General features: G+C 66.9%; 50 protein-coding genes and 1 riboswitch (2 of these 51 cut by a window edge). Of the genes, 22 read left to right on the top strand and 28 right to left on the bottom strand.

Features of this window, described 5'->3' with window-relative positions:
- Positions 1-1,254, top strand: the 3' portion of a protein-coding gene (locus QM470_RS18610; protein WP_283340282.1) for a gamma-glutamyltransferase family protein. 345 nt of this gene lie to the left of the window's left edge; the window shows 1,254 of its 1,599 coding nt (coding positions 346-1,599); its start codon lies beyond the left edge, outside the window; it ends in the stop codon at positions 1,252-1,254.
- A 122-nt stretch (positions 1,255-1,376) separates the two neighbouring features.
- Here QM470_RS18610 and QM470_RS18605 read toward each other — a convergent pair whose 3' ends face one another.
- The 3 genes from QM470_RS18605 to QM470_RS18595 form a co-directional block, all read right to left on the bottom strand.
- Complete coding sequence (locus QM470_RS18605; protein WP_283340281.1) at positions 1,377-3,320, bottom strand: esterase/lipase family protein; 1,944 nt, start codon at positions 3,318-3,320, stop codon at positions 1,377-1,379.
- 135 nt (positions 3,321-3,455) lie between these two features.
- Positions 3,456-4,544, bottom strand: coding sequence for an Lnb N-terminal periplasmic domain-containing protein (locus tag QM470_RS18600; protein WP_283340280.1), 1,089 nt, complete (start codon positions 4,542-4,544; stop codon positions 3,456-3,458).
- Positions 4,545-4,615: 71 nt separating this feature from the next.
- Positions 4,616-5,173, bottom strand: coding sequence for an adenine phosphoribosyltransferase (locus QM470_RS18595; protein WP_066538348.1), 558 nt, complete (start codon positions 5,171-5,173; stop codon positions 4,616-4,618).
- A gap of 215 nt (positions 5,174-5,388) precedes the next feature.
- Here QM470_RS18595 and QM470_RS18590 point away from each other — a divergent pair, with 215 nt between their 5' ends.
- Genes QM470_RS18590 through lptC form a run of 4 tightly spaced genes read left to right on the top strand, consistent with a single transcriptional unit; the run spans position 5,389 to position 10,068 of the window.
- Positions 5,389-7,860, top strand: coding sequence for an EAL domain-containing protein (locus QM470_RS18590; protein ID WP_283340279.1), 2,472 nt, complete (start codon positions 5,389-5,391; stop codon positions 7,858-7,860).
- Positions 7,861-7,919: 59 nt separating this feature from the next.
- Complete coding sequence (locus tag QM470_RS18585; RefSeq protein ID WP_066538347.1) at positions 7,920-8,927, top strand: KpsF/GutQ family sugar-phosphate isomerase; 1,008 nt, start codon at positions 7,920-7,922, stop codon at positions 8,925-8,927.
- Positions 8,927-9,475: a KdsC family phosphatase gene (locus QM470_RS18580; protein ID WP_280013599.1), complete on the top strand. Its 549-nt coding sequence runs from the start codon at positions 8,927-8,929 to the stop codon at positions 9,473-9,475. The genes QM470_RS18585 and QM470_RS18580 overlap by 1 nt, the downstream gene beginning before the upstream one ends.
- On the top strand, positions 9,472-10,068 hold the full coding sequence (gene lptC / locus QM470_RS18575; protein ID WP_283340278.1) for an LPS export ABC transporter periplasmic protein LptC: 597 nt from the start codon (positions 9,472-9,474) through the stop codon (positions 10,066-10,068). Before QM470_RS18580 ends, lptC begins: the two co-directional genes overlap by 4 nt.
- A 114-nt stretch (positions 10,069-10,182) precedes the next feature.
- Here lptC and rbp (QM470_RS18570) read toward each other — a convergent pair whose 3' ends face one another.
- Together rbp (QM470_RS18570) and rbp (QM470_RS18565) are read right to left on the bottom strand one after the other, a co-directional pair.
- Entirely contained in the window at positions 10,183-10,674 is a 492-nt protein-coding gene (gene rbp, locus QM470_RS18570; protein WP_283340277.1) for an RNA-binding regulator, read from the bottom strand.
- 234 nt (positions 10,675-10,908) lie between these two features.
- Positions 10,909-11,244: an RNA-binding regulator gene (gene rbp, locus QM470_RS18565; protein ID WP_066538329.1), complete on the bottom strand. Its 336-nt coding sequence runs from the start codon at positions 11,242-11,244 to the stop codon at positions 10,909-10,911.
- A 238-nt stretch (positions 11,245-11,482) separates the two neighbouring features.
- Positions 11,483-11,589, top strand: a riboswitch (yybP-ykoY riboswitch).
- A 103-nt stretch (positions 11,590-11,692) separates the two neighbouring features.
- On the opposite strand from rbp (QM470_RS18565), the gene QM470_RS18560 reads away from it, so the two are divergent.
- From QM470_RS18560 to QM470_RS18525, 8 genes are all read left to right on the top strand, one after another.
- Positions 11,693-12,274, top strand: coding sequence for a TMEM165/GDT1 family protein (locus QM470_RS18560; RefSeq protein ID WP_066538324.1), 582 nt, complete (start codon positions 11,693-11,695; stop codon positions 12,272-12,274).
- Positions 12,275-12,389: 115 nt separating this feature from the next.
- Positions 12,390-13,520 carry a homoserine O-succinyltransferase MetX gene (gene metX, locus QM470_RS18555; protein WP_066538434.1) on the top strand — a complete coding sequence of 377 codons (1,131 nt, stop codon included), beginning with the start codon at positions 12,390-12,392 and terminating at the stop codon, positions 13,518-13,520.
- Positions 13,517-14,101 (top strand): methionine biosynthesis protein MetW, encoded by a 585-nt coding sequence (metW, locus tag QM470_RS18550; protein ID WP_066538321.1) that lies wholly within the window; start codon positions 13,517-13,519, stop codon positions 14,099-14,101. Before metX ends, metW begins: the two co-directional genes overlap by 4 nt.
- Positions 14,102-14,185: 84 nt before the next feature.
- Positions 14,186-15,016, top strand: a complete 831-nt coding sequence (gene otnI / locus QM470_RS18545; RefSeq protein ID WP_283340276.1) for a 2-oxo-tetronate isomerase — start codon at positions 14,186-14,188, stop codon at positions 15,014-15,016.
- 122 nt (positions 15,017-15,138) lie between these two features.
- Positions 15,139-16,335: a glycerophosphodiester phosphodiesterase gene (locus tag QM470_RS18540; RefSeq protein WP_283340275.1), complete on the top strand. Its 1,197-nt coding sequence runs from the start codon at positions 15,139-15,141 to the stop codon at positions 16,333-16,335.
- A gap of 224 nt (positions 16,336-16,559) precedes the next feature.
- Positions 16,560-18,569, top strand: coding sequence for a methyl-accepting chemotaxis protein (locus tag QM470_RS18535; RefSeq protein ID WP_283340274.1), 2,010 nt, complete (start codon positions 16,560-16,562; stop codon positions 18,567-18,569).
- 123 nt (positions 18,570-18,692) lie between these two features.
- Positions 18,693-20,192, top strand: a complete 1,500-nt coding sequence (locus QM470_RS18530; protein WP_283340273.1) for a M20 family metallopeptidase — start codon at positions 18,693-18,695, stop codon at positions 20,190-20,192.
- Between the two features lie 116 nt (positions 20,193-20,308).
- Positions 20,309-21,163, top strand: a complete 855-nt coding sequence (locus QM470_RS18525; RefSeq protein ID WP_283340272.1) for an alpha/beta hydrolase — start codon at positions 20,309-20,311, stop codon at positions 21,161-21,163.
- A 6-nt stretch (positions 21,164-21,169) separates the two neighbouring features.
- Here QM470_RS18525 and QM470_RS18520 read toward each other — a convergent pair whose 3' ends face one another.
- The 4 genes from QM470_RS18520 to QM470_RS18505 all read right to left on the bottom strand — a co-directional run bounded on the left by QM470_RS18520 (position 21,170) and on the right by QM470_RS18505 (position 25,010).
- Complete coding sequence (locus QM470_RS18520; protein ID WP_066538300.1) at positions 21,170-21,547, bottom strand: RidA family protein; 378 nt, start codon at positions 21,545-21,547, stop codon at positions 21,170-21,172.
- A gap of 143 nt (positions 21,548-21,690) precedes the next feature.
- A complete protein-coding gene (locus QM470_RS18515) occupies positions 21,691-22,917 on the bottom strand; it encodes a GGDEF domain-containing protein (protein WP_283340271.1) in 1,227 nt (408 codons plus the stop codon).
- Between the two features lie 151 nt (positions 22,918-23,068).
- Positions 23,069-23,800, bottom strand: a complete 732-nt coding sequence (locus QM470_RS18510; protein ID WP_283340270.1) for a 16S rRNA (uracil(1498)-N(3))-methyltransferase — start codon at positions 23,798-23,800, stop codon at positions 23,069-23,071.
- Between the two features lie 112 nt (positions 23,801-23,912).
- Positions 23,913-25,010 (bottom strand): aminoglycoside phosphotransferase family protein, encoded by a 1,098-nt coding sequence (locus QM470_RS18505; RefSeq protein WP_283340269.1) that lies wholly within the window; start codon positions 25,008-25,010, stop codon positions 23,913-23,915.
- Positions 25,011-25,082: 72 nt separating this feature from the next.
- Between QM470_RS18505 and QM470_RS18500 the strand changes: the two genes are divergently transcribed.
- The 3 genes from QM470_RS18500 to rsmA all read left to right on the top strand — a co-directional run bounded on the left by QM470_RS18500 (position 25,083) and on the right by rsmA (position 29,815).
- Complete coding sequence (locus tag QM470_RS18500; RefSeq protein ID WP_502846857.1) at positions 25,083-27,500, top strand: LPS-assembly protein LptD; 2,418 nt, start codon at positions 25,083-25,085, stop codon at positions 27,498-27,500.
- A 17-nt stretch (positions 27,501-27,517) separates the two neighbouring features.
- Positions 27,518-28,921, top strand: a complete 1,404-nt coding sequence (locus QM470_RS18495) for a peptidylprolyl isomerase (protein ID WP_283340268.1) — start codon at positions 27,518-27,520, stop codon at positions 28,919-28,921.
- Between the two features lie 132 nt (positions 28,922-29,053).
- The gene (gene rsmA, locus QM470_RS18490) at positions 29,054-29,815 is read left to right on the top strand and encodes a 16S rRNA (adenine(1518)-N(6)/adenine(1519)-N(6))-dimethyltransferase RsmA (RefSeq protein WP_283340267.1); all 762 of its coding nucleotides are present in this window, start codon (positions 29,054-29,056) and stop codon (positions 29,813-29,815) included.
- A 116-nt stretch (positions 29,816-29,931) separates the two neighbouring features.
- Here rsmA and QM470_RS18485 read toward each other — a convergent pair whose 3' ends face one another.
- The 3 genes from QM470_RS18485 to QM470_RS18475 all read right to left on the bottom strand — a co-directional run bounded on the left by QM470_RS18485 (position 29,932) and on the right by QM470_RS18475 (position 33,375).
- Positions 29,932-30,360 (bottom strand): barstar family protein, encoded by a 429-nt coding sequence (locus QM470_RS18485; protein WP_066538426.1) that lies wholly within the window; start codon positions 30,358-30,360, stop codon positions 29,932-29,934.
- Between the two features lie 131 nt (positions 30,361-30,491).
- Positions 30,492-30,902 (bottom strand): guanyl-specific ribonuclease, encoded by a 411-nt coding sequence (locus tag QM470_RS18480; RefSeq protein ID WP_280012528.1) that lies wholly within the window; start codon positions 30,900-30,902, stop codon positions 30,492-30,494.
- Positions 30,903-31,062: 160 nt separating this feature from the next.
- Complete coding sequence (locus QM470_RS18475; protein ID WP_283340266.1) at positions 31,063-33,375, bottom strand: NADP-dependent malic enzyme; 2,313 nt, start codon at positions 33,373-33,375, stop codon at positions 31,063-31,065.
- A 303-nt stretch (positions 33,376-33,678) separates the two neighbouring features.
- On the opposite strand from QM470_RS18475, the gene QM470_RS18470 reads away from it, so the two are divergent.
- The 3 genes from QM470_RS18470 (at position 33,679) to QM470_RS18460 (ending at position 36,111) form a co-directional block, all read left to right on the top strand.
- Positions 33,679-34,683, top strand: a complete 1,005-nt coding sequence (locus tag QM470_RS18470) for a Bug family tripartite tricarboxylate transporter substrate binding protein (RefSeq protein ID WP_283340265.1) — start codon at positions 33,679-33,681, stop codon at positions 34,681-34,683.
- 263 nt (positions 34,684-34,946) lie between these two features.
- A complete protein-coding gene (locus QM470_RS18465; protein ID WP_283340264.1) occupies positions 34,947-35,327 on the top strand; it encodes a hypothetical protein in 381 nt (126 codons plus the stop codon).
- A 223-nt stretch (positions 35,328-35,550) separates the two neighbouring features.
- Complete coding sequence (locus QM470_RS18460; protein WP_283340263.1) at positions 35,551-36,111, top strand: ureidoglycolate lyase; 561 nt, start codon at positions 35,551-35,553, stop codon at positions 36,109-36,111.
- A 192-nt stretch (positions 36,112-36,303) separates the two neighbouring features.
- Here the strand turns inward: QM470_RS18460 and QM470_RS18455 are convergent, their stop codons facing one another.
- The 6 genes from QM470_RS18455 to QM470_RS18430 form a co-directional block, all read right to left on the bottom strand.
- On the bottom strand, positions 36,304-37,485 hold the full coding sequence (locus QM470_RS18455) for an amidase (protein ID WP_283340262.1): 1,182 nt from the start codon (positions 37,483-37,485) through the stop codon (positions 36,304-36,306).
- 141 nt (positions 37,486-37,626) lie between these two features.
- Positions 37,627-38,652 carry an ABC transporter ATP-binding protein gene (locus QM470_RS18450; RefSeq protein ID WP_283340261.1) on the bottom strand — a complete coding sequence of 342 codons (1,026 nt, stop codon included), beginning with the start codon at positions 38,650-38,652 and terminating at the stop codon, positions 37,627-37,629.
- A gap of 14 nt (positions 38,653-38,666) precedes the next feature.
- A complete protein-coding gene (locus QM470_RS18445; RefSeq protein ID WP_283340260.1) occupies positions 38,667-39,704 on the bottom strand; it encodes an ABC transporter ATP-binding protein in 1,038 nt (345 codons plus the stop codon).
- A 3-nt stretch (positions 39,705-39,707) separates the two neighbouring features.
- The gene (locus QM470_RS18440) at positions 39,708-40,610 is read right to left on the bottom strand and encodes an ABC transporter permease (protein ID WP_066538253.1); all 903 of its coding nucleotides are present in this window, start codon (positions 40,608-40,610) and stop codon (positions 39,708-39,710) included.
- 24 nt (positions 40,611-40,634) lie between these two features.
- The gene (locus tag QM470_RS18435; protein ID WP_218333253.1) at positions 40,635-41,585 is read right to left on the bottom strand and encodes an ABC transporter permease; all 951 of its coding nucleotides are present in this window, start codon (positions 41,583-41,585) and stop codon (positions 40,635-40,637) included.
- A 160-nt stretch (positions 41,586-41,745) separates the two neighbouring features.
- Positions 41,746-43,425: an ABC transporter substrate-binding protein gene (locus QM470_RS18430; protein ID WP_502846856.1), complete on the bottom strand. Its 1,680-nt coding sequence runs from the start codon at positions 43,423-43,425 to the stop codon at positions 41,746-41,748.
- A 153-nt stretch (positions 43,426-43,578) separates the two neighbouring features.
- On the opposite strand from QM470_RS18430, the gene QM470_RS18425 reads away from it, so the two are divergent.
- Both QM470_RS18425 and QM470_RS18420 read left to right on the top strand, forming a co-directional pair.
- On the top strand, positions 43,579-44,835 hold the full coding sequence (locus QM470_RS18425; protein ID WP_283340259.1) for a Zn-dependent hydrolase: 1,257 nt from the start codon (positions 43,579-43,581) through the stop codon (positions 44,833-44,835).
- A gap of 77 nt (positions 44,836-44,912) precedes the next feature.
- Positions 44,913-45,596 carry an aspartate/glutamate racemase family protein gene (locus QM470_RS18420; RefSeq protein ID WP_283340258.1) on the top strand — a complete coding sequence of 228 codons (684 nt, stop codon included), beginning with the start codon at positions 44,913-44,915 and terminating at the stop codon, positions 45,594-45,596.
- 18 nt (positions 45,597-45,614) lie between these two features.
- Here the strand turns inward: QM470_RS18420 and QM470_RS18415 are convergent, their stop codons facing one another.
- From QM470_RS18415 to QM470_RS18375, 9 genes are all read right to left on the bottom strand, one after another.
- Positions 45,615-46,574: a tripartite tricarboxylate transporter substrate binding protein gene (locus QM470_RS18415; protein ID WP_283340299.1), complete on the bottom strand. Its 960-nt coding sequence runs from the start codon at positions 46,572-46,574 to the stop codon at positions 45,615-45,617.
- A gap of 145 nt (positions 46,575-46,719) precedes the next feature.
- Positions 46,720-47,511, bottom strand: coding sequence for an IclR family transcriptional regulator (locus QM470_RS18410; RefSeq protein WP_283340257.1), 792 nt, complete (start codon positions 47,509-47,511; stop codon positions 46,720-46,722).
- Between the two features lie 186 nt (positions 47,512-47,697).
- Positions 47,698-49,170, bottom strand: a complete 1,473-nt coding sequence (locus QM470_RS18405) for a M81 family metallopeptidase (RefSeq protein WP_283340256.1) — start codon at positions 49,168-49,170, stop codon at positions 47,698-47,700.
- Positions 49,167-50,435 carry a Zn-dependent hydrolase gene (locus tag QM470_RS18400; protein ID WP_283340255.1) on the bottom strand — a complete coding sequence of 423 codons (1,269 nt, stop codon included), beginning with the start codon at positions 50,433-50,435 and terminating at the stop codon, positions 49,167-49,169. Before QM470_RS18400 ends, QM470_RS18405 begins: the two co-directional genes overlap by 4 nt.
- 51 nt (positions 50,436-50,486) lie before the next feature.
- Complete coding sequence (locus QM470_RS18395; protein WP_283340254.1) at positions 50,487-51,194, bottom strand: ABC transporter ATP-binding protein; 708 nt, start codon at positions 51,192-51,194, stop codon at positions 50,487-50,489.
- A complete protein-coding gene (locus QM470_RS18390) occupies positions 51,191-52,003 on the bottom strand; it encodes an ABC transporter ATP-binding protein (protein WP_283340298.1) in 813 nt (270 codons plus the stop codon). Before QM470_RS18390 ends, QM470_RS18395 begins: the two co-directional genes overlap by 4 nt.
- 14 nt (positions 52,004-52,017) lie before the next feature.
- A complete protein-coding gene (locus QM470_RS18385; RefSeq protein WP_283340253.1) occupies positions 52,018-53,037 on the bottom strand; it encodes a branched-chain amino acid ABC transporter permease in 1,020 nt (339 codons plus the stop codon).
- Between the two features lie 11 nt (positions 53,038-53,048).
- On the bottom strand, positions 53,049-53,909 hold the full coding sequence (locus tag QM470_RS18380) for a branched-chain amino acid ABC transporter permease (RefSeq protein ID WP_272970264.1): 861 nt from the start codon (positions 53,907-53,909) through the stop codon (positions 53,049-53,051).
- Between the two features lie 88 nt (positions 53,910-53,997).
- Entirely contained in the window at positions 53,998-55,203 is a 1,206-nt protein-coding gene (locus QM470_RS18375) for an ABC transporter substrate-binding protein (RefSeq protein ID WP_280012511.1), read from the bottom strand.
- Between the two features lie 244 nt (positions 55,204-55,447).
- Between QM470_RS18375 and QM470_RS18370 the strand changes: the two genes are divergently transcribed.
- Entirely contained in the window at positions 55,448-56,482 is a 1,035-nt protein-coding gene (locus QM470_RS18370) for a FadR/GntR family transcriptional regulator (RefSeq protein ID WP_283340252.1), read from the top strand.
- A 231-nt stretch (positions 56,483-56,713) separates the two neighbouring features.
- Here QM470_RS18370 and QM470_RS18365 read toward each other — a convergent pair whose 3' ends face one another.
- Positions 56,714-56,718, bottom strand: partial view of a CoA-acylating methylmalonate-semialdehyde dehydrogenase gene (locus QM470_RS18365; RefSeq protein WP_283340251.1) — the final stretch only. 1,513 nt of this gene lie beyond the right edge of the window; the window shows 5 of its 1,518 coding nt (coding positions 1,514-1,518); the start codon falls outside the window, past its right edge — the gene reads right to left on this strand; it ends in the stop codon at positions 56,714-56,716.

Here is a 56,718-nt window from a genome sequence, read left to right as displayed (position 1 = left end):
GCCTGGAAAGCCCTGTCCGAACGTTTTGGCGCCTTGCCGTTTGAAGACCTGTTCACCGACGCCATCCGCCATGCGCGCGATGGCTTTCCGGTCAGCCCGGTGATTGCCCGCCAGTGGGCCCAGGCCGCCATCGATCTGGGCGCGCAGCCCGGCTTTACCGAGTTTCTGAAGCCCGATGGCAGCGCTCCGCAGACTGGCGAGATCTGGCGCTTCCCGGCCCAGGCCGACACGCTGCAGGAGATAGCCCGCACCCGGACCGAATCCTTCTACCGTGGCGCGCTGGCGCAGCGCATTGCCGCGTTTTCCCAGACCTGCGGTGCGGCGCTGACGGCCGATGACCTGGCTGCCCACCAGGTGGAGTGGGTGGAGCCCATTTCCACCCCGTTCGGCGACCGCACGGTGCATGAGATTCCCCCCAACGGCCAGGGCATTGCCGCGCTGATCGCGCTGGGCATCCTGGAGCAGTTGCCGTACCGGGACACGGCGCCAGGTTCGGCCGCACGCATGCACCTGGAGATCGAGGCCATGCGCCTGGCCTTCGCCGATCTGTACGCCCACATTGCCGACCCGGCGCACATGGAGGTCACGGCCGCCCAGTTGCTGGCGCCGGCCTACCTCCAGCGCCGCGCGGCGCTGATCGACCCGCAGCGCGCCGGCAGCTACCCGCCGGGCCAGCCCAGCAGCGGCGGCACGGTCTACCTGTGCGCGGCCGATGCGCAGGGGCGCATGGTCTCGTTCATCCAGTCCAATTTCAAGGGCTTCGGTTCGGGCGTGGTGGTGCCGGGCACCGGCATTGCGCTGCACAACCGCGGCATGGGCTTTGTCACCACGCCAGGCCACCCCAACCAGGTGGCGGGCGGCAAGCGGCCCATGCACAGCATCATCCCGGCCTTCATGCTGCGCAACGGCCAGCCCCATATGGCGTTTGGCGTGATGGGCGGCAATATGCAGGCCCAGGGCCATCTGCAGATGACTTTGCGCGAGGCGGTGGAGGGGCTCAACCCCCAGGCCTGCAGCGATGCGCCGCGCTGGCGCATCAACGATGTGGGAGCGCTGACCCTGGAACACACCGTGCCCGCCGCCGTGGTGGAAGGGCTGCGCGCCCTGGGTCATGTGCCTGAGATCGCGCCGCCGAACAGCCTGGACTTCGGTTCCGCCCAGCTGATTCGTAAGCTGGACACGGCGCCGGGCGAGCCCAGCGCCTATGTGGCCGGTTCCGACCACCGCCGCGACGGTTTGGCGGTCGGCTTCTGAACGGTGCTGCGGTGGTGGCGCTGCGCGGCATCACCGGGTGATAAGGTGACAAAGTAGCAGGGAGGGCGGTGACGCCCTCCCTTTTGCATGGGCGCTCACCCGGACCCCATGGTGGGACCGGCTCAGGGCCCCGTCAGCTGGCTGCGCAGAATGCGCCGGATTTCGACAATCGCCTGGGGTTGCTCCTGCACGCTGTGGCCCGACGGGATGACGCGCTCCGACTCCGCTCCGGCCAGGTGGGCGCTGGCATAGGGCACGATGCCGTCGCTGCTTTCTTCCAGCGGCAACTTGGGCGTATCGTTGCCGATGATGGAGTGATAACGCACGAAGCTGGAAATCGGCAGGTCGGCCGTGGCACGGATGAACGGGTCCTGGTCGCTCAGGTTGTCGATGCTGTTGGGAATGCGGAACAGCCCCTGCTTGCCGGTGCGCGGTGCGGCGTTGGCAATGGCCAGGGTCACATCGGCAAACTGTTCGACCATGGAAAACGGCAGCGTGATCAGGTTGGCGGCCCAGCGTGCCAACCGGTGGTTGGCAAAGCTGGTGCCGCGGTGCGGCGCCGCCACAAAAATGGCGTTGCGCACCTGGGGCAGGGGCTCGAATTCCAGGTATTCGGCCAGCTGGCCGCGCAGCTGACGCTGGGTACGGGCGGGCATCTCCAGTTCCATGGTCATGGCGTCCAGGATATTGCCCTGGGTGCTGCTGACCATCAGCCGCGACAGCACGCCCCCCATGCTGTGGCCCACCAGGGTCAGGTTCTGCGAGGCCGGGGCCTGGCCGCTGGGGTCGAAGTGTTCCAGCGTTTCCTGCAGCGCGGCGCGGATGGCGTGGTGGTTCAGCGCCAGCGGGGCATTGGTGGGGTAGTAGACCTGCCAGATCTGGTAGTTGCTGCGCAGCAGCTCGTCGCCCAGAACCTCGTTGGCCACATTGATCCAGGCCTCGGGGCTGCTGGCAAGGCCGTGCAGCATGACCACCACGCGGCGGCTGGGGTCGTAGGGCTGCATCAGATAGATCTGCGGCCGCACGATGCCGTTGCCCACGCCCAACAGGCTGCGCAGCGCCTGGGTGGAGAAGCCCGAGCGGGCCAGCCACAGGCCATAGCCCGAGGTGAAATTGCCCGCCAGCGGCACGCGGCTGTCGGCCAGCTGCACTTCGCGCTGGCGGTAGGGGTCCAGCAGGCGCACGGTCAGGCTCTGGGTGGACAGCACCTCGGCCAGCGTGCCGCCGTCAAACTGCAGCAAGGCGGTGATGGCGGGGAACAGCGCCTCCTGGTAGGGCGGGCCCTGCATGCTGCCCCAGCGCGGATCCGGCCCGACGGCCTCGGGCGGCGGCGGAAACACGGCCACCAGTTCGGCGCCGAACCCGTCGCGCCGGTAGATGTTGCGCAGGCCGGAGAAGGTCAGCGAGGTGGCCGCCAGCAGCTCCTGCGGCATCACCCGGTGGGCGGGCTGGCGCAGGCCGGACAGGTCCATGGTCAGCAGCCATTGCTGCCACTGCGTGCGGTCGCCCTGCAGTGCGTCCAGGTCGGCGGGCAGGGGCTCGGACAGCGTGCTGCGGTAGCGGAACATGCCGGTGATGGCCTGCTGCACGGCGTAGTTGTAGTAGTCGCGCACCTGGGTCTGGCGGTCTTCGAAGGCCCGTGCTGTGGGGTCGCGTTCGGTGAAGAACAGGTAGGCCCAGGCGTAGCGGGCCGATTCCAGCCAGGCATCCACGGCCTGTCCGGGTTGCGTGGCTGGGGCGCGTTCCTGGTCCATGGCCTCCCGGGCCCACAGCTCGGACAGGGCGGACAGGCGTTGCTCGTCCGTCAGGCCGGCGCTGCTGCGCAGCGCGGTGCGGCAGGCCGCGGCATCGGCCAGGCAGGGTTTGGCTTCACTGCCCATGACCCGCAGCGATTCGCGCGTGGCGGGGCTGAGCTGGCCGCTGGTCAGCACATCGGCGCGGCGCTGGGCCAGGTAGTCCGAGGGCTGGATGGAGCTGACTTTGACGCCCGCGCAGCCGGTGAGCAGGGCCAGGCAGGCGGGCAGCAGCCACAGCAGGGGGCGGCAGGGACGGCGGAAACGGATCACGGCAGACAGGGGTGAGCGGGATGGTGTGCCAGTGTAGGCAGGCCTGCGCGCCCCTGCATGACAGGGGGCTGAGAGCCAGGCCCGGTGTTGCTGCGGCACCGCAATGGTGGTGCCCAGCCCTCTATGGTGCCGGGTTCAGGGCTGCAGCGGCGGGATGCCGGCGCGGATGGCGCGGGAGAAGTCGATGCTGGCCGCGCGGTCGTCGCTTCCCGCAGGGGCCTGCCATTGCTGCGCACGCTGGGTGATGTCGCCGGCAGCGCGCAGCTGCGCCAGTGGCAGGCCGGGCGTGAGGCCGCCCACCGATGTCAGGTATTCGGGCAGATAGCCCGAGGCCAGCAGGCGCCAGTCCAGCGGCAGGCCGCCCACCAGGCGCTGGGCCATGTCCCAGACGATGGTGGTGCAGTTGGCGGTCAGCGTGTGGTACCAGCGCGGCTGGTGGTGCAGCGCAGCGGCCTGTTCGGCGTAGGAGCGCAGCAGCGCGCGCATGGCCGGCTGGGGCATGTCCACGCGGTACAAGAACACCTGTTCCCCGCGCACATTGGTGCGAACAGCCAGGATGTCACGCTCATCTGCCGCGATCAGTGCCAATTCATAGCGTTTGAAGAAACCGGCCAGGGCGTCGAAGGCTTCGCCTTTTTCCTTGCGGATCTCGAAAGAAAACACCAGTTGCTCGCCGTTGTCGAAACCGAAGGACACCAGGGTGTGGGCGATGGCCGGGCCCATCCAGTAGGAAACGGCCATGTCCACGCTGCGCAGCTGGTTCAGGTCGTAGCGGCGGTCTTCCCAGCGGGCGGTGTAGTCGGTTTCGCTGCGCCAGGCAAAGTTGCGCACATCCTGCAGCGCGACGATGTCGGCGTCGGAACCGGCCGCTTGCATGCGGGTGATGCGCGCCACGTCGTCGGCCCAGTCGCGGTCCGCACGCGGCGTGATGGTGGCCCACCAGGCCAGCAGCAGCGCCATCAGCAGGGCGCCGCCGCCCCACAGCAGCCCCAGATGCTGGTGGCGCCAGGCCAGCAGGGCCAGCGCCAGCCAGGCCAGGCCCCACAGCGCCAGCAGCGGCCAGAGCAGGGCCGGGCGCGCTTCCCACTGGTACCAGAGCGCGCCGGCGCCCCACAGCAGCGCCAGCAGGGCGCACAGGCCGCCGCCAGCCCAGGCCAGGGCACGCAGTGCCTGCAGCCATGCGGGCATGGCTGCAGCCAGGGACGAGGCGGAATCAGAGGCCATGGTCGGTGAGGTGTGGGGTGTAGTGCTGCAGCGGTCCGGAATATGCCGGGCGCCGGGAGCGTGGTGTCGCTTCAGTGACCGGCGAAGTCCACCAGCGTGAACAGCGGCAGCTGGCCTTCGCCACGCAGACGGTCGGAGCCGCCCAGCTCCGGCAGATCGACAATCGCGGCGCCTTCCACCACGGTGGCGCCCAGCTTTTCCAGCAGCTTCTTGCCGGCCATCATGGTGCCGCCGGTGGCGATCAGGTCGTCGATCAGCAGCACCCGGTCACCGGCTTTCACGGCATCGGTGTGCAGTTCCACGGTGGCGCTGCCGTATTCCAGTTCGTAGGTTTCTTCCACGGTGGTGAAGGGCAGCTTGCCCTTTTTGCGGATGGGCACAAAACCCACGCCCAGCTCGTAGGCGATCACGGCGCCCAGGATGAAGCCGCGCGCGTCCAGGCCGGCCACCACGTCGGGGCGCATGTCCTTGTCCATGTAACGGTGCACAAAGGCGTCGATCAGCACGCGGAACACCTTGGGGTCCTGCAGCAGCGGGGTGATGTCGCGGAACTGCACGCCGGGGGCCGGCCAGTCGGGCACGGTGCGGATGTGGGCGCGAAGGTAGTCGGTGACGCTGAGGCTGGGCATGGTGTCAGGAAAAAATAGCGCGAAGGCGCTCAAGATTCGGCAGAGTGTGCCGTAGGGGTGGGAGAGGGACAAGCGGTCCGGCGCAGCGAAGCCGCGCTGGGAAAACTGCAGTGCGCGAGTGTAGGCAGGTCGCTGGCGCCGCGCATAATGCCCTCGAATGTGCATACCGCGTGTCGGTATTGTGGCCTTTGATGCAGCCTGAGCCTCACAACTGTATGGAATTGACCGTTCTGCTGATCGATGGAGATGCTGCCCATGCGGACCAGGTGAGGCAGTTTTTGCAGCGCACCCGGCCCGGCTGGCAGGTATTGCAGGCCGCCGACCTGGCCCAGGGCCAGGCCCTGCATGCCCGGCATGCCCCCAGTGTGGCCGTGGTGGCGCTGGAGCAGGCCGATGGCGATGCCCTGCAGTCCCTGCGCTGGCTGGGGCGGACCATGGCCATGGTGGCGGTGTGCGCAGGCCAGGAGGCCATGGCGGCGCTGGCCATGCGCGCCGGCTTTGCCGATTTTGTGGTGCGCTCCGAGCTGCCGGGCAGCACCAGCCACCTGCACACCTTGCCGGAACAGATCGAAGGGCTGGCCCGACAGCGGGCCACCCAGGATGCGCTGGAAGCCCAGAGCCGGGAGCTGTCGGCCACGCTGGCCAGCATCTCGCAGGGCATCATCAGCCTGGATGGCGAGGGCCGCATCCATGTCTTCAACGAGCGGGCCCAGGAGCTGGTGGGCCTGCCCCACAGCCTGATGCAGGGCGAGCCTTTCCTGAGCGACCTCGTCGAATTCCAGCGTGCGCGCGGCGAATTCGGGGAGGACGGCAGCGTGTACTGGCCGCCCGGCGCCAAGCTGGGTTCGTACAACAACGGCACCTGCCCTGCGGTCTATATCCGCCGCACCCTGGAAGGGCGCTATCTGGAAGTGCGCACCCATCCGGAGCGCAACGGGCGCCGGGTGCGCACCTATACGGATGTGACGGACTATGTGCACATCCAGGAGCAGCTGCGCCACAGCGAACAGCGCTGGCGCAGCATGACGGCGCTGTCGTCCGACTGGTTCTGGGAGCTGGATGCGCAGCTGCGCTTTGTGCTGCTGGATGGCTGCCCCCAGGGCCTGAAGGCAGTGCTGCAAGGGCAGCCGGTGGATGCGCCGGCGCTGTGGTGCCACCAGCCGAACATGGCCGTGGCCCTGTCCGGCAGCCGCGTGGTGCTGGAGGCGCGCCAGCCCTTCCAGGACTGGGAGATGTGCCACCGTGCTGAAGACGGCAGCACCGTCTGGCTGTCCCTCAGCGGCACGCCCAGGATCGACGCCCAGGGCCAGTTCAAGGGCTATTGCGGGGTGGCGCGCGACATCACGGAACGCAAGCAGAACGAGGTCCAGATCCGCCGTCTGGCCTATACCGACGATTTGACCGAGCTGCCCAACCGGGCCGCCATGCTGCAGCAGCTCACCGCGGCGCTGCACCGCAGCCAGCACCATGGAGCCGGCGCCCTGCTGATGCTGGATGTGGACCGTTTCAAGGATATCAACGACGCCATGGGCCACAGCTGGGGCGATGTGCTGCTCAAGGAAGTGGCACGCCGCCTGGAGCTGTGGTGCCGGCCCGGCGATGTGGTGGGGCGTGTGGGGGGCGACGAGTTCCTGATCATGATCGAAAGCCTGGCGCCGGACCTGGCCCAGGCCCATGCGCGTGCCGGGGCCATGGCCCTGAGCCTGATCGGCATCCTGGGACAGGCCTTCGAGTTGCAGGGGCGGGCGGTCCAGCCCTCGTTCTGCATCGGGGTGGCGGGTTTCCAGGGGCTGGAGCGCTCGGTGGACGAAATGCGCCAGTGCGTGGAACTGGCACTGGGCGAAGCCAAGACCCGGGGACGCAATGCCTGGAGCGTGTTCGACCCGCAGCTGCAGCGCACCGTGCGCGAACGTGCGGCGTTGGAGGTGGATATCCGCATGGCCCTGGAACAGGGCCATTTCTTATTGCATTACCAGCCGGTGGTGGATGCCGAGGGCCGGGTGCAGGGGGCAGAAGCCCTGGTGCGCTGGAAGCACCCGGAGCGCGGACTGATTCCGCCCGGGGCCTTCATTCCCGCCGCCGAGCAGATGGGGCTGATTTTTGCGCTGGACCGCTGGGTGCTGCGCCTGGCCTGCCAGCAGCTGGCGCTGTGGGCCCAGGATGCGGCCACGGCCGACTGGACCCTGGCGGTGAACCTGAGTGCCCAGGAGTTCCGCCATGCCGACTTTGTGCCCCGCATGCAGGACATTCTGCGCGACACCGGGGCGCGCGCCGACCGGCTGAAGCTGGAGCTGACCGAAAGCCTGATGCTGGACGAGGTGGAGGACAGCATCGCCAAGATGCAGACCTTGCGCGGCTGGGGCATCCAGTTCTCGCTGGACGACTTCGGCACCGGCTACTCCTCGCTGGGCTATCTGAAGCGCCTGCCGCTGTCGCAGCTAAAGATCGACCAGAGCTTTGTGCGCGATGTGCTGCTGGACGCGAACGATGCCGCCATTGTGCGCACCGTGATCGCACTGGGCCAGAGCCTGGGGTTGGAGGTGGTGGCCGAAGGGGTGGAGACCCGTGGTCAGCTGGATTTCCTGGTGGCCCATGGCTGCCGGCGGTTCCAGGGCTATCTGTTCGGGCGGCCGGCCGAGGCGCAGATGCTGCTGGCGCATGCCGGGCTGGTGGTGCCGGCGGGATAACCATGGGCGGTGCTCGCTGCTGCCCTGCAGGGGATGGGGCGGGCCGATAGAATTTCGCCATGAATGCTTCGCAAGTTGCTGTGCGCCCTGTTGCGCCAGAAGATCAGCGCGCCCTGGACCTGGCGCGCAGCACATTGGCCATTGAAGTGCAGGCCCTGCAGTCCATGGCGGACCGCCTGAACCAGGTGTTTGCCCAGGTGGTGCAGCAGATCCTGCGCCTGCCCGGCCGCGTGGTGGTGATGGGCATGGGCAAGAGCGGCCATGTGGGTCGCAAGCTGGCCGCCACGCTGGCGTCCACCGGCACCCCGGCGTTCTTTGTGCACCCGGCCGAGGCCAGCCACGGCGACCTGGGCATGGTCACCGACAAGGATCTGGTGCTGGCCCTGTCCAACAGCGGTGAATCCGACGAGATCACCTCGCTGCTGAGCGCCCTCAAGCGCCAGGGCGTGGGCATTGTGGCCATGACCGGCGGGCTGCAGTCCACGCTGGCACGCCATGCCGACTGGGTGCTGGACACCAGTGTCGAGCGCGAAGCCTGTCCGCTGAACCTGGCCCCCACCGCCAGCACCACGGCCCAGCTGGCGCTGGGGGATGCCCTGGCCATGGCGCTGCTGGATGCGCGCGGTTTCCGGGCCGAGGACTTTGCCCGTTCGCACCCCGGCGGATCGCTGGGCCGCAAGCTGCTGACCCATGTGGCCGATGTGATGCGTTCCGGCAGCGATGTGCCTGCGGTGCAGCCGGATGCCGACTTCAGCACGCTGATGCGCGAAATGGGCGCCAAGGGCCTGGGCTGCGCCGTGGTGGTCGATGCACAGCAGCAGGTGCAGGGCATCTTCACCGACGGCGATCTGCGCCGCTGCATCGAAGCGGGCACCGAGCTGCGCACGGCCACGGCCGGCCAGCTGATGCACGCCCGCCCCAAGACCGTCAGCACGGAAGCGCTGGCGGTGGACGCGGCCCAGTTGATGGAGCAGCACGGCATCACCTCGGTGATGGCGGTGGATGCCGCAGGCCGGCTGGCCGGTATCGTGCACATCCGTGACCTGATGCGCGCCAAGGTGATCTGATGGCCCACGCTGCTTTGCAATTTCCCCCCGATCTGCTGCTGAAGGCACAGAACGTGCGCGTGCTGTTCCTGGACGTGGACGGAGTGCTGACCGACGGCGGCCTGCTGTTTTCCGAGCAGGGTGAAACGTACAAGCGCTTCAACACCCTGGACGGACACGGCATCAAGCTGCTGCAAAAAGCCGGCATCACGCCTGCGGTGGTGACCGGGCGGGATTCGGCACCGCTGCGTCTGCGCCTGCAGCAACTGGGGGTCACCCATGTGCGCTACGGCACGGAAGACAAGCTGCCCGCTGCCCAGGCCATCCTCGATACGCTGGGGCTGGAATGGCACCAGGCTGCGGCCATGGGCGACGACTGGCCCGACCTGCCCATGCTCAGCCGCAGTGCGCTGGCCTGTGCGCCGGCCAATGCGCATGCCGAGTGCCTGGCGGTCGCGGATTTTGTGACGCCCCAGTCCGGTGGACAGGGGGCCGTGCGCGCGGTCTGTGACCTGCTGTTGATTGCGACCGGGGCCTACCGCCGGTTGCTGGAAGCCTATCTGCCATGATCCAAGCTGTCCGCCGCTCCTGGGAAAGCCTGTCCCTGTACCTGCCGGTGCTGCTGATGGCGCTGCTGGCGCTGGGCTCATGGTGGCTGGTGCGCAATGCGCCGTCTGCGCCCAAAACGGCGCAGGAGCGGTCCGTGGGCCACGACCCGGACTACACCATGGTCCACTTCATGGTGAAGGATTTCGATGTGCAGGGGCGCATGCAAAGCGAAATCCGGGGGGACCAGGCCGACCATTACCCCGATACCGATACCCTGGAAATCCAGAATGTGGATATGCGCGGCTATGCCCCGGACGGTGCCAAGACCACGGCCACGGCCAAGAAAGGCATCAGCAATTCGGATGCCTCGGAAGTCCAGCTGTGGGGCAATGCGGTGGTGATTCGGCAGCCTCTGCCGCCCAAGTCACCCATGCAGTTTGAAGGCGAGTTTCTGCATGCCTGGACCCAGGAAGAACGGGTGAAATCGCATTTGCCGGTGGTGCTGACCCAGGGCAAGGACCGGTTTACGGCCGACCAGCTGGATTACGACAATGTGTCGCGGGTGGTGCAAATGCAGGGGCGCGTGCGGGGGGTGCTGGAGCCCGGGCGTTAATACCGCGGACCGAATATGTGGCCGGCATGGCCGCGCAAAGATCCACGGGAAAGTTTCCATAAAAAAAGGCCTCTGTCAGAGGCCTTTTTTTGCAGCAGAGGTAATGCGGTGGGCTTATTCGCCGTTGTAGCCGCCACCACCGCCGCCGCCATAGCCGCCACGGCCACGCGGGCCCGAGCCATAGGGGCTGCGGAAGCCGCCGTCCTGGCGGCCGCCACCGTAGCCACCACCGCCTTCGCGGTCGCGGTTGTAGCCGCCACCGCCGCCACCACCACCGCCGTAGCTGTCGCGGCGGCCACCGCCGTCGCCATAGCCGCCACCGCCACCGCCACCACCGAAGCTGCGGGGCGGACGGGGTTCCATGGGGCGGGCTTCATTGACCACCAGGCTGCGCCCGCCCAGCGGCTGGCCATTCATGCCCTGGACGGCGGCACTGGCTTCGGCATCGCTGCCCATTTCCACGAATCCAAAACCTTTGGAGCGACCCGTGTCACGCTCCATCATGACCTTGGCGCTTGTCACGGTGCCAAACTGGGAGAAGGCCTGTTCCAGATCATTGTCACGCACGCCGTAGGGCAGGTTTCCTACGTACAACTTATTTCCCATCAATCGCTCCTCAATATCCTTCTTTGTTTGACCTATACAAGCCTTCATCGCACCGCGCGCTGGAAAACGGACCTGCAGATCACCCGCGGGAGTATTCCCGTAAAACATTATTAATGGGGGAGCAAAAGAAGCATTACCGTTGGGCGGGTAAATTTGTGACATTTCTAAACAAAAAAGGAACCCGAAGGTTCCTTTCTTTTCGCTTTGACGTTGAGGCGTAAAAGCGCGGGCTATTTAGTAGCTGTTGCGACGGCCACCGCCGAAATCGCCACCACCACCGTAGTTGCCGCCGCCGAAGCCGCCGCTGCGGGGAGGGCGGGGAGCCATCGGACGGGCTTCGTTGACCACCAGGTCACGGCCGCCGTGGTTTTGGCCGTGCAGGCCTTGGATGGCGGCTTGGGCTTCAGCATCGCTGCCCATTTCCACAAAGCCGAAGCCCTTGGAACGGCCGGTGTCACGCTCCATCATGACCTTGGCGCTGCTGACATTGCCAAATTCGCTGAAAGCTTGTTGCAGATCGTTGTCGCGGAAAGAGTACGGCAGGTTGCCGACGTAGAGTTTGTTACCCATGGAAGACTCCAGGAAAAAAGTGAAAACGCGATGGAGCCCTAGGTGTCCGCAAACGTGACGACGGTAGAGACGCTAACGCACTGGCCTCTGTGATAAGCACAAAAGCTCAAGGCATTATCAATCATAAGAATGCGAGTTTCACAGGGTATAGACAACTTTGTGCTGCTTACAACATGTCATCCGAGAAAACCCGGAAACCCCATTTAAACGCAGTGCACCACGGCGGGGCGGTAGAATGCCGTTTGTCTTTGGGGAGTAGCCCGTTTGGTACGCAAGGTGCCAAAAGCGTGCGTCAACAGACTTGGGGCTTTGCCCTATGGCGTACGCGGTTCTCTTGTTGGAGCTGGGCGAGACCATTGACTACACACCGATCCACGTGCCGGAGTCGGGGTGTGGTCAATGCGCGCTCGCAATCATCCGGCCGTGATTTACACAAGATAACCCCACCATGGACGCTTTCCTTGTTTCTACCGCCATCGTCGCCCTGGCCGAGATGGGCGACAAAACCCAACTGCTCTCCCTCGTACTGGCGGCACGCTTTCGCAAGCCCTGGCCCATCGTGCTGGGCATTCTGGTGGCCACGCTGGTCAACCATGCCCTGGCCGGCGCCGTGGGCGCCTGGGTGACCCAGATGGTCGGCCCGGACGCCATGCGCTGGATCCTGGGCCTGTCCTTCATCGCCATGGCGGTGTGGATGCTGATTCCCGACAAGCTGGACGATGACGGCACGTCCCAGCATTCCCGCTGGGGCGTGTTCGGCACCACGCTGATTGCCTTCTTCCTGGCCGAGATGGGCGACAAGACCCAGATCGCCACGGTGATGCTGGCGGCCCAGTACAGCGGCGCCTATGTCTGGGTGGTGGCGGGCACCACTTTCGGCATGATGCTGGCCAACGCCCCGGTGGTGTGGCTGGGCGACAAGCTGGTCAAGAAGGTGCCCATCCGCATGGTGCATCTGGTGTCGGCGGTCATTTTCCTGGTGCTGGGCTTGCTGGCGCTGTTTGCGCCCATGCTCAAGGATTTGGCATAATTGCCGCTCACGCGCCGATTTGCTACAGCTTGCGGGCGCTTTATAAATCCTGCTAAAGACCCGTCCGACGACATCTATCGACCCGGCCTCGTTTTTAGCGATGCCGGGTTTTTTCATGTCCTTCATCGCCACACCGCAATCCATGCATTTTCCGGATGCGCTGCCGCTGCAAAGCGGCCACAGCATCCGCGACTACACCCTTGCGTTCGAAACCTACGGAACGCTGAACGCCGACAAGTCCAACGCCATCCTGGTGTGCCACGCGCTCAACGCCTCGCACCATGTGGCGGGTGTCTACGAAGGCCAGCCCAAGAGCGAAGGCTGGTGGGACAACATGATCGGCCCGGGCAAGTCGGTCGATACCGACAAGTTCTTCGTCATCGGGGTCAACAACCTGGGCTCCTGTTTCGGCTCCACCGGCCCCATGCACACCAACCCCGACACGGGCGCGGTGTACGGCTCCAGCTTTCCGGTGCTGACGGTGGAGGACTGGGTCAATGCCCAGGCGCTGCTGCTGGACCGGCTGGGCATCCGGCAGATGGCGGCCGTGCTGGGCGGCAGCCTGGGCGGCATGCAGGCACTGAGCTGGACGCTGCAGTATCCGGAGCGCATGCGCCACGCCGTGGTGGTGGCCAGTGCGCCCAATCTGAACGCCGAGAACATTGCCTTCAACGAGGTGGCGCGCCGTGCCATCGTCACCGATCCGGATTTTCACGGCGGCGACTTCTACGCCCATGGCGTGGTGCCGCAGCGCGGCCTGCGGATCGCCCGCATGATCGGCCACATCACCTACCTGAGCGACGATGTGATGAACCAGAAGTTCGGCCGTGCGCTGCGCAACGGCCCGGACATCCAGTTCACCACCCAGGACATCGAGTTCGAAATCGAGAGCTATCTGCGCTACCAGGGCGACAAGTTCAGCGGCTACTTTGACGCCAACACCTACCTGCTGATCACCCGGGCGCTGGACTACTTCGACCCAGCCAAGAAGCACGGCGGCAATCTGAAGGCGGCGCTGTCCAAGACGCTGGCCAAGTTCTTCCTGGTGAGCTTCACCACCGACTGGCGCTTTGCCCCGGGGCGCAGCCGCGAGATCGTGCATGCCCTGCTGCAGAACCAGCGCGATGTGGGCTATGCCGAGATCGACGCCCCGCACGGCCATGACGCCTTTCTGCTGGACGACCCCCGCTACCTGGCCGCCATGCGCGCCTATTTCGAAGGCATTGCCAAGGAGTTCCGCGCATGACCGCCACCCCCACCATGCAAGCACTGGCCCAGCTGGTGCCCCAGGGCGCCCGCGTGCTCGATCTGGGCTGCGGCGACGGCGCCTTTCTGCAGTATCTGCAGCGTGAACGCGGCTGTACCGGCTACGGTGTGGAGATCAGCGACGACAACGTGCTGGCCTGCCTGCAGCGCGGCGTCAATGTGCTGCAGCTGAACCTGGATGAAGGCCTGGCCATCTTCGATGACAACAGCTTCGACATGGTGCTGCAGATAAACACTTTGCAACACTTGCGCAATACCGAAACGATGTTGCGCGAAACCGCGCGCGTGGGCCGGATGAGCGTGGTCACCTTCCCCAATTTCGCCCACTGGCCCAACCGCTTTTCGGTGCTGCGCGGGCGCATGCCGGTCACGCGCCACCTGCCGTACCAGTGGTATGACACGCCCAATATCCGCGTTGGGACGTACAAGGACTTCGAGGTGCTGGCGCACAAGAACCGCTTGAACGTGGTCGATTCCTTCGGCCTGCGGGAAGGCCAGGTGATTCGCACCCTGCCGAATCTGCGCGCCAGCACGGCGGTGTTCTGCCTCGAAAGAGGTTGATCTGGCGCACAGCCGGGCGCAATGTCGTCGCCTGCGACAGACCGGTGACAGACAGCAGGGCAGGGCGCTTCCGATAATGGGCCCATGCCCCAGTTCGCTGCCAACCTGTCGTTGATGTACACCGAGCTGCCGTTTCTGGAACGCTTTGCCGCTGCGGCGCGCGATGGTTTCCGGGCGGTGGAATACCTGTTTCCCTATGCCTATGCCCCAGCACAGCTGGCGCAGCAGCTGCGTGCCCATGGCCTGCAGCAGGTGCTGTTCAACGCGCCGCCGGGCGGCACCACACTGGACGCCATGGCCACCGCCTGGGATGCCGGTGCCCGCGGCACGCTGTGCCTAGCCGGGCAGGATGCTGCCTTCCGTGCGGGCCTGCAGCAGGCGCTGGAGTACGCCAGCGTCCTGCAATGCCCGCGCGTGCATGTGATGAGCGGCCTGCTGCCGGCGGGCCAAAGCCATGCCGGCGTGCAGGCCCTGGTGACGGAGCGCCTGCACTGGGCCGCCCAGCAGGCGCAGGATGCGGGGGTGGCGCTGCTGATCGAGCCCATCAACGGCCGCGACATGCCTGGCTACTACCTGCAGCGTCAGGACCAGGCGCATGCGCTGGTGCAGGCCGTGGATTCACCCCGGCTGCAGGTGCAGATGGACCTGTACCACTGCCAGATCGTCGAAGGCGATGTGGCCATGAAGCTGCGCCACTACCTGCCCACCGGGCGCGTGGGCCATATCCAGATTGCGGGCGTGCCCGACCGGCATGAGCCGGACAGCGGCGAGCTGCACTACCCCTATCTGTTCGATCTGCTGGACCAGCTGGGCTACACCGGCTGGGTCGGCTGCGAATACCGCCCGCGTGCCGGCACTTCGCAGGGCCTGGGCTGGCTGCAGGCCTATGCCCGCACGGACGCGGCAGAAATCTGAAAAACCCTTTGCAAGCGGTGCGCGGCGCCGCGAGGAGCCCTGCCTGTTTGGTGGTGAAATCAGGGGCAGAAAGCGCCGCGCCGCTGCGCGGATGGAAAAAACCTTTGCAACCGGAGACTGCCATGCCCGCCATCACCCGCCGCCACTGCCTGACCGCCACCGCCGCTGCACTGGTGGGCCCGTGGGGACTGACCGGCTGCAGCAGCCCGGCCCCGGCGCCTGCTGCGGCGGCCGCGGCACAGGGGGCCTCCCCCACCGCGCCCCGTACCGGCGCCTGGCCGCCCAAGCCGGCCCTGATTGCCCACCGGGGGGCCTCGGCCCTGCGTCCCGAGCACACGCTGGAGGCCTACCGGGTGGCCATTGCCGCCGGGGCGGACTTCATCGAGCCCGACCTGGTCATCACCCGGGATGGCGTGCTGGTGGCGCGGCACGAAAATGCCATCGCCATGCTCAACGCCGATGGCAGCCTGAAGGAGGCATCCACCGATGTGGCCGACCGCCGCGAATTTGCGGCGCGCAAGACCACCAAGACCATCGACGGCGAGCGCATCACCGGCTGGTTTGTGGAGGATTTCACGCTGGCCGAGCTGAAGACGCTGCGCGCGCGCGAGCGCATTCCCGCCGTGCGGCCGGCCAATGTGCGCTTTGACGGCCAGTTCGAGGTGCCCACGCTGCAGGAGATCATCGACCTGGCCAAGGCCGAGACCGTGCGCACCGGCCGCACCGTGGGCATCTACCCGGAAACCAAGCACCCCAGCTATTTCCAGTCGATCGGCAAGCCGCTGGAGCCGGTGCTGCTGCAGGTGCTGGCCGCCAACGGCTGGAACGACGCCCAGGCGCCGGTGCTGGTGCAGTCGTTCGAGGTGGACAACCTGCGCTGGATCCGCGCGCGCAGCACGGTGCGCCTGGTGCAGCTGCTCAGCCCCAAGGGCCAGCCCTACGACAGCGTGGCCCGCGGCGCGGGCCCCAGTTATGCCGACCTGACCACGCCCGAAGGCCTGGCCCAGGTGGCCACCTACGCCAACGGCATTGGCCCCAGCAAATCCATGGTGGTGCCGGTCAAGGAGGGCAAGAACGCTGCGCCCACCGGCCTGGTGGGGGCGGCCCACCGCGCCGGGCTGCTGGTGCATGTGTGGACGCTGCGGCCCGAGAACGCTTTTCTGCCTGCCGCCCTGAAAGCGCACCCGGTGGAAAACGGTGCCACGCGCGGCAATGTGGCGGCGGACTTCGAAGCCTTTTTGCGCACCGGCATCGATGGCATCTTCACCGATGACCCGGCCGAGGGGCGCAAGGCCATCGCCGCCTACCACGCCCGCTGAGCGGTGCCGCACGGCGGCGGGTGCCTGCCGTGGACGGCCGGCGGTCGATGGCGGGCCGGAACTGTACGTCGGCGGCGATAAAGGCAGAATTCCCTGTATTGGTGCAAAAAGCCCTGCGGTTGCCGTAAAAAGCGGACGAATCGGAGGGCTTTGCCGTTCGTCAGGACTTACTCAGTAACGCAATGTGAGAATCCGCCCGTTTTGTGTCCTGGTGCGGGTATCCCATGTTGTCCTCTTCTTCTGCGGCTGCAGGCCGTCGTTCCGTGGCCCGCCGGGTCACTGCCATCGCCATCGCGATGGTGGCGCTGGTGTTGCTGGCGCTGAGCCTGGTGACCGCGTCCATCACCAACCAGGCTTCGCGCACGCAGCTTGTGGCCAGCGTGGGCCATGCCACCCAGGCGCTGGTGGCTTCGGTCGACGCGGTGGAACATGCCAACCGCGACATGGTGGTCAAGGCCTCCGAAGGCTTTGCCCGCCACTTTGCGGGCCATGTGGCGCTGGACAGCGCCAGCGGCCAGCTGTCGGTGGACGGCGAGGTGTTGAACGGCAACTTTGCGCTGCCGGACAAGTTCAGCGCCGACACCGGTGGCGTGGCCACGGTGTTTGCCCGCCAGGGTGACGACTTTGTGCGCATCACCACCTCGCTGCGCAACCCGCAGGGCGAGCGCGTGATCGGCACCATGCTGGACCGCCAGCATGCGGCCTATGCCCGGGTGCGCGATGGCCAGAGCTTCATCGGCCGCGCCACGCTGTTCGGCAAGCCGTATATGACGCACTATGCGCCGCTGCGCGATGCGCAGAACCAGGTGGTGGGGATTCTGTTTGTGGGCACCGACCTCAGCGCCTTCCAGGAAGGCCTGCTGCGCCAGGTGTCCGGGCTGCGCCTGTACGAGCATGGCGGTGCCATGGTGATCGACCCGGGTACCAGCCTGGCGCAGGCCCGGTTTGTGGCCCATCCCAGCCATGCCGGCCAGAAGGTGCTGGAGGCCCTTCCCCAGGCCCAGGCGACCTTGCAGGCGCTGGCCGACAGCCCGGACGGCTGGGTGCGCGACGCGGTCGCGCTGCTGCCGGAGCAAGGGGCCGACCCCTGGGCCGTGGTGCGCAAGACCCAGTCCGGCTGGTGGGTGGTGACCGAAGTCTCGGACCGCGAAGCCATGGCCGGCCAGCGCCGTGCGCTGTTTGCCGTGTGGGGTGCCATGGCGGTGGCGCTGGCCCTGCTGGCCGCCGGCCTGTTCTGGGTGCTGCGCCGGGGCGTGAGCCAGCCGCTGCGCGGGCTGACGCAGGCGCTGACCCTGGTGGCCCAGGGCGATCTGACCCAGCCTTTCCACAGCCCGCGCCGCGATGAGATTGGCGATCTGGTGCGCGAGGTGGAAGACATGCGCCAGCGTTACGTGGCCATGCTGCAGCAGGTCAGTCTGGCGGCACACAACATTGCCAGCGCCAGCAGCCAGATTGCCCTGGGCAATGCCGATCTGGCCGAGCGCACCGACAACACCGCCGACCGCCTGGCGCGCACCGCCCAGCGCATGGTGGACACCGCACAGGGCGTGCACCAGGCCGCCGATGCGGCGCGCCAGGCGCACCAGCTGTCGGCTTCGGCCGTGGAAGTGGCTTCGCGCGGCGGTGAGGTGGTGGGCCAGGTGGTGCGCACCATGGGGGCGATCAACGACAGCAGCCGCCAGATTGCCGACATCATCGGCGTGATCGACGGCATCGCCTTCCAGACCAACATCCTGGCACTGAACGCCGCCGTGGAAGCCGCCCGCGCCGGGGAGCAGGGCCGGGGCTTCGCCGTGGTGGCCAGCGAGGTGCGTTCGTTGGCCGGGCGCAGCGCCGAAGCGGCCAAGCAGATCAAGGCGCTGATCGGCAGCTCGGTCCACCAGGTGGAGTCCGGTGCGCAGCTGGTGCAGGCCGCCGGCCAGACCATGGACGAGATCGTCAGCTCCGTGCAGCGCATGGGCGACATCGTGGGCGAGATCTCGGCCAGCGCCTCGGAGCAGGCCGAGCGCATGGCCCAGGTCAACCACGATGTGGCCGAGCTGGACCAGCTGACCCAGCAGAACGCTTCGCTGGTGGAGGAGTCGGCGGCGGCTTCATCCAGCATGCGCGACCAGGCCAGCGGCCTGGAGGCGGCGGTCAGCGTGTTCAAGCTGCAGCCCGCCGATGCCCTGACCTTGGATCTGGCCGCGCCGGCGCAGGCACGGGCCGCAGCACTGCCAGCACTGCCTCGCTGACACCGGCTGCGGGGGACTGGCAGGGGCGGGTTGGCGCCCCCTGCGCTGTGGGGGCTCCGGCATGGCGCACAATGGTTGCTTCGCGTCCGCCCTGTGCGGGCCGCAGTGACCAGGAGCTTCGCCATGAACGCACGCATTCCGTCCACCGCGCTGGACACCACACAGGCGCTGGAGCATGTCAGCCAGCAATGGGACCGCGACATCGTGGCCCAGCTCACGGACTACATCGCCATTCCCGCCAAATCGCCCATGTTCGCCCCCGACTGGGCGGCACAGGGCCTGCTGGACACGGTGCTGCGCAACGCCGCCACCTGGGTGGAAGCGCAGAAAGTGCCCGGCCTGAAGCTGGAAATCGTGCGCCTGGAAGGCCGCACACCGGTGCTGTTCTTCGAGGTGGAAGGCACCCAGCCCGGGGCCAATGCCAGCGGCGCCCCCACGGTGCTGATGTACGGCCACCTGGACAAGCAACCCGAATTCGAAGGCTGGCGCAGCGACCTGGGCCCCTGGACCCCGGTGTACCAGGACGGCAAGCTTTACGGCCGTGGCGGCGCAGACGATGGCTATGCCGTCTACGCCAGCGTGGCGGCGGTGCAGGAACTCAAGCGCCAGAACGTGGCCCACCCGCGCATCGTGGGCATCATCGAGACGGCCGAAGAAAGCGGTTCGCGCGATTTGCTGCCCTATGTGGATGCACTGCGTTCCCGCCTGGGAGCGGTGGAACTGGTGATCTGCCTGGACAGCGGTGCTGGCAATTACGACCAGCTGTGGCTGACCACCAGCCTGCGCGGCATGGCCAGCGGCACGCTGAAGGTGGAAATCCTGACCGAAGGGGTGCACTCGGGCGATGCCTCGGGTGTGGTGCCTTCGTCGTTCCGCATCATGCGCCAGGTGCTGGACCGGCTGGAAGACAGCGCGACCGGTCGCATGCTGCCCGCCAGCTTCCACTGCCAGGTGCCGCCCGAGCGTCTGGCGCAGGCCAAGGCCACGGCGACCATCCTGGGCGAGGAAACCTACAAGCGCTTTCCCTGGGCCCACCATGACTGCGGCGGCAGCACGCTGGTGGCCCTGCCCACCACCACCGATCCGGTGGAAGCCCTGCTCAAGCGCACCTGGGAGCCCACGCTGTCCGTCACCGGCGCCGAAGGCTTCCCCACATTGCAGAACGCGGGCAATGTGCTGCGGCCTTACACGGCCTTCAAGCTCAGCCTGCGCCTGCCGCCGCTGGTGGACGCTGCCACCTGCGTGCAGGAGATGAAACAGCTGCTGGAAGACAATGCGCCGTACCAGGCCAAGGTGACCTGGGAAGGTCTGTCCAGCTCCAGCGGCTGGAATGCACCGGGCATGAGCCCCTGGTTTGAAACCGCCCTGAATGCGGCCAGCCAGGCCCACTTTGGCGCGGACTGCGGCTACATCGGCCAGGGCGGCACCATCCCGTTGATGAACCTGCTGAGCCAGGGCTTCCCCACAGCACAGATGATGGTCTGTGGCGTGCTGGGCCCCAAGAGCAATGCCCATGGCCCCAATGAGTTCCTGCATGTGCCCTATGCCAAGAAGCTCACGGCTGCCGTGGCCCAGGTGATTGCCGCCATGCCGGTGGCGCAATCCGAGGAAGCGACAGCTTGAGTCGCTGAGGGAATTCCCAAAAATAGCTGCCCAAGCCCACGCAAAGGGCGCAGGCAGCTATTTTTTTGATATTCCCGGCCCATCCGCGCCGAGTACTGCAAGGAGAGCCCCGCGGTATGCATCCGACAGAGTCCACTTTCCTGCCCGCTGCTGACGGTACGCCCCTGGCGGTCTACGACTGGCCGCTGGCGCCTGCGGCGGCGGTGCGTGCCACGGTGCTGATCGTGCATGGCATGGGCGAGCACGCCGGCCGCTATGCCGCGCTGGCGCAGCGATTGAACGGCTGGGGCATGGCGGTGCGGGCCTATGACCAGTATGGCCACGGCCGGTCGGGCGGCCCCCGGGGCGGCCTGAGCAGCGACGGGCGGCTGCTGGACGATCTGGCGCGGGTGCTGGACGCCACCCGTGCCGGCATGCCGGCCTCCCGGCCCCTGGTGCTGCTGGGACACAGCATGGGCGGATTGGTGGCGGCGGACGCGGTGGCATCCGGTGCATGCCAGGTGCAGGGCCTGGTGCTGTCCTCCCCCGCGCTGGCGCTGCATTTGTCGGGGTTGCAGAAAGCCTTGCTGGCCAGTCTGCCCCGGCTGCTGCCGAATCTGCGCGTCCACAATGGCGTGGATTCGCGCCATCTGTCACACGACCCGGCGGTGGTGCAGGCCTATGACCGCGATCCCTTGCAGCACCCGCGCATCAGCGGCCGGATGGCGCGCTACATGGCCGAAGGCGGCGCGCGGGTCGTGGCCCGGGCGCCGGCCTGGCGCACGCCTACCTTGCTGCTGTGGGCCGGGCAGGACCGGGTGGTGGATCCGGCGGGCAGTGCCGCCCTGGCCCGGCAGGCACCACCGGCGGTGCTGCAGGCCCAGTGCTTTGGACCGGCGTTCCACGAGATCTTCAACGAAAGCGAGGCCCTGGCGGCGCCGGTGTTCACCCGGCTGCAGCAGTGGCTCGACCAGCAGTTTCCGCCGCGTTAGGCCGTATCAGGCCGCGATCTGCGCGCCGATGACCACCACCTCGATCAGGTACTGGGGGTTGATGGCCGGGGCGATCACGGTGCAGCGGGGCGGGGTGTGGCCGGGCACGATCCAGGCATCCCAGACCTCGTTCATCACGGTGATGTCGGCCGCGTTGCGGATGAAGATGTTGCACGACAGGATGTGGGCCTTGCTGCTGCCCGCTTCGTTCAGCAGGCGCTCCACATGGCCCAGCACCTCCTGGGTCTGCACGCGCATGTCGCCATCCGGGTGGTTTTCAGGGATCTGGCCGGCCAGGTAGACGGTGCCGTGGTGGACCGCGGTCTCGGACAGGCGAGCGCCCACATGGTGGCGGGTGATGGGGCCGGAGGTGGAAACAGTCATGCAGAAACTCCAAGGTGGCGGACGGCCCGGGACACGGGGCCGTCCAAACCGCACAGCGTAGCGCAGGATGGCCACTGCGCGCGGGATAGAGCGGCGTTCCGTGCCCTGGAGCAGACCAGCGCGCCCTGCACCGGGGGCAGGGGTCAGTGGAGGGAGGCCGCTGTCTGCGGGGGCACCGCGGGGCCCCCGGTCAATCCGGCCGGGGCCAGCGGCGGTGGCGGAGGAGGGGGCGGCGGCGGTGCCTGCAGGTCGGCCAGCACCACGCAGTTGCGGCCCTGGTGCTTGGCGCGGTAGAGGGCCTGGTCGGCGCGCTCCAGCGTGGCTTCGACCGATTCGCCGGGCAGGTGCACGGTCAGGCCGGTGGAGACGGTCATGCGCAGGCCTTCGGGTGCATCGGCCACGACGGCCTGGGAAACGGCGTGTCCAATGCGCTGCAGCAGGCTGAGGGCGGCGTTGTCGTTCACATCCCCCAGCAGCAGCACGAATTCTTCGCCGCCCCAGCGGGCCAGCACATCGCCGCCGCGCACGGTGTGGCGCACGGTGTGGGCAAAAGCCTGCAGCGCACGGTCGCCGACGGCATGGCCGTAGTTGTCGTTGATGCGTTTGAAGTGGTCAATGTCCAGCACGGCCAGGGCCATGCTGCGCTGGCCCCGCACGCAGCGCCGCTGTTCCAGCTCCAGCAGCTCCAGCATGGAGCGGCGGTTGAGCAGGCCCGTCAGCGCATCGCGCGATGCCAGGGCCCGGTGTTCCTCCAAGGCCCGTGACAAGGCCAGCCGCTGCTGCTGGAGCCGGCTGCGCAGGGAATGCAGGCGCAGGCTGACCCCCATGCAGGCCAGCAGCACCACGGCCAGCATCACGGCGTGGGCGGCGTCGACCACCGACACCGGCTGGTTCAGCAGCCGGGGGGCCAGCACCATGGCGGTGCTGGTGGCCACGAAGGCGTACACGGTGATGCCCACGATCTGGCGCATGCGCAGGCCCAGCGAACCGAACAGCAGCACCATGGCCACCATGCAGGGCAGCATGTCGCGGGCATCGGCCACCACCAGATAGGCCACGGCAGCGCTGGTGATGGCCCAGAGCATCTGCGGCAGGGTCAGCGAGGGGTCGTTCAGGCGGCGTGTCCAGCCCAGGCGGATGGCCAGGGTGGCTGCCAGCAGGCCTCCCAGCGACACCAGGCTCCAGCTGACGACCCAGGACAGGGGGGCGTGGCTGTTCAGGGCCAGCCAGAGCAGCAAGCCAACGCAGCACGCCATCAGCACCAGGGCCAGGCCGGACATGGCCGTGTGGGTGCGGATGTGCGGATCGTCCGACAGCAGCCAGCGCCGTATGCGGGCCGTCTGCGAAGGCGGCTCGGTGGCGGATGTCACGGCAGCTTTCCTTCTGGGCTGCGCCGGTGGGTAACCTGCGCAGGGGTCCGGTTGTAAATAAATGTTTCCGGATTCTAGGAAAATGTCGTCTCTTGGACAGAGCCGCAGGCAAAAATTACCACGTTGACACGACGAACGGTCGTTTGCGGGTTCAACCCAATACCAGTGCGGACAGCGCCATGATGGGGGCGGTTTCGGCGCGCAGCACACGCGGGCCCAGCGTGACCGGGGCAAAGCCCTGGGCGCGGGCCAGGGCCTCTTCGGCCGGAGACAGGCCGCCTTCGGGGCCGGACAGGAACAGGACCGGTGTCTGGCCGGCCGCCACGGCCTGCAGCAGCGGGCGTGTGCCTTCGGCCAGCGAGAGCAGTACGCGCTGCGTGTCTGCGGAGTCGGCCTGCGGGTGGGCGGCGGTCCATTCGGCCAGGGTCATCGCCGGGTGGATGGCGGGCACGCGGTTGCCACCGCATTGCTCGCAGGCGGCCACGGCCACGGCCTGCCAGTGGCTGCGCTTCTTGTCACCGCGCTCGCCCTTGAGCTTGAGCACGCTGCGTTCGGCCAGCAGCGGGGTGATGCTGGCCACACCGATTTCGGTGGCTTTTTCCACCAGCCAGTCCATGCGCTCGTTGGCGGTGATCCCGGCCAGCAGGTGCACCGGGCGGGAGGCTTCGCGCGCCGTGGCGTGGAAGGCCTCCACACGCACCTGCACCGTGCTGCGGCCCATCTGCAGGATGGTGGCGCTCCATTCGCCGTCGCCGCTGCCGTCGAACAGGGTGATGGTGTGGCCGGGCTGCATGCGCAGCACCTGCACATGGCGGGCAGCGCCGGCGGGCAGGTCCAGTTCGGCGCCGGTGGTCAGCGGCAGGGGGCAGTGAAAGCGCGGCATGCGGTGGGTGCTGGCAAGGAAGAAACGGGTGAAGAGGGTATGCAGCCAGTGTCAGATGAGGGGCCCCGGAAACTGGCGCTGCAGGTGCAGAGGGTGCGGTGCAAGCCGATGATCACATCCGGCCGTAGGCATAGCCGACCTGGGCCTGGATGCCTTCGATCTGGTCGACCAGACGCAGCAGCGGCGCCAGCTCGCGGTAGCGGCTGCAGGTGGTGCGGATGTAGTGGATGAAGCGCGGCGTATCCGCCAGGTACTTGGGCTTGCCGTCGCGCAATGTGAGCCGGGCAAAGATGCCGGCCACCTTCAGGTGGCGCTGCAGGCCCATCCATTCGACGGCGCGGTAGAACTCGCCGAAGTCATCGCCCCAGCCGGAGGCGCTCTTGGCGCCGATCAATCCCGAGCGGCGCGCTTTTTCCCAGTAACGCACGGTAATGTCGATGACAAAGTCCTCTTCCCAGGTCAGGAAGGCATCGCGCAGCAGGCTGGCGATATCGTAGGTGACGGGACCGTAGACCGCGTCCTGGAAGTCGAGCACGGCCAGCGGCTGGGTGGGGTCGCTGGGCAGCATCAGATTGCGTGCCATGAAGTCGCGGTGCACATAGACGCTGGGCGCCTGCAGGTTGTGCGCCACGATCTGGTCGAACGCCTTGGTCAGCACGGCCTGCTGCTTGTCGTCCAGCGTGACCTGGCGGTGCTGGGCGATATACCAGTCGGGGAAGAGCTGCAGCTCGCGGCGCAGCAGGGCCTCGTCGTACGCCGGCAGCACGCCGGGGCGGGAGGCCTGCTGCCACTGCAGCAGCAGGTCCACGGCGTGGCGGTACCAGAGTTCGGCATCCTGGGGCCGGGCGGGGTCCAGCACCTCGATCAGCGTGCGGCTGCCCATGTCGGAGAGCAGCATGAAGCCGTCGGGCTGGTTCCAGTCCAGGATGGCCGGCACGTTCAGGCCGGATTGCTGCATCAGGCCTTGCACCTGGACGAAAGGGGTACAGTTCTCCTTGTCCGGCGGGGCGTCCATGACGATCAGGCTGCCGCCTGCGCTGCGGTCAAGGCGCAGATAGCGGCGAAAGCTTGCATCGGCCGAAGCCGGGCGCAGGGTGGACAGCTCCAGCCCATGCTGGACAGCCAAGGGCGTCAGCCAGGTCTGGAAGGCGTGTTCGCGGGCCGGATCGGCCCATACCACGCTGGAAATGGGGGAGATGGAATCGCTCATGGATAATCGGATTCTACAAACCGTCCGGCACCAGCCGGGTGCCCCCGGATTTTTCTTCGCCCACCATTGAACGTGTCTGCCCGTTTGCTGCCCCCAGCCCTCTCCGTGACATCCCGGTGCGCCCCACCGCGTGGTGCCGTTGTGCGTCCGCTGGCGGCCGCTGCCCTGCTGGCCTGTTCCGGCGCCTGGGCGCAGACCGCGCCCCCGGACGGCGGCGGTGATCTGCCGCCGCTGCAGCTCAAGCCCAGCAGCCAGCTGCTGGAAAAGCTGCCAGCGGCCGTCGAGGACCAACTGCCCTCCTATGTGCGCGGTGACCATGTGACCGGCCAGGCCGACGTGCGGGCCCAGGTCAGCGGCAATGCCGAACTGCGCAAGGGCGATATGGTGGTGCGCGCCGACCGCGTGGACTACTCCGTGGCCGAGGATCTGGTCGACGCCGAAGGCAGTGTGCACATCAACAAGGGCGGAGATGTGTACCAGGGCACGGCGCTCAAGCTGCATGTGGACGCCTTCCAGGGCCAGTTCAACGACGCCAGCTACCAGTTTCTGCAGACCCAGGCGCATGGCGATGCCTCGCGGGTGGACTTCATCGACCGTGACCGCTCCGTCGTGCACGATGCCACCTACACCACCTGCCTGCGCGACGATTCCGCCAGCTGGGAGCCCGACTGGGTGCTGCGTGCCAAGACCATCCAGCTGGACCGCGCGGAAGAAGTGGGCTATGCCAAGGACGCCGTGCTGGAGTTCAAGGGCGTGCCGGTGCTGCCGGTGCCCGCGGTGAGCTTTCCGCTGTCGGACAAGCGCAAATCCGGTCTGCTGCCTCCCAGCATCGGCATCGACAGCGTCAACGGCATGGAATATGCCCAGCCGTACTACTGGAATCTGGCGCCCAACCGCGATGCCATCCTCACCCCTACGGTGATGAGCAAGCGCGGCCTGGGGCTGGCCGGAGAATTCCGCTATCTGGAGCCGAAGTACAGCGGCGAACTGACGCTGGAGGCCATGCCCGAGGACAAGCTGCGCGACCGGGACCGCTGGGGTTATTCCTGGAAGCACCGTCAGTCCTTCGATTCCCCGATCGGCGGTCTGGGCCTGAGCTTTGACGTGAACCGCGTCAGCGATGGCAACTACTGGCGCGATTTCACCCGTGCCAGCAAGCTGCTGCGCGAGCGGCTGGTGCCCAGCACCGGGACCCTGAGCTGGGCGCGCAACGACCACAGCGTGACGCTGCTGATGCAGCAGTGGCAGGTGCAGCAGCAGGTGGATTCGCCCATCGTGCCGCCCTTTGACCGCATGCCGCAGCTGGTGTGGCGCTACACCCCCTACGACCTGCCCGGCGGGCTGGATTTCAGCTGGGAAGCCGACACCACGCGTTTTCGCGCCCACAACCTCGATGGCAGCAACCACATCTGGAATGGCCAGCGCAGCTATGCCCTGGCCCAGCTGAGCCGCTCCTTCCTGGCGCCGGGCTGGTTCATCAAGCCCAAGGTGCAGATCCACACCACCAGCTACCAGCTGGACAACACGGTCATCAATGGCCAAACCAGCTTCCAGCGCACCCTGCCCACGTTCAGCCTGGACAGCGGGCTGGTGTTCGAGCGCGACACCACGTTCTTCGGCAAGGATTACGTGCAGACGCTGGAGCCGCGCGCCTTCTACGCCTACACGCCATACCGCGACCAGTCCATGCTGCCGGTCTATGACACGGCGCGTTCGGACTTCAACTTCGCCTCCATCTTCATGGAGAACAGCTATGTGGGCCAGGACCGCATAGCCGACAACAATGTGCTGACCATGGGCCTGACCACCCGCTGGCTGGACCGCCAGACAGGTGCGGAAGCGGTGCGCCTGGGGATTGCCCAGCGCATGCGCTTCAAGGACCAGCGCGTGACCCTGCCGGGCGAGGTGCCGGGCACCGAAAGCCTGTCGGACCTGCTGCTCGGGGCCGGTTTCAACTGGAACCAGCGCTGGGCGTTCGACAGCACGGTGCAGTACAACCAGGACACCAACCGCAGCACCCGCTCCACGGTCAGCGCCCGCTACAGCCCGGGACCCTACCGAACCATCAGCATGGCGTACCGCATGCAGCGGGGCTCCAGCGAACAGGTGGATGTGGGCTGGCAGTGGCCGGTGGCCGCGCTGCTGGGGGGAGACTTCACCCCGCCAGCACGCCGCAACCTGCCGGGCGAGGGCCGCTGGTACACCGTGGGCCGGATGAACTACAGCATGCAGGACAACAAGATGATCGACACCGTGGTCGGCTTCGAGTACGACAGCTGCTGCTGGATTGGCCGGGTCCTGGTGGAACGCCACCAGAACAGCATCCGCTCTTCGGCGACCAAGCTGATGTTCCAGGTCGAGTTCGTGGGCTTCTCGCGCCTGAGCCTGGGCAACGATCCCCTGCAAAGCCTCAAAGACCAGATTCCGCGTTACCGCGGCCTGCGTGACGGAACCGACTCTGTTGCCAGCCGCTTCAGCAATTACGATTGATTTCCATGATCCGTTCCATGCGATTTTCTGCATTGCCGCGCCATGCGGTGTCCGCCAGTGTTCTGTGTCTGTCGGCCTTGGCCGGCATGGGTGCTTCGGCCCAGGGACTGCGTGCCAGCGGTGCGCCGGGCATGTCCCGCGCACTGGAGCAAACCCAGACGCCCGAATTGCGCCGCGAAGCGGCTGCGCAGGGCCTGCGCTCGGCCGATTACATCGTGGCGGTGGTCAATTCCGAGCCGGTGACCAACAACGAAGTGCGTGCCCGCATGGCACGGGTCGAGGACAGTCTGGCCAAGGAAGGCGGTCAGCGTCCGCCCCAGGCACAGCTGGCCCGCGAGGTGCTGGAGCGCCTGATTCTGGAAAAGGCCCAGATCCAGTACGCCAAGGAAATCGGCATCAAGGTCGATGACTACGCGGTGGACCAGGGCATGGAGGCCGTGGCCCGCAACAACAGCATCAGCAAGGCCCAGCTGCTGCGCGAGCTGAAGAAGGAAGGCATCGCCGAAGCCAAGTTCCGCGACGAGCTGCGCAACCAGATGACGCTGCAGCGCCTGCGGGAGCGGGAAGTGGACAACCGGGTCAAGGTCAGCGAACAGGACATCGACCGCTACCTGCGCGAGCAGCGCAGCAAGACCGGGCAGACCGATGCCGCTGTGGCGGCACTGAACCTGGGCCACATCCTGGTGGCCGTGCCCGAAGGCGCCTCCGAAGCGCAGGTGGCGCAGCTCAAGGCACGTGCCGAGGAAGCCGCACAGGCGGCCCGCAGCGGCGATTTCGAGGCAGCCGCCCAGCGCTTCTCCGATGTCAAGACAACGCCCATCCTGGGCCTGCGTCCGGCCGACCGCTATCCCGAGCTGTTTGTGCAGTCCGTGCGCAGCGCGGCGGTGGGCAGCGTGGTGGGGCCGGTGCGCTCGCCAGCCGGTTTCCACGTGCTGAAGGTGATCGACAAGAGCTCCGATGGCGTCCCCATGGTGGTGGCGCAGAACCATGCCCGCCACATTCTGCTGCGCACCTCCGCACAGATGAACGAGCGGGAAGCGGCCGAGCGCCTGGCCGAGCTGCGCAACCGCATCCTCCAGGGCAATGCCACTTTCGAAGCGCTGGCGCGCCAGTATTCGCAGGACGGCAGTGCCGCCCAGGGCGGCGATCTGGGCTGGGCCGGCCCGGGCCGCTATGTGCCCGAGTTCGAGCAGGTGCTGGAGCGTCTGCAGCCCGGCGAAATCAGCCCTCCCGTGGTCTCGCGCTTTGGCGTGCACCTGATCCAGTTGGTGGAACGCCGCCAGGCCGCGCTGAGCCAGCGTGAGCAGCGCGAGATGCTGCGCGATGTGGTCAAGGCCCAGAAGACCGAAAAAGACTACGACACCTGGCTGCAGGAGCTGCGTGGCCGCACCTATGTGGAATACCGCGAGCCGCCGCAGTAAGCGCGGCGGACAGGGGCGTACGGGTGGCGGGATGCCCCTGTGCCCCCGTCGGCACAGCGGGAGTGCCATCATTCCGGCTGTGCCCCTTTCTTTTTCTTACCGAGCGGTGCTGAGGCACCGCTTTTGCTTGGCATGAAACATATTCCCCGCAAGCGCTTTGGCCAGAACTTTCTGACCGACCACGGCATCATCGACGCCATCGTGGATGCCATCCACCCCCAGGCCGGCGAGCCGGTGGTGGAGATCGGCCCCGGCCTGATGGCGCTGACCCAGCCCCTGGTGGAGCGCCTGGGCAAGATCACCGTCATCGAGCTGGACCGTGACCTGGCCGTGCGCCTGCGTCTGCGGCCCGAGCTGGACGTGGTCGAGAGCGATGTGCTGAAGGTGGATTTCCGGGCACTGGCCCAGCGCCTGGGCGTGCCCAGGCTGCGCGTGGTGGGCAATCTGCCCTACAACATCTCGTCGCCCATCCTGTTCCATTTGATGGACTGCGTGGACGTGGTGCAGGACCAGCATTTCATGCTGCAGAAAGAGGTGATCGACCGCATGGTGGCCGATGCCGGTTCGTCCGACTACGGGCGCCTGTCCGTGATGCTGCAGTGGCGCTACGCCATGGAAAACGTGCTGTTCGTGCCGCCGGAGAGCTTTGACCCGCCGCCCAAGGTCAACAGTGCCGTGGTGCGCATGGTGCCCAAGGCCGAGCCTGCGGCGCTGAACCCGCAGCTGCTGGAGGAACTGGTGCGGGTGGCCTTCAGCCAGCGCCGCAAGATCCTGCGCAACACCCTGGGCAAGTGGCTGGAGGAAAAAGGCTTTGCGGGCGACTTCGACCTGCAGCGCCGCGCCGAGGAAGTGCCGGTGCGCGAGTACGAAGCCCTAGCGGCGGCCCTGTCCTGACCACACGGCGGCCCCTGTAGGCCGACGGCGCCCGGTGCACGGGAACCGGCAGAGGCCCTACACGAAAACGCCCGGTGTGACCGGGCGTTTTCGCATGGGGGCTGGCGCTGCGGCGCTTACAGGAAGGAGTAGAAGCAGCGGAAGGCGATCTTGCGCTCGGCCCAGTACTCGGCCGCATCGCGGAAGCAGTCCAGAAACTGCTCGCGCGCTTCCTTGTCGAACTTGGTGGTGGTGGGGATCTGGTCCAGCACCAGGATGAAGCCCGGCTGCGGGCCGGCCTTGTGGATGGGGTCGGTCAGGCAGTCGTACAGCGCATCGAAGTTTTTGCCGAAATGCGCAGGGAAGTGGAACTGGGTGGAAATCAGCTCCAGGATGTCAGGCTTGTTCTGGGCGTGGGCCAGGTTGGCGTACAGGAAATGCTGACCCAGCGTGGCCGCGGCTTTCTGCAGATCGGGGATGTGGAAGGCCCGGATCGACTGCACGATGTTGCTGCGCACCCCGCGCAGCGGGGTATCGTTCTCGGGACGAAGTGGGCGCTTTTCCATCTCCGTGGTACTTTCTGTTGTTCGTGCAAACCCCAGGAAAGCGGGGTTTTGCAATGCAGGGGTGGACGGCGGGCTGGCCAGGAAGTTCCCCATGGCGTTGCTCTGGCGGTCCCAATCCAAGTCCTGGTAGCTCATGGCGTGATCTTCCGGAAACTGCTGTAGTGGTCGCTGGTGTAGTAGCACGCATCGGGTTGCTGCGGCTGCTGGCCGCCGCAGACGATGCGGCGTGCACCTCGGTCGCGGGAACGGGGCGTTTTGACGGTGTATTCGCGGTAATAGCCGCGCCGGTTCGCAGGCAGGGCGCGCTCCCGGTTGCCGAACACCGCACCATCCTTGTCATACGGGAACGGCCCGCCTTCCAGGATCAGTGCGTAGGTGGTGCGGCCCTGCGGGGGCAATTCCTGCAGCGTGATGCCAGGCGCATCCACGGCCGCATCCCATGTGCCGCGCGCGAATGCAGACGTGCCCGGCAGGGCGCAAGCTGCACCCAGCAGCACGGCCATACCTGTGCGCAACGCGTGATTGGCAACCGCCTGGAACATCGATAAACACCTTCCAAAACCCGGGTTTGCCCGAAATTTCGACCCGTAAGTGTGACGCAGCGCCCCCCAAAAAGCAAGCGCCGGCCAGGTCGTCCCAGGCCGGCGCTTGCGCCGTATCAATGTAAAGTTTGTGTAGCACGGCCCCCATGGGGCCGGCCGTTCAGCCGCGGGCGGCGTTGGCGTCGGCCACCGTCAGGGCGGTCATGTTGACGATGCGGCGCACCGTGGTGCTGGGGGTCAGCACGTGCACCGGCTGGGCGGCGCCCAGCAGCACCGGGCCGATGGCAATGCCGCCGCCTGCCACCTGCTTGAGCAGGTTGTAGGAGATGTTGGCCGCATCGATATTCGGCAGCACCAGCAGGTTGGCATCGCCGGTCAGCGTGCTGTGGGGCATCAGCTTCTTGCGGGCGTCGCTGTCGATGGCCACGTCGCCGTGCATCTCGCCGTCCACTTCCAGCCAGGGGGCCTGGATGCGCAGCAGCTCCAGCGTCTCGCGCATCTTGAGGGCGCTGGGCTGGTTGCTGGAGCCGAAGTTGGAGTGGCTCAGCAGCGCCACCTTGGGGTGGATGCCGAAGCGCTTCATTTCTTCGGCCGCCATGATGGTGATCTCGGCCAGTTGCTCGGCCGAAGGGTCGTAGTTGACGTGCGTGTCCACCAGGAACACCTGGCGGTCCGGCAGCAGCAGGCCGTTCATGCAGGCGTAGGTGGTGGCGCCTGCACGCTTGCCGATCACCTGGTCGATATAGTGCAGGTGGATGGCGGTGTTGTTCCAGGTGCCGCAGATCAGGCCGTCGACCTGGCCCTTTTCCAGCATCATCGCGCCGATAAGCGTCAGGCGGCGGCGCATCTCGATCTTGGCAATGGCTTCGGTCACGCCCTTGCGCTCGGTCATGCGGTGGTAGGTCTGCCAGAAGTCGCGGTAGCGGTCGTCGTGCTCCACGTTGACCACGTCGTAGTCCACGCCTTCCTTCAGGCGCAGGCCGAACTTCTCGACGCGCTGGGCAATGATGGCCGGGCGGCCGATCAGCGTGGGGCGGGCGATGCGTTCGTCCACCACGATCTGGCAGGCGCGCAGAATGCGTTCATCCTCGCCCTCGGCGTAGGCCACGCGCTTCTTGGCAGCCTTCTTGGCGACGGTGAAGATGGGCTTCATCACCGAGCCCGAGGCGTAGACAAAGGTCTTCAGGTGCTCGCGGTAGGCATCCATGTCCTGGATGGGGCGCTGGGCCACGCCGCAATCGGCGGCAGCCTGGGCCACGGCGGGCGCCACGATCAGCATCAGGCGCGGATCGAAAGGCTTGGGAATCAGGTATTCCGGACCGAAGGTGAGCTCCTGGCCCACATAGGCGGCGGCCACTTCTTCGGACTGTTCGGCCTCGGCCAGTGCGGCGATGGCGTGCACGGCCGCAATTTCCATCTCGGTGGTGATGGTGGTGGCGCCGCAGTCCAGCGCGCCGCGGAAGATGTACGGGAAGCACAGGACGTTGTTCACCTGGTTGGGGTAGTCCGTGCGGCCGGTGGCGATGATGGCGTCGTCGCGTACCGCCTTCACATCTTCGGGAATGATTTCGGGGTTGGGGTTGGCCAGCGCGAAGATGATGGGCTTGGCCGCCATCTTCTGCACCATGTCCTGCTTGAGCACGCCGCCGGCGGACAGACCCAGGAAGGCGTCCGCGCCTTCGATCACCTGGCCCAGGGTGCGCAGATCGGTCTTCTGGGCGAACAGGGCCTTGTCCTCGTCCATCAGCTCGGTACGGCCTTCGTAGACCACGCCGGCGATGTCGGTGACGAACACGTTCTCGCGCTTGAGACCCACTTCCAGCAGCAGGTTCAGGCAGGCCAGGGCGGCGGCACCGGCGCCCGATGCCACCAGCTTGATCTCTTCGATCTTCTTGCCCGCCACCTTCAGCGCGTTGACCATGGCGGCGGCCACCGTGATGGCCGTGCCGTGCTGGTCGTCGTGGAAGACGGGAATGTTCATGCGCTTGCGCAGCTCGCGCTCCACGTAGAAGCATTCGGGCGCCTTGATGTCTTCCAGGTTCAGCGCGCCGAACGTGGGCTCCAGGGCCGCGATCACTTCGACCAGCTTCTGCGGGTCTTTTTCGTTGATTTCGATGTCGAACACATCGACGCCGGCGAACTTCTTGAACAGGACGGCCTTGCCTTCCATCACCGGCTTGGACGCCAGCGCGCCAATGTCACCCAGGCCCAGCACGGCCGTGCCGTTGGAGATCACGCCCACCAGATTGCCGCGGCCGGTGTACTTGAAGGCCGTGGAAGGGTCCTTGACGATTTCCTCGCAGGGCGCCGCCACGCCGGGCGAGTAGGCCAGCGCCAGATCGCGCTGGTTGGCCATGGGCTTGGTGGCTGCAATCTGCAGCTTGCCGGGCTTGGGAAACTCGTGGTATTCGAGGGCGGCCTGGCGCAGCAGGGCGCGTTTATCGGTCAGGGTCGGGGCCTTGGCGTCAGACATCGAGCGTCTCCAAACTTCAGAGGTATCTCTCGCCCTCGGCCGGCCGCCGCCATGGCGGCACTGTGCAATCGGGGCGAATAGTGGAATTGAAGAGGCATTGTAGGCTGGGCGCTATCAAAAATATCAGGGCCATCTCCCTCTGAAAAGAGAAACTACTTCACCTACCATGCAGTAAATCAATGCAAAAAACAGGTGGTTTAAATAAATAAAACGCATAACCTGGCTGAGCCTCATCCAGCCAGGCACTTTTTGCGGCTATGCTGCGCGCAATTCAATTTCACTAAACCAGCATTAGAGGTTCTGATGACGACATCGCTCTCCCGTCTTGCCGCCATTTCCCCGGTCCGCGCCCTGTGCGGGCTGGCCGCCGCTGTGGCGGCCCTGGCATCGCCTGCCGTGCACGCTGCGGACTACCCCAGCAAGCCCATCACGCTGGTGATTCCGTTCTCGGCCGGTGGCTCCACCGACATCGTGGGCCGTCTGCTGGCCCAGAAGATGAGCGAGAGCATGAACATCTCGGTGGTGGTGGAAAACAAGCCGGGTGCCAACGGCACCATCGGCGTGGACCGCGTCGCCAAGTCGCCGGCCGACGGCTACACCCTGGTGCTGGGTGATGTGGGCGGCATGTCCATGGCCCCCGGCCTGTACCCCAAGCTGCCCTACAACCCGCTCAAGGACCTGGCACCGGTCAGCCTGGTGGGCCGCAGCCCGCTGGTGCTGACGGTGGGCGCCAACAGCCCGCTGAAATCGCTGGGCGACCTGACGGCGGCCGCCAAGGCCAACCCCGGCAAGCTGAACTACCCCTCGTCCGGCACCGGCGGCCCCAACCACATGGGCGGCGAGCTGTATGCCATCCAGTCCAAGGTCAAGGTCACCCATGTGCCGTACAAGGGCAGCGCTCCGTCCGTGGTGTCGCTGGTGGCGGGCGAGACGGACTTCGGTTTCCTGACCGCTGTCACCATCAACTCGCAGCTCAAGGCCGGCAATGTGCGCGCCCTGGCCGTGGCCCATGACACACGCCTGCCTTCCATGCCCGATGTGCCCACCACCACCGAGGCCGGCCTGAAGGGCTTCATGGCCGACGCCTGGTTCATGGCGGCCGTGCCCGCCGGCACGCCCCAGCCCATCATCGACCGCCTGTACAAGGAAATCGCCAAGGCCCTGACCGACGCCGACGTGAAGGCCAAGCTGGACGCCGGTGGCGTGCTGCCCTCGGGCCTGGATCCCAAGGCTTCCACCGCGTTCCTGAACAGTGAAGTGGGCAAGTGGCGCGAAGTGATCAAGACCGCCAAGATCACGCTGGAATAAGCCCCTCCCAGGCCGGGCACCGCATGGGTGCCGGCGGCCTGGTGGGTGCACTGTTTTCATGGAGCGGCCCGTAAGGGCCGCTCCTTTTTTACATCTGCGCCGGTGGCATATGCGCCGCAGGGCCTCCATCCGCAGGGGCCCCGGCAGACAGCACGGGATGGCCAGGAGGCCGCACCTGGGGGCCTGGACCTACAGACCGCCGCGGCCCAGGCGCGCATGCTGGCGGATCAGGCTCCTGCCGGGGCCGGAAAGGAAAGCCCTCCATGCCCACCCGCTTCGTGATGACCACCGCCTGCGCCACCGCCCTGCTGGCCGCCTGCAGCCCCCAGCCGGACGCGCATGCCGGCAACGCCTTTCCCATGGCCGCCCCCACGCACTTTGAGCAGCCCATCCCCAGCAAACCGCTGTTTGGTGACCCCATCGTCACCGACCACAGCGTGTTGCCGCCCTCCAAGCCCGATGCCTTGCGCGCACCGCTGCCGCCGCTGGCAGCCCTGCCCCAGGCCACGGCCACCGAAGCGGCGCCCAAGAGCGAAGGCCCCAAGGATGCCGGCGGCGCCGTGAACCCGGCCGCGGGCCAGGCAGCGGCTATCTCGGATGGACAGGGTGAAGGCGACAAGCAGCGCCTGGGGGCACCCAAGTAAGGCCTTTCCGGGGGACGGCTGCGCCGGCAGCCGGTGTGGGCCACGGCTGAAAAGCGTTTTGCAACGGCGGTGCGCTGGAACCCACCATCCGCTGCGGCATGCCTGGGTCTTGGTGGCGGCAGCAGCGCAGGGTGAAAAAGTCTTTTCACGCGCGGCCACGCACCATGGCGCAGCGCGCCTGTGGACAAGTGGTACCCGGCATTGCAATTGCTTGGGCAATGGCATGCACAGCCCTTCCTTTTCTTCCACGGCCTCTGCCGCTGTTTCCATTGACTCCGGTCTGGTGCTGGCGGCGCAGCCGCTGACCCCTGCCGCCTTTGCCCCTTTTGGCCAGGTCGTGGCGGTGGACGACCAGCCTGCCACGTTGCCGCAGCGCAGCATCAACAGCGGCAATGCCCGGCGCTATGACCTGCTGGCCGATCTGCAGCTCACCGCCGACGGCGGCGTGCCCACACTGGCCCTGTTTCGTGCCCATGCGCGGCAATTTCCGCTGCAGGTGGTGGAGATGGAACGCCATGCCCTGGGCAGCCAGACCTTTGTCCCGCTGGGTACGCAGCGCTTTGTGGTGGTCGTGGCCCGCCCGGGCCCGGCACCGCAGGCAGGCGATCTGCACGCCTTTGTCACCGACGGCCGCCAGGGGGTGGTGCTGGCGCCAGGCACCTGGCACCACGCGCTGCTGGCCGTGGAAGGCGGGGATTTTGCGGTGGTGGAGCGGCGCGCCGTGCAGGTGGATTGCGATGTCTGCGGCGTGGACCCCGCGCTGACGGTGGCGCTGCTGCCATAAGGCCAGCGGCCGGCCCGCAGCGCGATGGGCTGGTGCGCGCGCAGATGCCGCAGAGATGGGCGCCCCGCGGCCCACAACGGCCGTGGGGAAGCCCGGAAGGGGCTTGCGTGCAGATCCTCGCAGCAGACGGCTCAGGGCCGGTCTGCTGCGCGCCACGCGATGGTGTCGGGAACCGCCCCGACAGCGCCGGATTCAGGCCTGCGCCAGCTTTTCCGCCATCGCGATCAGGCTGCGGTCACTTCCCTTCGGTCCCAGCAGCGAGATGCCCAGCGGTGCCCCCTCGCGCCCGGCCAGCGGCAGCGAGATTTGCGGAAAGCCCGAGAGCCCGGCGATGCACAGCATCTGTACGGCGTTGTTGCGGTAGGCCTCCAGCGACGCTTCGTCGGCGGAGCGCAGCGGGGCAATGTCGGGCATGGTGGGCAGCACCAGCACGCCGTCATCGCCCAGCAGAGCGGCCAGGTGCTGGCGGAAGCGTTCGCGGAACTGGCTGGCCTGGACGAACTGGGCATCGGTCACTTCTTTGGACCATGCAAAGCGCTCCTTTACGCCGGGACCCAGCACGGGGGCGTAGCGCTCGATGAAAGCGCCATCGGTCATCCAGGCTTCGCGGCCCTGCACGTAGCGGAAGGCCCAGTACATGGCATCGAACGATTCCAGCACCACGCCGGTGTCGGCGCTGGGGCCGAAGGTGCGTGCGATCTGCTGCAGCGCGCCGTCCCAGGCCGGGCGCACGGCGGGAGCGATCAGGCCCCAGACATCGGTGGGCGACAGCAGGCGGGGCGCGGCCGGCAGCGGGGCGGTGTCCGCGTCCAGCAGCACATCGGCCACGCGGGCAAAGCTGTGGGCGTCGCGGGCGAACCAGCCGCAGGTGTCCAGGCTGTGGCACAGGGCCAGGGCCGACGCCAGGCTGACACGGCCGTGCGTGGGGCGGATGCCGTACAGGCCGCAGTGGCTGGCCGGTGCGCGCACGGAGCCGCCAGTGTCGGTGCCCAGCGCAAAGTCGCACAGCCTGCTGGACACGGCCGAGGCCGAGCCGGATGACGAGCCGCCGGTGATGCGATCCGGTGCCGCGCCGTTCAGCGGGGCGCCAAAGTGGGCGTTGTTGCCGTTCATGGAGAAGGCCAGCTCGTCCGTCACCGTTTTGCCGGCCAGTGCGGCGCCGGCATCCAGCAGCTTCTGCACCGTGGGGGCGTTGGCGGTCTTGATGCCCGACATGGCCAGCACCAGCGGGTTGCCGCCTCCGGTGGGGTAGCCGGCCACGTCAAACAGGTCTTTGACGCCGAAATACAGACCGCTCAGGGGGCCGGTGCCGGCGTGGGGCACGGGCACATCGGGGTAGGGAACAAAAGCGTGTGCAGGATCGTTCAAGGGCATGGCAAGTCTCGTGGAAGGACAGGGGGGAGTGGTGTTTGCGAGCAGACGCTGCGGGCCAGGGTCTCCAGGGATTCACATGCATGGCGCATGCGAAGCCCATAGGGACAAGCACGGGGACAGCACCTGCGGCGTCAATGCGCTTCAGGCCGCCAGCAGCTGCGGCGTCAGCGCGGCCGAGGCATCGGTGCGGATGCAGCGGGCCATGTGGCCGGGCGCCAGCGTGACCGGGCTGGGCACGGCCTGCAGGCAGGCGTCCTGTGCCAGGCGGCAGCGCGGTGCAAAAGCGCAGCCGGGCGGAATGGCGGTCAGGTCGGGCGGCGCGCCACCAATGGTCTGCAGGGGCTGGCCGCGCTCCATGGCGCCGTGGGAGCGGCTTTGCAGCAGCGCCATGGTGTAGGGGTGGCGCGGGCTGCGGATCAGCTGTTCGGCCGTGCCTTCTTCCACGATGCGGCCGGCGTACATCACGGCAATGCGGTCGGCCACTTCCACGGCGGCGCCGATGTCATGCGTCACAAAGATCACGCCCAGGCCCAGTTCGCGTTGCAGTTCGCGCAGCAGCAGCAGCACCTGGATCTGCACCGTGGCGTCCAGCGCGGTGGTGGGTTCGTCCGCCAGCAGCACCTGCGGGTTGCAGGCCAGGGCCAGGGCAATCATGGCGCGCTGGCGCATGCCGCCGGACATTTCATGCGGATAGGCTTTCAGGCGCTGTTCCGGGCTGGGAATGCTCACGCGCTGGAACAGCTGCAGCGCACGCTTCTCTGCGTCGGCCTTGTTCACGCCGGGTTCGTGGCGGCGGATGGCTTCCACAATCTGCGCGCCCACCGGATAGACCGGGTCCAGGGCCAGCAGCGGGTCCTGAAAAATCATGGCGCAGGTCTTGCCGCGAAAGTCGTTCAGCGCCTTGCCCTGCATGGCCAGCACATCATGGCCGGCGACCTGCACCTTGCCCTTCATGGTGGTCTTGCGCTCGGGGTGCAGGCGCAGCAGGGTGCGCAAGGTCACGCTCTTGCCGGAGCCCGATTCGCCGATCAGCGCCACGGCTTCGCCCGGGCGCACGGACAGGCTCACGCCGCTGACGGCCTGCACCGGTTTCTTGCCGCCGGTGAACTGGATGTTCAGGTCTTCAATCGCCACCACAGGGGCGGTGGATGGGGTGGGGGTGCTCATTGCGTGCCTTTCCATCAAGCAGCCAAAGGAATGCAGCCGGCCGCCGGGGCCAGCGGGTGGCCGCTGCCGGGCTCGTGCACCAGGCAGCGCGCGCTGTGGTGCAGCTGCACCTGGGTGATGCCGGGCACCAGCTGCGCGCACACCGCATCGGCCTTGGGGCAGCGGGGGTGAAAGCGGCAGCCGCTGGGTGGGTTGATGGGATTGGGCGGATCGCCCGCCAGCGGCGCCTGCTGGGTGCGGTGGACCGGGTCCATGCTGGGCACGGACGACAGCAGTGCCTTGGTGTAGGGGTGGGCGGGCTCGGCAAACAGCGCATCGGACGGGCCGATCTCCGCCACCTGGCCCAGGTACATCACCATCACGCGGTCGCTGATGTAGTGCACCACGCCCAGGTCGTGGCTGATGAAGACATAGGTCAGGCCGAATTCGCGCTTCAGCTCGGCCAGGAGGTTCAGCACCTGCGCTTCCACCGATTTGTCCAGGGCGGAGACGGCCTCGTCCAGGATCACCATGCGCGGTTGCAGTGCCAGCGCGCGGGCAATGTTGATGCGCTGGCGCTGTCCGCCGGACAGCTCGTGCGGGTAGCGCTCGGCAAAGCGGGCCGGCGCCAGGCCCACGCGGTCCATCAGGTGGTGGGCGCGGGCCACGGCCTCCTTGCGCGACACCCCGTGCACCTGGGGGCCGAAGGCGATGGAGTCTTCGATGGTCAGCCGCGGGTTCAGCGAGGCATAGCTGTCCTGGAACACCATCTGCACCTGGCGGCGGAACTCCTTCAGCGGCAGGTCGCGTGAGCCCACGGTGCGGCCGTCAAAAATCAGTTCGCCCTTGGTGGGATCCATCAGGTGCATCAGCAGGCGTGCCGTGGTGGATTTGCCGCAGCCGGATTCACCGACCACGCCCAGGGTCTCGCCCTTGAGCACTTCAAAATCCACCCCGTCCACGGCACGCACGGTGGCACCGTTCTTCAGCGGGAAATGCTTGGTCAGGCCGCGCACGGTGAGCAGGGGCTGGGCGGGGCCGCCCACATCGGGCATTGCGTGGGTCAAAGGCATGGCTTACCCCTTGTTGTCCATGGCCGAACGCAGGCCGTCGGACAGAAGATTGAACGAGATCGAGGTGATGAAGATCATCAGACCGGGCAGGGCTGCCACCCAGGGCTGGGTGTAGATGGCGGTGCGCAGGGTGTTGAGCATCAGCCCCCATTCCGGCTCCGGCGGCTTCACGCCCAGGCCCAGGAACGACAGGCCGGAGGCCAGGATCATCGACACCGCAATCAGGCTGGTGGAGTAGACAAAGATCGGCCCCAGCACATTGCCCAGCACATGCACGCGCACGATGGTGAACGGGTGGGCGCCGGTGGCGCGGGCGGCTTCCACATAGTCCCGGTTGCGGGCCTGGGCGGTGACGCTTTCGGCCACCCGGGCAATCTGCGGAATGAACACGATGGTCAGCGACACCAGCGAGTTGAAGATGCCGGCGCCCAGGGCTCCGGACAGTGCAATCGCCAGCAGCACCGAGGGGAAGGCGTAGAACACATCGATGGTGCGCATGATCACGGTGTTGGTACGGCCACCGGCGTAGCCCGCCAGGATGCCGATGCCAGCGCCGATCACAAAGGCCATCAGCACCGGGGTGATGCCCATGAACAGCGACAGGCGTGCACCCACCATCAGGCGCGACAGCAGGTCGCGGCCCAGTTCATCGCTGCCCAGCGGCAGGCCTTCGGTGCCGATGGGCTTGAGGCGCTTGAGCATGGAGGCGGCATAGGGATCGGAAGGGACGATCCACGGCGACAGAATGGCCACGATCACCAGCAGCAGGATGACGGCGGCCGCACCCATGGCGACCGGGTCGTGCAATAGGCGCTGCAGCACCGAAGACCAATAGCCGCGCGAGCGCTGCGCGGGCAGCGGCTGGACCTGGGCCGCTGCGTCGTTGGGGAGGGAAAGGCTGGTCATGGAACGGACTCCTCAAGGTGGCGGTCAGCGGGCGATGCGGGGGTCGAGCAGGGTCTGCACCACGTCGACAATGAGGTTCAGCAGCACGAAGAACACGGCCAGCACCAGGATGGAGCCCTGCAGCAGTGGCAGGTCCCGCTGGAAGATGGCTTGGTTCAGCAGAAAGCCGGTGCCCGGCCAGGAGAACACGGTCTCGATCAGGATGGAGCCGCCCAGCAGATAGCCCAGCTGCAGGCCCATCACGGCCAGGGCGGTGGGGGCGGCGTTCTTCAGCACATGGCGGAAGATGCCGACGTGCGTCAGGCCCTTGGCCTTGAGTCCGAGGATGAATTCCTGGTCCAGCAATTCCGCCACCAGCGCACGCACGGTGCGGGCGATGATGCCCAGCGGAATCACCGACATGGTGATGGCCGGCAGGATCATGAACTGCACATGCTCCCAGTCCCAGGCCCAGTCACCCGATCCGCCCGGTCCGGCGCCGGTGGCCGGCAGCCACATCAGCTGCGACGAGAAGATGATGACCATCACCATGCCCAGCCAGTAGTGGGGCACGCTCACGCCCAGCACCGACAGCATGGAGCAGGCGCGGTCTACCCAGGAGTTGCGGAAGTAGCCGGCCACAAAGCCGAACAGGCTGCCCAGCACAAAGCCGATCAGCGTGGCCACCACCGCCAGGCGCAGGGTGTTGACCACGGCGGTCATCACCTCGCTGGCCACGGGGCGGCTGGTGGCGATGGACTGGCCCAGATCGCCCTGCAGCGCACGCCACACCCAGCGGGCAAACTGCTCGGGCAGCGGGCGGTTGAAGCCGTACAGCTCGCGCATCTGCGCCTGCAGTTCGGCCGAGGCATCGGCCGGCAGCACCGAGACCAGCGGATCGCCGGGCGCCAGGTGCACCAGCGCAAAGCACAGCAGGGCCACGCCCAGCATGATGGGGAGGGTGTAGAGAATGCGTCGCAGCAGGTAGGCAAGCATGGTGGGAGAGAGGTTCGTGGGAGGAAGCGGACCATGCGGGTTCGCACTGGCGGGTGGGTGGGTTTGGCACCCGCCCGCCACCGGCGTGGCCAGGGCCTGCGGCCCAGCCACCAACAGCGTGCGGCGGCGTCTGCGCGCCCGCTCACACGCGCAGAACGGCTTACTTCATCGTCATGGTGGCGATGTCGATGAACCAGCTTTGGGGCTGGACCACATTGCCCACCTTGGCCGACATGGCGCGCGGACCCACGTCGTGGGCCACGAACAGGAACGGTGCCTCATCGACCACCAGGGTGTGCAGCTCGGCCAGGGCCTTGTCACGTTCCTTGGCATCGAAGGTGGTACGCGCCTTGTCCACCACGGCATCCACCTGCTTGTTGCTGTAGAAGCCCCAGTTGTTGGACAGCGGCGGGAAGGCCTTGGTGCTGACGAAACGCACCATGGCGAAGAACGGGTCCATGGTGGCGGCCGTGATGTTGGTGGCGTTGCTCTTGTTGGCGCTGGCGTCCTTGGCGCCGATGCGCCAGCTGGAGAACAGCGTGTTCCACTCGACCACGTCGAACTCCACGTCAAAGAAGCACTGCTTGAGGTTCTGCTGGATGAACTCGTTCATCGGCAGCGGCTGCATCTGGCCCGAGCCGGAGGCCGAGGTCTGGATCTTCACCTTGATGGGCTTGCTGGCGCTGTAGCCCGCCTGCTGCATCAGGGCCTGTGCCGCCTTCACGTCGTACTTGATCTGGAAGCTGGGCTTGCCGCGCCAGGGGTGGCCGGGCTCGAACATGCCGGTGGCCGGTTCCATCTGGCCATTGAGCAGCTGCTTCATGCTGGTGCGGTCCACGCACAGATTGGCGGCATGGCGCACGCGTTTGTCCAGCCAGGGCGAGCCTTCCACAAACGAGAACTGCCAAGGCCAGATGTGCGGCTGCAGGTTGGAATAGACCTTGAAGCCACGGCCCTTGATGGCGTCCAGCGCATCGGGTGCCGGGGCTTCGATCCAGTCCACCTGGCCGCTCATCAGTGCCGCGGTGCGGGAGTTGGCCTCGGGCAGGGGCAGCAGGACCACCTTGTCGATGGTGGGCGTGCGCTTGGGGTCCCAGTAGGCGCTGTTCTTCACCATTTCAAAGCGCTCGCGCGGCACAAAGCGCGCGCCCTTGAACGGGCCGGAGCCGGAAGGATCGGCCGCAAACGCGGTCCACGCGGCCTTGCTGCGCTCGGCCTTGCCGGTGACCGAGGCGGGCACCGCTGCCAGCTTCTTGGCCCAGTGTGCGGGCGACGCCATGAACAGATTGGTCAGGTTGATGGGCAGGAAGGCATCGGGTTCGGACGTGGTCAGCTCCACGGTCAGGTCGTCGATTTTTTTGGCGCTGCGCAGTGTGGGCATGCGCGATGCCGTCACGCCCACCTGGGCGGGATCGAACTGCTCGGCCTCCTTGTCCAGCACTTTCTTGACGTTCCACACCACCGCATCGGCGTTGAAGGCGCTGCCGTCGTGGAACTTGACGCCGGGGCGCAGCTTGAAGACCCACTTGGTCTTGTCCTTGGCATCGACTTCCCAGGACAGGGCCAGGCCGGGGATCATTTCGCTGGGCTTGTCGGTCTTGGTCAGATCCCACTGCGTCAGCGCGTCGTACAGCGGAATGCCGGTGAAGCGGTTGCCTTCGAAGCCCTGGTCGGGCTGGCCGGAGGTGCGGGGAATGTCCCCCGCCGTCATGGCAATGCGCAAGACTTTTTCTTGGGCCATGGCGGTGGTGGCGGCAGCACCGCCCAGGGTCATGGCGACAGCGAGGGCCATGGTTTTGAGCGCGGGGCGGGAAACGGAGAAACCGGGAGACGAGCGCATCGGAGACCTTTCCAAATTGGTGGGAGACAAGGCCTGCAATGCAAGTGCCGTGCCATCACGCCGCTATCGAATATCGATACGTGATGTTGTGTGTTCGATGCGTGTTGGCACGGTTTATGCGAATTTCCTGCTTTCTATCGAGGAGTCCCGCGAATGAGCACGCCTGCAAATCCCCTGCGTATTGATGCCGACCGCCTGTGGCAGTCACTGATGGATCTGGCCCGGATCGGCGCCACCCCCAAAGGGGGTGTGTGCCGCATCGCCCTGACCGATGAAGACAAGGCCGGCCGTGACCAGGTGGTGCAGTGGTTTCAGGAGGCCGGCCTGGCGGTGCGCATCGACGAGGTGGGCAATGTCTTCGGCCGCCGTGCCGGCACCGATCCGCAGGCCCGTGCCGTGGCCACGGGCAGCCACATCGACACCCAGCCGACCGGTGGCAAGTTCGACGGCAACTACGGGGTGATGGCAGGTCTGGAAGTGGTGCGCACCTTGAATGCCCAGGGCATCCAGACCGTGGCACCGCTGGAAGTGGCGTTCTGGACCAATGAGGAAGGCACGCGCTTCACCCCGGTGATGATGGGTTCCGGTGCATTTGCCGGTGTTTTTGGTGCAGAAGACATCCGCTCGCAACAAGATGGTGCAGGCATCACTGTGGGTGCCGAGCTGGAACGCATCGGCTACCGCGGCACAGTGGCCTGCGGCGATGTGCCCGGCGGCCCGTTTGCCGCCTACTTTGAAGCGCACATCGAACAAGGTCCGGTGCTGGAGGCCTACGACAAGCCAATCGGTGTGGTCAGCGGCGCCCTGGGCCAGCAGTGGTACGACGTGACGGTGACCGGCATGGACGCGCACGCCGGCCCCACGCCCATGGATCTGCGCCATGACGCCATGCTGGCCGCCGCCCGCATGATGGACGCGGTGAACCGCATTGCCCTGGACGAAGCCCCGCATGGCCGTGGCACCGTGGGCCATGTGCAGGTGCTGCCCAACTCCCGCAATGTGATTCCCGGCCAGGTGAAGTTCACCGTGGATTTCCGCAATCTGTCGCAGGACGGCCTGGACCGCATGGACCTGGGCATGCGCACGCAGTTTGCACAGCTGGCGGCGCAGTGCCAGTGCACGGTGGAGCTGGAGCAGGTGGTGAAGTTCGAACCCTGCGTGTTCCACGCCGACTGCGTGGCCAGCGTGCGCCATGCGGCCGAGCAGCTGGGCTATGCGCACATGGACGTGGTCAGCGGGGCCGGCCACGACGCCGTGTATGTGCACGGCGTATCGCCCACCGGCATGATCTTCGTGCCCTGCAAGGACGGCATCAGCCACAACGAGATCGAAGACGCCAAGGCCGAGCATCTGGCGGCCGGCTGCAATGTGCTGCTGCACGCCATGCTGGAGCGTGCCGGCATCGCCTGACGGGTGTGTGCAGGGGTTGGCACCCAATTTGCACACGGCGTGTGCACAGGGCCGCCGGCCCGTGCAAAGGAGTGCGCATGCCGCAGTGGCTGGTGGTCAACCCCAATACCTCGGAAACGGTCACCCAGGCCCTGGTCCATCACCTGTCGGCGGGCACGCCGCAACGGCGCTGGCATGGGGTGACGGCGGCGTTTGGTGCGCCCTATATCGCCGATGAGCGCAGCTACTGCATTGCCGGCCACGCCGTGCTCGACGCCTGGGAACGTGCCCAGGCTGCGGCCCCGCCGCAGGGCTATGCGGGGGTGCTGGTGGGGTGCTTTGGCGACCCGGGGCTGGAGGCGCTGCGGTCCACCACTCCGGTGCCGGTGCGGGGGCTGGCCGAAGCCTCGCTGCAGGCGCTGTGGGCGCAAGGGCCGCAGCGCATTGCCATCGTCACCGGCGGGGCGGCATGGAAGCCCATGCTGCAGCGCTGGAGCCGTGCCCAAGGCCATGCGCTGGCGCCGGACGGCCACGGGGCCGGCATCACCGACATCCATGTGCTGCCGGCCTCCGGTGCGCAGCTGATGCAGTCGCCGGAGCAGGCTGCGCAGGCCCTGGCTGCGGCCTGCGCCCAGGCCCTGGATGTGCCCGGGACCGATGCCGTGCTGATCGGTGGCGCGGGCCTGGCCGGCATGGGTGCGCGGGTGCGGGCCCTGAGCGGCGCCCCGGTGTGGGATTGCGTGGAACTGGTGCGCAGTGCCTGGGCACCGCACAGCGCCTAGGCGGGCGGTGCTGCTGCGTTAATCCGCTGCTGCAAACTGCTTGAGCACCGGGGTCCAGTTCTTGAGCATGTCCTGGATGTAGGCGCCGTAGCTGGGTGCGTCCTTGTAGTCGAGCTTGAGGCCGAACTGGTCGGCACAGTTCTCGAACTCGGGCGACTGGCCGGCGATGTGGAAGGCGTCCTGCAGTTTCTTCACCGTGGCCGGCTGCATCCTGGCCGGGCCCAGCACGCCCAGGGTGCTGGGTGCGACCAGGTTGTACCCCAGTTCCTTGAGCGAGGGCGCATCGAAGCCCTTGACGCGGTCTTCGGTGAACACGGCCAGCAGGCGCAGGCGGCCGTCGCGCACATAAGGCACCCACTCGGCCGTCTGGGCCATGAAATCCACATCGCCCCGCATCAGTGCGGTGATGGCTTCCGGCCCGCTCTTGTACGGTGCATGCACCCAGTCCACCGCCACCTGCTTGGCCAGGCGCTCGGCCGTCAGGTGCTGGGGCGTGCCAATGCCGGCGGTGCTGTAGCTCAGCGTCTTGTTGCTGGACTTGGAGGCCTTGATCAGATCGGCCAGGGTTTTGTGCGGCGAATCGGCCCGCACCAGAATGCCGGCCTGGTACTGCGCCACCATGGCCACGGGCGTGAAATCGCGCACCACGTCGTACGCCACCTTGGGCATCAGCACCTGGTTCAGCACGCCGGCCGAGGACAGGGCAGTGAGCACATAGCCATCGGGCTTCTGGCGTGCGCCGTGGCTCAGCGACAGCGTGGTGCCGGCGCCGGGCTTGTTGTCCACGATCACTGTCTGGCCCAGCTGTTTGCCCACGTTCATGGCCAGTACGCGGTTGCAGACATCGGTGCCGCCGCCGGCGCCGTAACCCACCACCAGCGTGATCGGGCTGGCAGGGTATTCGGCCGCGCCAGCGCCCAGGCTCAGGGTGCAGAGCAGGGGCAGCAGTGCCAGGGAGGAAGTCGTTGTGCGGTGCATCACGGTAGGTCTCCTGTGGGTGAATCCGGCAAGAACACGCGGGGTGTTGCAGGCATTCTTCACAGGCCTTGCGCGCGGTGCATGGATGTTTCTACCGTGCTGCTGTTGCCTAGGCGACGCTGGCACCGCAGTGCCATGGCAGGGCTCAGGTGGGCGGCACCAGCCGGGAGATGGCCCGTGCGCACTCGATCACCAGCGGGGCCAGCTGGCGTTCGGCATCGGCCATGCTCCAGCGGCTGGTGGGGGGCGCCACATGCACGGCACCCACCGCCTCTCCCCGGGTGTTGAAGACTGGCGCGGCAATGCCCATGTCGCCGATGAAGAGCTCTTCGCAGTTGGTGGCGTAGCCGGTCTCGATACAGCGCTGCAGCTGGGCCATCAAGGGCTCCAGCTGCGTCAGGGTGGTGCGCGTGCGCGCGGGCCGTGCCGCCTGCTCCAGCAGGGTGCGCGCCTGGGCCGTTGGCAGCTGGCTCAGGTAGGCACGGCCGCAGCTGCTGGCGTACATGGGGATCTGCGTGCCCACCGGTGTCAGCACCGGGATGTGCTGGGTGGTCAGCACCTGGGCCAGGTAGACCATGTGGGTGTCGGTCGGCTCGGTCAGCGTGGCGGTTTCGCCGCTGGCGCGTGCCAGCTGCGCCAGGTAGGTGTGGGCGGCGCTGATCATGGGGTGGGCGTCCAGGTAGTTGAAGCCGAGCTCCACCACGCGGGGCAGCAGCAGAAAGCGCCGGGTGCTGGGGTGCTTGCCGATGTAGCCCAGGCTTTGCAGCGTATGCACCGAGCGCTGGGCCGAGGCCTTGCTCATGCCGGTGCGCTGTGCCACCTCGGCCAGTGTCAGGCTGCGGTGCGCGCCATTGAAGGCGCACAGCACCTGCAGGCCCTTGGCAAGCGACTGGTTGAACAGGCCGTCGGAGGAAGGGGCAGCATCGCGGGGTGGCATGGTCAGGGCGGTGGTGGCAATGCCGGAGGCCTCGCAAGAACTGCACCAATCCGGGCCATGGCGACGCGAGCCCGTGCCATCAAAAAAGCCCCGCCGGGGCGGGGCTGTGAATCCGGGCGGCAAACCGAGGGGCCACCCGGCAAGGAGAGCGCGGCACCGGCCTGGGACAGCCGCCGCCGGGCGCCGTCACATGGCGTCCAGCGGGAAGGCGGGGCGCTGCACCTGCTGGAAGGCAAAGCGGCTGTAGTCCGAGGTCGTCACGCCGGGGCTGTCGCATTCCACCAGTCCGGCGGACAGGGGGACGAACACGGGCCGGCAGTACATGCGGGATTTCAGCAGCAGGTAACGGAACTGGGTGGGATCCAGGCCCACGCAGTGGAACACGCCCAGGTCCCAGGGCTCGTGCGTCTGTTCGGTCAGGACCACCTGCACCGCTCCGGCATCCAGCAGCACGGTACGCCCCATGCAGAAAGTCTGGCCGGTGTAGATGGGACCACTGACGGTGTAGCAGCCGTCGCTGATGGCCCGGACCGTGCCGCGCAGCCGCACCGGTGCCGGGGCACGGCCGATCTGTGGCATGGGGACCTTGTTGCCCACGTCCAGCTCCACCACCGCGCCTTCGCCCGCGGTGATCAGGTGGGCGACGGCCTCGGGGTCGCAGATGGGCCCCATGGCCATGCCATCCAGGCCCTGGGCCAGGGCGGCCTGCAGCACATCCATGGTGTCGCAGGTGCCGCCGGACATGCAGTTGTCCCCATGGTCCAGCAGCAGCACCGGACGGGTCACGCTGTGGGCCAGTTGCCGGGCCTGCTGCAACGCGCTGTCCAGGGATGCGCTGCGGTAGATGAAGTCCTGGCGGTGGCCCCAGATCCAGCTGGCGATCTGGTCCACCTGGGCCTTGCCCTGGGCGTAGGCGGCGCCGGTGTCCTGCACCGTGGCCACCACGCTGATGAAGGGCTGGGGAATGTCGGAGAGCGAGAAGCCGCCAAACACCGTGACGGCCGCCACGCCGGCCTGCTCGGCAGCGCGGGCCTGGGCGACGGCCTCGGCCATGGCGCCCCCCAGCGTGGTGCTGCGCAGTGTGTGGCCCATCAGTGGCAGCTGCCGCCAGATGACACGGTAGCGCGGGCCACCGGTGGCCATGGCCAGCAGCAGGCGCGCGGCGTGGGCACCGGTTTCGTACATGTCGACGTGCGGATAGGTCTTGAAGCCCACCATCACATCGGCGTTCTGCACCATGGCCTCGGTCAGATTGCCATGCAGGTCCAGCGCCACGCCGATGGGCACCCCCGGCGCTGCCGCACGCACGCGGGCCAGCAGGGCGCCTTCACCGTCGGCCGCCTGCTCGGCCACCATGGCACCGTGCAGGTCCAGCAGGATGGCGTCGCAGCCTGGCAAGGCATCGAGGATGCACTGGGTCAGCGCGGCATAGGCATCGGCATGGACGGTGCCACTGGGGTTGGCCATGGCGGAGACCGGGGTGACCAGGGTGGCGTTCAGGGTTTCGGCCTGGTCGATGAAGGCCGCCATGGCGGTGCGCATGCCTTTGTTGGCGCGGTAGGCATCGCGGCCGTAGGTAGGGCTGAAGGCCTGCAGCGGCGTGGGAACGGGGGAAAAGGTGTTGGTCTCGTGGTTGAGCCGGGCGATCAGTACTTTCATGCCGCCACTCCTGCGGCGTCGAGCATGCTGCGCAGCAGCACGTTGCAGCCGGCTTCCAGGTGGGCGGGCTCGGCGTCTTCGATCTCGTTGTGGCTGATGCCGTCGGCACAGGGGACAAAGATCATGGCCGTGGGCGCCAGGCGGGCCACGTAGACGGCGTCGTGCCCCGCACCGCTGACCACGTCCATGGCGCTGTAGCCCAGTGCCTGTGCGTTGCGGCGCACCGCATCCACCAGGCGGGCTGTGAACGGCTGGGGGGCAAAGTACACCACCTGTTCGACCGCAATGTCGACATGGCGGGCGGCGGCAATCTCCTGGCACAGGCGGCGCAGCGCGGCATCCATGTCGGACAGCATGGCGTCATCGGGTGCGCGCAGGTCCACGCTCATCTTCACGCCGCCGGGAATCACATTGCGCGAGTTGGGGTAGACCTCCAGCTGGCCCACGGTGCCGCGTCCGTGCGGCATGCGTTCCACGGCAATGCGGTTGACGGCGGCAATCAAGTCGCTGGCGGCCAGCAGCGCGTCCTTGCGCATCTCCATGGGCGTGGGGCCGGCGTGGGCTTCCATGCCCTGGATCTGCACGTCATACCAGCGCTGGCCCAGCGCGGCCTGCACCACGCCAATCACGCGCCCGTGCTTTTCCAGCACCGGGCCCTGTTCGATGTGGGCCTCGAAGTACGCACCCACCGGGTGCGCGGCGGAGCCGGCGGGACCCGCGTAGCCGATGGCGCGCAAGGCGTCTTCCACGCTGGTCCCCTGGGCGTCGCGCTGCTGCAGGGCATGTTCCAGGGTGAAGGCGCCGGCAAACACGCCGGAGCCCATCATCACCGGGACAAAGCGCGAACCTTCCTCGTTGGTCCAGACCGCCACTTCCAGCGGGGCGCGGGTGCGCACGCCTGCGGCATTGAGCGTGCGCAGCACTTCGATGCCGGCCAGCACGCCGTAGTTGCCGTCGAACTTGCCACCGGTGGGCTGGGTGTCGATGTGGCTGCCGGTCATCACCGGGGGCAGGCTGTCATCGGTCCCGGGGCGGCGCGCAAAGATGTTGCCGATGGCGTCCACGCGCACGCTGCAGCCGGCTTCCTGGGCCCAGTGCACGAACAGGTCGCGGGCCTGGCGGTCCAGGTCGGTCAGGGCCAGCCGGCACACGCCGCCTTTGGGGGTGGCTCCGATGCGGGCCAGATCCATCAGCGACTGCCACAGGCGTGTGCCGTCGGTGCGCAGGGTGGTGGTCTGTGCGGCGGGGGGGGAATGCAAGTCCATGGAGGGGCTCCCGGTGAAAGCAAAGGTCAGAGCGCGAGCGAGGGGTGCCGGTCAGGCAATCCCCACGCCCAGGTAGCGGTCCTTGACGGTGTCATCGGCAATGAAGTCGGCATTGCCCGCTTCGTGCACGATGCGGCCTTGTTCGATGATGTAGTGGCGGTCGGCCAGCTGGGTGCAGACCTCCAGGTTCTGCTCCACCAGCAGGATGGTCACGCCCGCCGCCTTGATGACCTTGAGCTGGGCGACGATCTCTTCCACGATCACCGGGGCCAGCCCTTCCACCGGCTCATCCAGCATCAGCAGGCGCGGCTTGTTCATCAGCGCGCGGCCAATGGCCAGCATCTGCTGTTCCCCGCCCGACAGCTGCCCACCCCCGTTGCTGCGGCGCTCCTTCAGGCGCGGGAAGATGCGATAGACATCGTCCAGCTGCCAGGGGGAGTCCTTGCGCAGGGCCAGCAGCAGGTTTTCCTCCACCGTCAGCAGCTTGAAGACCCCCCGGTGCTCGGGCACCAGGCAGATGCCGCGCTGCGCCACATGGTGCGTGGCCAGCTGGTGTGTGGGCTGGCCGGCAAAGCTGATGCGGCCCTGCGGCGGCTGCAGCACACCGGCGATGGCCTTGAGCGTGGTGGTCTTGCCGGCGCCGTTGCGGCCCAGCAGGGTGACCAGTTCGCCTTCGTCGATGCGCAGGCTCACGCCCTGCAGCACATGGCTTTTGCCGTAGTAGGCGTGGATCTGGTCCACATTCAGGATGCTGCTCATGCCTTCCCTCCGGTGATCATATTGCCCAGGTAGGCGGTGCGCACCCGGTCGTCGTTGCGGATCTGCTCGGGAACGCCCTCGGCCAGCACGCGGCCCTGCTGCATGACAGTGATGGTGTCCGAGATGTCCATCACGATGCCCATGTTGTGCTCGATCAGCACCACGGTGTGCTCGTCCTTCAGGCTGGCAATCAGGCGCTTCATGTCGTCCAGATCGTCGATGCCCATGCCGGACGTGGGCTCGTCCAGAAAAATGGCCTTGGGTCTGGCCGCCAGGGCCATGCCCACTTCCAGCCGGCGCTGCTGGCCGTGGGACAGATTGCCTGCCGCCGTGTCTGCAAAGCGCTGCAGGCCCAGGCGTTCAATGACCTGGTCGACCACCTCCTGGTTGGCGCGCTTGCCGGTGGGGGCGTTCCAGAAGTCCAGCGCATGCTGGGGCGCGATGCCCTGTGCGGCCAGGCGCAGGTTTTCGCGCACCGACAGCGTCAGGAACAGGCTGGTCACCTGGAACGACCGCGCCATGCCGCGCTGCACGCGGCGGTGGTCGGGTTCCCGGGTCACGTCGTGGCCGTCAAAGACGATCTGCCCGCTGGTCACGGTCTTGGTGCCCGTGAGCATGTGGAACAGCGTGGTTTTTCCGGCGCCGTTGGGGCCGATGACCGAGTGCACGGTGTGCGCGCGCACCTGCAGGTCCACGCCACCCAGGGCGATGAACTTGTCATAGTGTTTCTGCACGCCCTTGGCATGCAGCAGCACGGGATGGCGGGCGCTGGCCGCCGCAGTGGACGGCGATGCGGCAGCGGTAGTCATGGCGGTAGTAGTCATCAGACATTCCCTCCCTGCTGGGCGCGGGTGGCCGTGGGGGCATCGGCCACCGGAGCGGCATCGGTGGCCGGTTTTCTACCGGGGCGCAGGCGCTGGAGGATGCTTTCACCCAGACCCCACAGGCCGCGTTGCATGCCCAGGCTGACGACGATCAGCACCATGCCCAGCAGCATCAGCCAGCGCGGCCACAGGGTGGACAGCCAGTCGCCCAGCAGCAGATAGAACGCCGCGCCCAGCACCGAGGCCAGCAGGTTGCCGGTGCCGCCGATCACGGTCATCAGCAGGATGACTTCGCTGGTGTGGTACTCCGCGTTCGACAGCGGTGCAATGCCAGCCATCATGGCGTGCAGCCCTCCGGCCAGACCGGTGACGGCACCCGAGATCACAAAGGCTTGCAGCTTGAGCAATCGCAGGTTGTAGCCCACGGCAGCGGCGCGTTCCTCGTTGTCGCGCACCGCCAGCAGGGTGCGGCCGAACATCGAATCGCAGGCACGGCGCAGGAACCAGAACGTGACCAGGAACAGCACCGCCACAAAGCTGTAGAACTGCCACGGTGTCTGCAGCGACCACAGGGTGTAGCCGGCCACGCCGATGGCAGGGCGGGGCACGTCCAGCAGGCCGTTGTCGCCGCCGGTGATGTCGGTGGCGGTATAGGCAATGAAATAGAACATCTGTGAGAACGCCAGCGTCAGCATCACAAAGTAGGTGCCGCGCTGGCGTATGGCCACCCAGCCCACGATGGCAGCGCCCACGGCCCCCATCAGCACGGCCGAGACCAGCGCCACGGGCACGGGCAGCTGCCAGCGCGTGAGCAGCACGCCAATGGTGTAGCTGCCCAGGCCGAAGAACACGCCTTGGCCAAAGGACAGCAGGCCGGTGTAGCCCAGCAGCAGATTGCAGGCCATGGCGGCCAGCGAGAAGATCAGCACTTCGGTGGCCAGCGAGCCGGACTGCATGCACAGCGGCATCAGCAGCACGATGGCGAGTGCCAGCAGCAGTTGGATATGGGGTCGGTTCATCACGCTCACCTTCAGGTCTTGCGGCCCAGCAGGCCGTGGGGGCGCAGCAGCAGCACGGCCGCCATGGCGATATAGATCATCAAGCGGGCCCCTTCGGGCCAGAGGGTGCTCATCAGGCTTTGCACGATGCCGATGAGCAGGCCGCCCACCAGGGCCCCGCCAAAGCTTCCCAGGCCGCCCACCACCACAATCACAAAGGCCACGCCCAGGGCTTCGATGCCCATGAACGGCTCGGCGCCGCGGATCGGTGCCGCCAGCACCCCGGCCAGCGCGGCAGTGCCTGCGCCCAGCGCGAACACCAGGCTGAAGATGCCGAACACGTTGTAGCCCAGCAGGGACACCATTTCGGTCGATTCGCTGCCTGCCCGCACCGCACTGCCCAGGCGCGTGCCTTCCAGCACCCACCACAGCAGCACGGCCAGCACGGCGGTGAAACCGATCACAAACAGGCGGTACTTGGGGTAGACAAAGCTGCCCCACATGACCACGCCTTGCAGCAGATCGGGGGTGGCCACGGTGTCGCCCAGCGGGCCCCATTGCACGATGACCAGCTCCTGCACCACCAGCGCCAGGCCGACGGTGATGAGGATGTGGAACTCATGCGGCTGCGCATACACATGGCGCAGCAGCAGTTTTTCCGTCAGCCAGCCCAGGGCGGCCACGGCCAGCGGTGCCACCAGCAAGGTGAGCCAGAAACTCATTCCCCAGCGGGTGAGCTGGTAGCAGAAATAGGCGCCCAGCAGGTAGAAGGCGCCGTGCGCAAAGTTCACGAAACGCAGCAGCCCGAACACGATGGACAGGCCCACGGCCAACAGGAAATACAGCATGCCGATGCCGATCCCGTTGATGGTTTGCAGGAGGTAGATGCTCATGGGGAGAGGGACGTCTGGGAAGCCGCGCTGCAGAGCGCGCACACCCATGCGCCGCCGCCGTGCGGTGGCGCATGGCGCGGGGCTGGTGTCAGGTCAGCTTGCAGCCGGTCTGGTCCACGGGCAGGAAGGACTTTCCGGAGCTGACGACGTCCACATAGTCGTCCTTGTTGGCCATCTTGGCCTTGGCCTTGCCTTTGAGTAGGTAGTAGTTCTTGAGCACCTGGTGGTCGGCCTTGCGGACCTCTTCCTCGCCCGTCAGGCCCTGGTACTTCATGCCTTCCAGGGCGGCGATCACCGCCTTCTGGTCGGTCTTGCCGGCCTTGAGGATGGCGTCGATCAGCAGCTTGGTGCAGATGTAGGAGCCCGCCAGGCTGTAGTTGGGGTTGTGCTTGAACTTGTCCTGGGTGCGCTTGACCAGTTCCTTGTTCAGCGGCGTGTCGGCGGTGTGCCAGTACTGGGCCCCGAAGTACACGCCGTCGCACAGGTCGGCGCCCAGCGATTCGAACTGCTCCAGGCCCGAGGCCCAGGCAATCAGGATGGTCATGTTCTTGTGCATGCCGAAGCTGATCGCCTGGCGCAGCGTGTCGGACGACTGGGCGCCGAAGTTCAGAATCAGCAGCACATCGGGCTTGGCCGCGGCGGCATTGGTCAGGTAGCCGCTGAACTCCTTTTCGGTCAGCGAGTGGTAGCTGTTGCCCACATGCTCCACGCCTTTTTCCTTGAAGATGTTCTTGGCGGCGCCCAGCAGACCATCCCCAAACACATACTGCGGCGTGATGGTGTACCAGCGCTTGGCCTTGGGCATGGATTCGATCAGCGGACGCACCGTCTGCTCGACGGCCCCAAAGGTGGGCACCGACCAGCGGAAGGTGGCGCTGTTGCAGTCCTTGCCGGTCAGCTCGTCGGCGCCGGCGGTGGTGATGAACACGCCACCGGCTTTTTCAACCTCCTTGCCCATGGCCAGTGATTCGGACGACAGAATGCCGCCCGCAAAGAAGCGGGCGCCCTTCTGCTGCGAGCTTTCCTGCACCTTGCGCACGGCGGTGGCGGGCTTGCCTTCGGTGTCCAGCAAGGTGTAGGCCAAGGGCATGTTGAGCGCCTTGCCGTATTGCTCGATGGCCAGCTTCATGCCCAGGTCGGCAAACTTCCCGTTGGCTGCAAAGGCGCCGGACATGGGCACCGGGCAGCCGAACTGGATGGCGCTCTGGGCCTGTGCCCACACGCTGGACCCCAGTCCCAGCGACGCGGGCGCGGCGCCCAGGGCAGAAAGTTGCAGAAAGTGGCGACGTTGCATGGAGAAGCTCCGGTTCGTGGGTCGGTGGCACTACTGCCCTGTTGGGCGCGGTTCGGAGCTGCGGCGTGTGCACGCCATCAAGTTTCTGTAAGCTCCTTAATTCATATTTATAGTGATAAATAAGACGAAACTTACGCGAGCAAACCCTAGGCCGCAACCGGCATGTCGGCGATGCACCATACGGTGTGAGATGCCCGCCGAACCTGTTGTTGTGGCCCGTGGGGCTGCGGAGGGAAAGACCGAAATGAGCACTTCCAGACCGGCCGGCTTGTCCATCAAGCCGCTGAAACGTTCCGACCTGATCGCGCAGGAGATCAAGCGCCTGATCACCGAGAAAAACCTGAGTCCAGGCGATCGCCTGCCGCGTGAAAGCGAGCTGCAGGCGCAGTTCCAGGTCAGCAAGGGCACCATCCGCGAGGCGCTCAAATCGCTGGAGGTGCAAGGGCTGCTGTCGATCTCGACCGGACCCTCCGGAGGGGGGACCATCGTGGAAGTGCCGCTGGATCGCACGCTGCAGTTCATGCAGAACTACCTCTTTTTCCAGGAGGTGACGATCGACAACATCTATGGGGTGCGCCAGATGCTGGAGCCCGAGCTGGCGGCCGGTGCCGTGCCCCATCTGACCGAGGCCGATTTCCACGCGCTGGAGCACAGCATTTCCTGTTGCGACCCGAACCAGAGCGGTGTGGAGCTGCTGGAGCAGCGCCGCGAGGACGTGAACTTTCACGACATCCTGGCCGCCGCCAACCCCAACCCCTTCCTGCGCTTCACCTGCGAACTCATCAACGAGATGATTCGCCAGCTCATCGTGTTCGGCAACCGCACCGCGCAGGCGGAGCACCGGCGTTTTGGTGCCGAGAACGCGGCCTTCCATCGCGACATCCTGGATGCCGCCCGGGCGCGCGACAGCGAGCAGGTCCGCCGCCTGATGCAGGAACATATGCACTCGGCCACCCGCAGCGTCCAGCGCATGAAAGGGCGGCTGCAAGGGCGGCTGATTCTGGATGCCGACACGCTGCGCCGCGCCAGTGCGGCACCGACCCCCTCGGCCCGCTCTGCGGCGCGCAAGTCCACCGGCGCTGCAGCCAGCATGCCCACCAAGACACCCGCCAAGGCGCGCGTGCAGGCGCCGGTGCGCACTGCCCCGGAACCGGCACACATTGCGGCTTCGCCGAAGGCCAAGGCCGTGGCGACCGCACGGTCCCGCAGCACCGCCGCAGTGAAGCCGGTAGCGGCAAAGACCGTTGCCGGGGCCAAGCCTGGGGCGCAGAAAAAGTAAGCCGGCGGTGGGGAGGCCGCCAAGATGGCGTCCTGCTTTCAGGCGGGAGTCTGTGTCCGGTGGATGCAGCCCGCCAGAGCCGGGCCGCGCAGCATTGCCGGGCTGCACTGACGGCTCCGGGCATGGAGGAGTGCACCTTGGGGCAGGGGCGGTGCCGCCGGGCGGCCGTGGCCGGGCGCATAAAAAAGCCCCGCCGAAGCGGGGCATGTGGAGACAGACGCAAAAGTCTTTTCAGC

Source organism: Comamonas sp. 17RB, from assembly GCF_030056555.1.
GTDB lineage: Bacteria > Pseudomonadota > Gammaproteobacteria > Burkholderiales > Burkholderiaceae_C > Comamonas > Comamonas terrigena.
This window is presented reverse-complemented; position numbering and strand designations above follow the sequence as displayed.

Bases quoted from the DNA above. Each gene is read 5' to 3' on its own strand.
- QM470_RS18455 (WP_283340262.1), bottom strand. From the start codon at position 37,485: ATGCCCTTGAACGATCCTGCACACGCTTTTGTTCCCTACCCCGATGTG.
- QM470_RS18460 (WP_283340263.1), top strand. From the start codon at position 35,551: ATGCACAGCCCTTCCTTTTCTTCCACGGCCTCTGCCGCTGTTTCCATT.
- QM470_RS18600 (WP_283340280.1), bottom strand. From the start codon at position 4,544: ATGGCCTCTGATTCCGCCTCGTCCCTGGCTGCAGCCATGCCCGCATGG.
- QM470_RS18580 (WP_280013599.1), top strand. From the start codon at position 8,927: ATGGCCCACGCTGCTTTGCAATTTCCCCCCGATCTGCTGCTGAAGGCA.
- QM470_RS18405 (WP_283340256.1), bottom strand. From the start codon at position 49,170: ATGAAAGTACTGATCGCCCGGCTCAACCACGAGACCAACACCTTTTCC.
- QM470_RS18530 (WP_283340273.1), top strand. From the start codon at position 18,693: ATGAACGCACGCATTCCGTCCACCGCGCTGGACACCACACAGGCGCTG.
- QM470_RS18585 (WP_066538347.1), top strand. From the start codon at position 7,920: ATGAATGCTTCGCAAGTTGCTGTGCGCCCTGTTGCGCCAGAAGATCAG.
- QM470_RS18475 (WP_283340266.1), bottom strand. From the start codon at position 33,375: ATGTCTGACGCCAAGGCCCCGACCCTGACCGATAAACGCGCCCTGCTG.
- QM470_RS18395 (WP_283340254.1), bottom strand. From the start codon at position 51,194: ATGAGCAGCATCCTGAATGTGGACCAGATCCACGCCTACTACGGCAAA.
- metX (WP_066538434.1), top strand. From the start codon at position 12,390: ATGTCCTTCATCGCCACACCGCAATCCATGCATTTTCCGGATGCGCTG.
- QM470_RS18485 (WP_066538426.1), bottom strand. From the start codon at position 30,360: ATGGAAAAGCGCCCACTTCGTCCCGAGAACGATACCCCGCTGCGCGGG.
- rbp (WP_283340277.1), bottom strand. From the start codon at position 10,674: ATGGGAAATAAGTTGTACGTAGGAAACCTGCCCTACGGCGTGCGTGAC.
- QM470_RS18425 (WP_283340259.1), top strand. From the start codon at position 43,579: ATGAGCACGCCTGCAAATCCCCTGCGTATTGATGCCGACCGCCTGTGG.
- QM470_RS18370 (WP_283340252.1), top strand. From the start codon at position 55,448: ATGAGCACTTCCAGACCGGCCGGCTTGTCCATCAAGCCGCTGAAACGT.
- QM470_RS18450 (WP_283340261.1), bottom strand. From the start codon at position 38,652: ATGAGCACCCCCACCCCATCCACCGCCCCTGTGGTGGCGATTGAAGAC.
- QM470_RS18410 (WP_283340257.1), bottom strand. From the start codon at position 47,511: ATGCCACCCCGCGATGCTGCCCCTTCCTCCGACGGCCTGTTCAACCAG.
- QM470_RS18435 (WP_218333253.1), bottom strand. From the start codon at position 41,585: ATGCTTGCCTACCTGCTGCGACGCATTCTCTACACCCTCCCCATCATG.
- QM470_RS18505 (WP_283340269.1), bottom strand. From the start codon at position 25,010: ATGAGCGATTCCATCTCCCCCATTTCCAGCGTGGTATGGGCCGATCCG.
- QM470_RS18495 (WP_283340268.1), top strand. From the start codon at position 27,518: ATGCGATTTTCTGCATTGCCGCGCCATGCGGTGTCCGCCAGTGTTCTG.
- QM470_RS18595 (WP_066538348.1), bottom strand. From the start codon at position 5,173: ATGCCCAGCCTCAGCGTCACCGACTACCTTCGCGCCCACATCCGCACC.
- rbp (WP_066538329.1), bottom strand. From the start codon at position 11,244: ATGGGTAACAAACTCTACGTCGGCAACCTGCCGTACTCTTTCCGCGAC.
- QM470_RS18440 (WP_066538253.1), bottom strand. From the start codon at position 40,610: ATGACCAGCCTTTCCCTCCCCAACGACGCAGCGGCCCAGGTCCAGCCG.
- QM470_RS18380 (WP_272970264.1), bottom strand. From the start codon at position 53,909: ATGAGCATCTACCTCCTGCAAACCATCAACGGGATCGGCATCGGCATG.
- QM470_RS18510 (WP_283340270.1), bottom strand. From the start codon at position 23,800: ATGCCGCGCTTTCACTGCCCCCTGCCGCTGACCACCGGCGCCGAACTG.
- QM470_RS18375 (WP_280012511.1), bottom strand. From the start codon at position 55,203: ATGCAACGTCGCCACTTTCTGCAACTTTCTGCCCTGGGCGCCGCGCCC.
- QM470_RS18470 (WP_283340265.1), top strand. From the start codon at position 33,679: ATGACGACATCGCTCTCCCGTCTTGCCGCCATTTCCCCGGTCCGCGCC.
- rsmA (WP_283340267.1), top strand. From the start codon at position 29,054: ATGAAACATATTCCCCGCAAGCGCTTTGGCCAGAACTTTCTGACCGAC.
- QM470_RS18420 (WP_283340258.1), top strand. From the start codon at position 44,913: ATGCCGCAGTGGCTGGTGGTCAACCCCAATACCTCGGAAACGGTCACC.
- QM470_RS18540 (WP_283340275.1), top strand. From the start codon at position 15,139: ATGCCCGCCATCACCCGCCGCCACTGCCTGACCGCCACCGCCGCTGCA.
- QM470_RS18560 (WP_066538324.1), top strand. From the start codon at position 11,693: ATGGACGCTTTCCTTGTTTCTACCGCCATCGTCGCCCTGGCCGAGATG.
- QM470_RS18400 (WP_283340255.1), bottom strand. From the start codon at position 50,435: ATGGACTTGCATTCCCCCCCCGCCGCACAGACCACCACCCTGCGCACC.
- QM470_RS18590 (WP_283340279.1), top strand. From the start codon at position 5,389: ATGGAATTGACCGTTCTGCTGATCGATGGAGATGCTGCCCATGCGGAC.
- QM470_RS18385 (WP_283340253.1), bottom strand. From the start codon at position 53,037: ATGAACCGACCCCATATCCAACTGCTGCTGGCACTCGCCATCGTGCTG.
- QM470_RS18465 (WP_283340264.1), top strand. From the start codon at position 34,947: ATGCCCACCCGCTTCGTGATGACCACCGCCTGCGCCACCGCCCTGCTG.
- metW (WP_066538321.1), top strand. From the start codon at position 13,517: ATGACCGCCACCCCCACCATGCAAGCACTGGCCCAGCTGGTGCCCCAG.
- QM470_RS18520 (WP_066538300.1), bottom strand. From the start codon at position 21,547: ATGACTGTTTCCACCTCCGGCCCCATCACCCGCCACCATGTGGGCGCT.
- QM470_RS18535 (WP_283340274.1), top strand. From the start codon at position 16,560: ATGTTGTCCTCTTCTTCTGCGGCTGCAGGCCGTCGTTCCGTGGCCCGC.
- QM470_RS18390 (WP_283340298.1), bottom strand. From the start codon at position 52,003: ATGACTACCGCTGCCGCATCGCCGTCCACTGCGGCGGCCAGCGCCCGC.
- QM470_RS18415 (WP_283340299.1), bottom strand. From the start codon at position 46,574: ATGCACCGCACAACGACTTCCTCCCTGGCACTGCTGCCCCTGCTCTGC.
- QM470_RS18525 (WP_283340272.1), top strand. From the start codon at position 20,309: ATGCATCCGACAGAGTCCACTTTCCTGCCCGCTGCTGACGGTACGCCC.
- lptC (WP_283340278.1), top strand. From the start codon at position 9,472: ATGATCCAAGCTGTCCGCCGCTCCTGGGAAAGCCTGTCCCTGTACCTG.
- QM470_RS18430 (WP_502846856.1), bottom strand. From the start codon at position 43,425: ATGCGCTCGTCTCCCGGTTTCTCCGTTTCCCGCCCCGCGCTCAAAACC.
- QM470_RS18480 (WP_280012528.1), bottom strand. From the start codon at position 30,902: ATGTTCCAGGCGGTTGCCAATCACGCGTTGCGCACAGGTATGGCCGTG.
- QM470_RS18445 (WP_283340260.1), bottom strand. From the start codon at position 39,704: ATGCCTTTGACCCACGCAATGCCCGATGTGGGCGGCCCCGCCCAGCCC.
- otnI (WP_283340276.1), top strand. From the start codon at position 14,186: ATGCCCCAGTTCGCTGCCAACCTGTCGTTGATGTACACCGAGCTGCCG.